56 protein-coding genes and 1 pseudogene are annotated in these 57671 nt (G+C 50.9%); 24 read left to right on the top strand and 33 right to left on the bottom strand.

Going from position 1 to position 57671, the window contains the following annotated elements; genetic code table 11:
• Positions 1-87 precede the first annotated feature (87 nt).
• From mce to RBT11_18865, 7 genes are all read right to left on the bottom strand, one after another.
• Positions 88-489, bottom strand: coding sequence for a methylmalonyl-CoA epimerase (gene mce, locus RBT11_18895; GenBank protein ID MDX9788853.1), 402 nt, complete (start codon positions 487-489; stop codon positions 88-90).
• Positions 490-549: 60 nt separating this feature from the next.
• Positions 550-1731, bottom strand: coding sequence for a pyridoxal phosphate-dependent aminotransferase (locus RBT11_18890; protein MDX9788852.1), 1182 nt, complete (start codon positions 1729-1731; stop codon positions 550-552).
• Between the two features lie 13 nt (positions 1732-1744).
• Positions 1745-2677, bottom strand: a complete 933-nt coding sequence (gene mdh / locus RBT11_18885; GenBank protein MDX9788851.1) for a malate dehydrogenase — start codon at positions 2675-2677, stop codon at positions 1745-1747.
• Between the two features lie 28 nt (positions 2678-2705).
• Positions 2706-3476 carry a succinate dehydrogenase/fumarate reductase iron-sulfur subunit gene (locus RBT11_18880; GenBank protein MDX9788850.1) on the bottom strand — a complete coding sequence of 257 codons (771 nt, stop codon included), beginning with the start codon at positions 3474-3476 and terminating at the stop codon, positions 2706-2708.
• Positions 3473-5386 (bottom strand): fumarate reductase/succinate dehydrogenase flavoprotein subunit, encoded by a 1914-nt coding sequence (locus RBT11_18875; GenBank protein MDX9788849.1) that lies wholly within the window; start codon positions 5384-5386, stop codon positions 3473-3475. Before RBT11_18875 ends, RBT11_18880 begins: the two co-directional genes overlap by 4 nt.
• A 13-nt stretch (positions 5387-5399) precedes the next feature.
• Positions 5400-6041 (bottom strand): succinate dehydrogenase cytochrome b subunit, encoded by a 642-nt coding sequence (locus tag RBT11_18870; protein MDX9788848.1) that lies wholly within the window; start codon positions 6039-6041, stop codon positions 5400-5402.
• Positions 6042-6367: 326 nt separating this feature from the next.
• Positions 6368-6916 (bottom strand): HD domain-containing protein, encoded by a 549-nt coding sequence (locus RBT11_18865; GenBank protein MDX9788847.1) that lies wholly within the window; start codon positions 6914-6916, stop codon positions 6368-6370.
• Positions 6917-7247: 331 nt separating this feature from the next.
• Here RBT11_18865 and tolQ point away from each other — a divergent pair, with 331 nt between their 5' ends.
• The 11 genes from tolQ to RBT11_18810 all read left to right on the top strand — a co-directional run bounded on the left by tolQ (position 7248) and on the right by RBT11_18810 (position 17060).
• Positions 7248-7988 carry a protein TolQ gene (gene tolQ / locus RBT11_18860; GenBank protein ID MDX9788846.1) on the top strand — a complete coding sequence of 247 codons (741 nt, stop codon included), beginning with the start codon at positions 7248-7250 and terminating at the stop codon, positions 7986-7988.
• Positions 7988-8416, top strand: coding sequence for a protein TolR (gene tolR / locus RBT11_18855; GenBank protein MDX9788845.1), 429 nt, complete (start codon positions 7988-7990; stop codon positions 8414-8416). Before tolQ ends, tolR begins: the two co-directional genes overlap by 1 nt.
• A gap of 171 nt (positions 8417-8587) precedes the next feature.
• Complete coding sequence (locus RBT11_18850; protein MDX9788844.1) at positions 8588-9574, top strand: TonB family protein; 987 nt, start codon at positions 8588-8590, stop codon at positions 9572-9574.
• A 55-nt stretch (positions 9575-9629) separates the two neighbouring features.
• Positions 9630-10955: a Tol-Pal system beta propeller repeat protein TolB gene (tolB, locus tag RBT11_18845; protein MDX9788843.1), complete on the top strand. Its 1326-nt coding sequence runs from the start codon at positions 9630-9632 to the stop codon at positions 10953-10955.
• Positions 10956-11119: 164 nt separating this feature from the next.
• Entirely contained in the window at positions 11120-11677 is a 558-nt protein-coding gene (gene pal, locus RBT11_18840; protein MDX9788842.1) for a peptidoglycan-associated lipoprotein Pal, read from the top strand.
• A 189-nt stretch (positions 11678-11866) separates the two neighbouring features.
• A complete protein-coding gene (ybgF, locus tag RBT11_18835) occupies positions 11867-12700 on the top strand; it encodes a tol-pal system protein YbgF (GenBank protein MDX9788841.1) in 834 nt (277 codons plus the stop codon).
• 52 nt (positions 12701-12752) lie between these two features.
• A complete protein-coding gene (locus tag RBT11_18830) occupies positions 12753-13238 on the top strand; it encodes a crossover junction endodeoxyribonuclease RuvC (GenBank protein MDX9788840.1) in 486 nt (161 codons plus the stop codon).
• Between the two features lie 19 nt (positions 13239-13257).
• A complete protein-coding gene (gene ruvA / locus RBT11_18825) occupies positions 13258-13878 on the top strand; it encodes a Holliday junction branch migration protein RuvA (GenBank protein MDX9788839.1) in 621 nt (206 codons plus the stop codon).
• Complete coding sequence (gene ruvB / locus RBT11_18820) at positions 13875-14930, top strand: Holliday junction branch migration DNA helicase RuvB (GenBank protein MDX9788838.1); 1056 nt, start codon at positions 13875-13877, stop codon at positions 14928-14930. The genes ruvA and ruvB overlap by 4 nt, the downstream gene beginning before the upstream one ends.
• 3 nt (positions 14931-14933) lie before the next feature.
• A complete protein-coding gene (locus tag RBT11_18815) occupies positions 14934-15743 on the top strand; it encodes an SAM-dependent chlorinase/fluorinase (GenBank protein MDX9788837.1) in 810 nt (269 codons plus the stop codon).
• Positions 15744-15764: 21 nt separating this feature from the next.
• Positions 15765-17060 carry a DUF401 family protein gene (locus RBT11_18810; protein MDX9788836.1) on the top strand — a complete coding sequence of 432 codons (1296 nt, stop codon included), beginning with the start codon at positions 15765-15767 and terminating at the stop codon, positions 17058-17060.
• Between the two features lie 17 nt (positions 17061-17077).
• Here RBT11_18810 and RBT11_18805 read toward each other — a convergent pair whose 3' ends face one another.
• From RBT11_18805 to RBT11_18735, 15 genes are all read right to left on the bottom strand, one after another.
• A complete protein-coding gene (locus RBT11_18805) occupies positions 17078-17503 on the bottom strand; it encodes a hypothetical protein (protein MDX9788835.1) in 426 nt (141 codons plus the stop codon).
• 306 nt (positions 17504-17809) lie between these two features.
• A complete protein-coding gene (locus tag RBT11_18800; protein MDX9788834.1) occupies positions 17810-18811 on the bottom strand; it encodes a DUF4340 domain-containing protein in 1002 nt (333 codons plus the stop codon).
• Between the two features lie 87 nt (positions 18812-18898).
• Positions 18899-21106, bottom strand: a complete 2208-nt coding sequence (locus tag RBT11_18795; GenBank protein ID MDX9788833.1) for a Gldg family protein — start codon at positions 21104-21106, stop codon at positions 18899-18901.
• A 9-nt stretch (positions 21107-21115) separates the two neighbouring features.
• Entirely contained in the window at positions 21116-21820 is a 705-nt protein-coding gene (locus RBT11_18790) for an ABC transporter permease subunit (GenBank protein MDX9788832.1), read from the bottom strand.
• Between the two features lies 1 nt (position 21821).
• Entirely contained in the window at positions 21822-22763 is a 942-nt protein-coding gene (locus tag RBT11_18785; protein ID MDX9788831.1) for an ATP-binding cassette domain-containing protein, read from the bottom strand.
• Between the two features lie 110 nt (positions 22764-22873).
• On the bottom strand, positions 22874-23647 hold the full coding sequence (locus RBT11_18780; protein MDX9788830.1) for a hypothetical protein: 774 nt from the start codon (positions 23645-23647) through the stop codon (positions 22874-22876).
• Complete coding sequence (locus tag RBT11_18775) at positions 23644-25410, bottom strand: BatD family protein (protein ID MDX9788829.1); 1767 nt, start codon at positions 25408-25410, stop codon at positions 23644-23646. The genes RBT11_18780 and RBT11_18775 overlap by 4 nt, the downstream gene beginning before the upstream one ends.
• Positions 25410-27197 carry a VWA domain-containing protein gene (locus RBT11_18770; GenBank protein ID MDX9788828.1) on the bottom strand — a complete coding sequence of 596 codons (1788 nt, stop codon included), beginning with the start codon at positions 27195-27197 and terminating at the stop codon, positions 25410-25412. Before RBT11_18770 ends, RBT11_18775 begins: the two co-directional genes overlap by 1 nt.
• Positions 27194-28195, bottom strand: coding sequence for a VWA domain-containing protein (locus tag RBT11_18765; protein MDX9788827.1), 1002 nt, complete (start codon positions 28193-28195; stop codon positions 27194-27196). The genes RBT11_18770 and RBT11_18765 overlap by 4 nt, the downstream gene beginning before the upstream one ends.
• Positions 28196-28224: 29 nt before the next feature.
• Positions 28225-28767 carry a DUF4381 family protein gene (locus RBT11_18760; GenBank protein MDX9788826.1) on the bottom strand — a complete coding sequence of 181 codons (543 nt, stop codon included), beginning with the start codon at positions 28765-28767 and terminating at the stop codon, positions 28225-28227.
• Entirely contained in the window at positions 28767-29648 is an 882-nt protein-coding gene (locus RBT11_18755; GenBank protein MDX9788825.1) for a DUF58 domain-containing protein, read from the bottom strand. Before RBT11_18755 ends, RBT11_18760 begins: the two co-directional genes overlap by 1 nt.
• Positions 29649-29659: 11 nt before the next feature.
• Positions 29660-30634: a MoxR family ATPase gene (locus RBT11_18750; GenBank protein MDX9788824.1), complete on the bottom strand. Its 975-nt coding sequence runs from the start codon at positions 30632-30634 to the stop codon at positions 29660-29662.
• A 201-nt stretch (positions 30635-30835) separates the two neighbouring features.
• Positions 30836-32458: a chaperonin GroEL gene (groL, locus tag RBT11_18745; protein ID MDX9788823.1), complete on the bottom strand. Its 1623-nt coding sequence runs from the start codon at positions 32456-32458 to the stop codon at positions 30836-30838.
• 15 nt (positions 32459-32473) lie between these two features.
• The gene (locus tag RBT11_18740) at positions 32474-32764 is read right to left on the bottom strand and encodes a co-chaperone GroES (GenBank protein MDX9788822.1); all 291 of its coding nucleotides are present in this window, start codon (positions 32762-32764) and stop codon (positions 32474-32476) included.
• Between the two features lie 300 nt (positions 32765-33064).
• On the bottom strand, positions 33065-34018 hold the full coding sequence (locus tag RBT11_18735) for a carbohydrate kinase family protein (protein MDX9788821.1): 954 nt from the start codon (positions 34016-34018) through the stop codon (positions 33065-33067).
• Between the two features lie 311 nt (positions 34019-34329).
• Here RBT11_18735 and RBT11_18730 point away from each other — a divergent pair, with 311 nt between their 5' ends.
• The 10 genes from RBT11_18730 to RBT11_18685 all read left to right on the top strand — a co-directional run bounded on the left by RBT11_18730 (position 34330) and on the right by RBT11_18685 (position 46502).
• Positions 34330-35580, top strand: a complete 1251-nt coding sequence (locus tag RBT11_18730; protein MDX9788820.1) for a molybdopterin molybdotransferase MoeA — start codon at positions 34330-34332, stop codon at positions 35578-35580.
• A gap of 84 nt (positions 35581-35664) precedes the next feature.
• Positions 35665-37599, top strand: a complete 1935-nt coding sequence (locus RBT11_18725) for a molybdopterin biosynthesis protein (protein ID MDX9788819.1) — start codon at positions 35665-35667, stop codon at positions 37597-37599.
• 65 nt (positions 37600-37664) lie between these two features.
• Positions 37665-38495 (top strand): undecaprenyl-diphosphate phosphatase, encoded by an 831-nt coding sequence (locus tag RBT11_18720; protein ID MDX9788818.1) that lies wholly within the window; start codon positions 37665-37667, stop codon positions 38493-38495.
• Positions 38496-38512: 17 nt separating this feature from the next.
• The gene (locus RBT11_18715; GenBank protein ID MDX9788817.1) at positions 38513-39871 is read left to right on the top strand and encodes a phosphomannomutase/phosphoglucomutase; all 1359 of its coding nucleotides are present in this window, start codon (positions 38513-38515) and stop codon (positions 39869-39871) included.
• A gap of 92 nt (positions 39872-39963) precedes the next feature.
• Positions 39964-41640, top strand: a complete 1677-nt coding sequence (locus RBT11_18710; protein MDX9788816.1) for an OmpA family protein — start codon at positions 39964-39966, stop codon at positions 41638-41640.
• A 63-nt stretch (positions 41641-41703) separates the two neighbouring features.
• On the top strand, positions 41704-43593 hold the full coding sequence (locus tag RBT11_18705; protein MDX9788815.1) for a thiamine pyrophosphate-dependent enzyme: 1890 nt from the start codon (positions 41704-41706) through the stop codon (positions 43591-43593).
• 28 nt (positions 43594-43621) lie between these two features.
• Positions 43622-44197 (top strand): 2-oxoacid:acceptor oxidoreductase family protein, encoded by a 576-nt coding sequence (locus RBT11_18700; GenBank protein MDX9788814.1) that lies wholly within the window; start codon positions 43622-43624, stop codon positions 44195-44197.
• A 2-nt stretch (positions 44198-44199) separates the two neighbouring features.
• A complete protein-coding gene (locus tag RBT11_18695) occupies positions 44200-45024 on the top strand; it encodes a DnaJ domain-containing protein (GenBank protein MDX9788813.1) in 825 nt (274 codons plus the stop codon).
• Positions 45025-45453: 429 nt separating this feature from the next.
• Positions 45454-46074: a hypothetical protein gene (locus RBT11_18690; GenBank protein ID MDX9788812.1), complete on the top strand. Its 621-nt coding sequence runs from the start codon at positions 45454-45456 to the stop codon at positions 46072-46074.
• A gap of 176 nt (positions 46075-46250) precedes the next feature.
• Positions 46251-46502, top strand: a complete 252-nt coding sequence (locus RBT11_18685; protein MDX9788811.1) for a helix-turn-helix transcriptional regulator — start codon at positions 46251-46253, stop codon at positions 46500-46502.
• 392 nt (positions 46503-46894) lie between these two features.
• On the opposite strand, the gene RBT11_18680 is transcribed toward RBT11_18685, so the two are convergent.
• From RBT11_18680 to RBT11_18630, 11 genes are all read right to left on the bottom strand, one after another.
• On the bottom strand, positions 46895-47674 hold the full coding sequence (locus tag RBT11_18680; protein ID MDX9788810.1) for a hypothetical protein: 780 nt from the start codon (positions 47672-47674) through the stop codon (positions 46895-46897).
• A 35-nt stretch (positions 47675-47709) separates the two neighbouring features.
• Positions 47710-47970: a DNA-binding protein gene (locus tag RBT11_18675; protein ID MDX9788809.1), complete on the bottom strand. Its 261-nt coding sequence runs from the start codon at positions 47968-47970 to the stop codon at positions 47710-47712.
• Positions 47971-48027: 57 nt separating this feature from the next.
• Positions 48028-48315: a hypothetical protein gene (locus tag RBT11_18670; protein MDX9788808.1), complete on the bottom strand. Its 288-nt coding sequence runs from the start codon at positions 48313-48315 to the stop codon at positions 48028-48030.
• Between the two features lie 191 nt (positions 48316-48506).
• Positions 48507-49079, bottom strand: a complete 573-nt coding sequence (locus tag RBT11_18665; GenBank protein ID MDX9788807.1) for a hypothetical protein — start codon at positions 49077-49079, stop codon at positions 48507-48509.
• Between the two features lie 237 nt (positions 49080-49316).
• On the bottom strand, positions 49317-49760 hold the full coding sequence (locus RBT11_18660; GenBank protein MDX9788806.1) for a hypothetical protein: 444 nt from the start codon (positions 49758-49760) through the stop codon (positions 49317-49319).
• Positions 49760-50203, bottom strand: a complete 444-nt coding sequence (locus RBT11_18655) for a regulatory protein GemA (GenBank protein ID MDX9788805.1) — start codon at positions 50201-50203, stop codon at positions 49760-49762. Before RBT11_18655 ends, RBT11_18660 begins: the two co-directional genes overlap by 1 nt.
• 174 nt (positions 50204-50377) lie before the next feature.
• Positions 50378-51343, bottom strand: coding sequence for an AAA family ATPase (locus RBT11_18650; GenBank protein ID MDX9788804.1), 966 nt, complete (start codon positions 51341-51343; stop codon positions 50378-50380).
• A 20-nt stretch (positions 51344-51363) separates the two neighbouring features.
• Positions 51364-51636: a hypothetical protein gene (locus RBT11_18645; GenBank protein ID MDX9788803.1), complete on the bottom strand. Its 273-nt coding sequence runs from the start codon at positions 51634-51636 to the stop codon at positions 51364-51366.
• A gap of 12 nt (positions 51637-51648) precedes the next feature.
• The gene (locus RBT11_18640; GenBank protein MDX9788802.1) at positions 51649-53193 is read right to left on the bottom strand and encodes a transposase domain-containing protein; all 1545 of its coding nucleotides are present in this window, start codon (positions 53191-53193) and stop codon (positions 51649-51651) included.
• Between the two features lie 362 nt (positions 53194-53555).
• A complete protein-coding gene (locus RBT11_18635; protein ID MDX9788801.1) occupies positions 53556-53930 on the bottom strand; it encodes a hypothetical protein in 375 nt (124 codons plus the stop codon).
• A 125-nt stretch (positions 53931-54055) separates the two neighbouring features.
• Entirely contained in the window at positions 54056-54250 is a 195-nt protein-coding gene (locus RBT11_18630; GenBank protein ID MDX9788800.1) for a hypothetical protein, read from the bottom strand.
• 66 nt (positions 54251-54316) lie between these two features.
• Between RBT11_18630 and RBT11_18625 the strand changes: the two genes are divergently transcribed.
• From RBT11_18625 to RBT11_18615, 3 genes and pseudogenes are all read left to right on the top strand, one after another.
• Positions 54317-54814: a helix-turn-helix transcriptional regulator gene (locus tag RBT11_18625; protein MDX9788799.1), complete on the top strand. Its 498-nt coding sequence runs from the start codon at positions 54317-54319 to the stop codon at positions 54812-54814.
• A gap of 676 nt (positions 54815-55490) precedes the next feature.
• Positions 55491-56488: pseudogene (locus RBT11_18620) on the top strand (integron integrase).
• 274 nt (positions 56489-56762) lie between these two features.
• Positions 56763-57548 (top strand): hypothetical protein, encoded by a 786-nt coding sequence (locus tag RBT11_18615; GenBank protein MDX9788798.1) that lies wholly within the window; start codon positions 56763-56765, stop codon positions 57546-57548.
• Positions 57549-57671: the final 123 nt, after the last annotated feature.

Raw genomic sequence — 57671 nt, 5'->3', positions numbered from 1 at the left:
AAAAGGAATAGGGGAATCAACAAGACAATCAGCCGTCTTTTGGACCCTGTTCAATGGACTTGGAAAATGCGATGCCTGTGATAACGGCTACCGCTCGGAGAGTTCCACCAGCACCCCGCCGGTCGATTTCGGGTGTAAAAACGCAATCTTCGCGCCACCGGCGCCTTTTCGGGGCGTTTCATCAATCAAACGTACCCCCTTGGCCTTCAATTCGGCGAGGGCTGCTTCAATGTCGTCCACCCGAAAGGCAATATGCTGAATTCCCTCACCTCTTTTTGCAATGTAGGCGGCAATGGGGCCATCCGGGGATGTGGACTCCAATAATTCCACTTCGCTCTCTCCCACCGGGAAAAAGGCCGTCGTCACCTTCTGCTCCGCCACGGTTTCGGTGCCCTCGAACGGCAACCCCAAAATGCCGGCCCAAAAATTTTTGGCTTGGTCGATATGGTTCACGGCAATTCCCAGATGGTCAATTTTCAGAATCTTCATTTCCATACTCCTTTCCAGCGGCTCTCATGCGCCGCTCACTGAAACACAGCAGGTTTGAGTTCACTTAAAATTCGCCATCACCTTTTTAAATCCGGGAAGCGCATGGATGATGGTCGTATCCTCCACGCAAAAGGCGATTCGAAAATGCCCGGGCCCGCCAAATCCGCTACCCGGGACCACGAGAATACGCTCTTCTTGAAGCGCCCGAACAAAGGCGACATCATCGGCGATAGGGGACTTTGGAAACAGGTAAAAGGCGCCCGGTGGTATAATAAATTCATAGCCCGCCCCTGCCAACCCCTTGCAGAGCAGATCCCGTTTGCGAGCATAGGCACCGACATCCACGGTAGCGCCTTGAACGGCTGCTACCACGCGCTGCATCAACGCCGGTGCATTCACAAAGCCCAGAATTCGGTTGGCCAGGGCCATTCCGCCCAGCAGCGCTTCCTTGTCGGTGACATCGGGACCCACGGCAATATAACCGATCCGCTCTCCGGGCACGGAGATATCCTTGGAAAAGGAGGTCACTATCAAGCTTTCCGAATAGGCAGCCCAGATGCTCGGCACAACAGCGCCGTCAAAAACGATCTTTCGATACGGCTCATCGGAAATCAGATAAATTGTTTTGCCGTAATCCCTGCTTTTGTCCGCAAGCAAGCGGCCAAGCGCGGCGAGGCTTTCCTCGGAATAGATCTGGCCAGTGGGGTTGTTCGGGGAATTGATCAGAACCGCACGGGTTTTTTCGGTGACGGCGGCCGAAAGGGCTGTCAAATTTAACGTAAAATCCGCGTTCGTCGGAACGGTTTTAAGCTCACCACCATGATTGTCCGCATAAAAATGATATTCCACGAAATAAGGCGCGGGCGATAAGACTTCTTCCCCGGGATTGAGAATGGTTTTAAAGATAACATTCAACCCGCCGGCGGCGCCGCAGGTCATAATCACATCGTTTTCGGAAACGGACCGGCCGTGCTCACGGGACAACATGTCCGCCATCGCCTTGCGTACAAAGGGATAGCCCGCGTTCGGCATGTATCCATGGCTGCCGGGCGCGAGGTCCTTGACAATGCCCACCAGTGTGTCATTGAATACCGCAGGCGGTGGAAGATTCGGATTCCCCAGGCTGAAGTCGAACACCTTGTCATCGCCGTAAAGCGCCTTGAGCCGGGTCCCTTCTTCAAACATTTTTCGAATCCAGGAGCTTCGGGTCAGGATGGATTCGATTTTTTTTGAAACCGCCATTCGTGTTTTCCTTTCAGCCTATGTTCGAGAGAATATCCACCAACCCTTGAACCGCAGCCGCCGATTTTTTTAAGGCCGCATCTTCTTCCTCGGTCAGCCTGACTTCGATAATCTGCTCCATCCCTTTTCGTCCCAATTTCACGGGCACGCCAATAAATAAGTTATGAATACCAAATTCACCTTTTAGATAAGCGGCGCAAGGCAATACCTTTTTCTTGTCTTTTAAGATGGACTCGGCCATTTCCACCGCAGATGAGGCCGGTGCATAAAAGGCGCTGCCGCTTTTAAGCAACCCGACAATCTCGGCGCCGCCGGTGGCGGTCCGTTTCACCAGGGCATCGATTCGCTCCTTGCTCATCAGTTCCGTGATGGGAATTCCCGCCACCGTGGAATATCGCGGCAACGGCACCATGGTGTCTCCGTGACCGCCCAAAACAAAGGCATGGGTGCTTTCAACGGAGACATTCAGCTCCATGGCAATAAAGGTTCGAAACCGGGCCGAATCCAGCACACCGGCCATACCGATGACCCGCTCTCTGGGAAACCCGCTGGCATCCATGGCCACATGACACATGGCATCCAGAGGATTACTGACGATAATAAGAATCGCATTGGGCGATTTGGGGACAACCTGGGTCACAACGCCTTTTATAATCCCGGCGTTGGTGGCGATCAAATCATCCCGGCTCATACCGGGTTTACGTGGTATGCCGGCCGTAATGATAACGATGTCGGAGCCGGCCGACTCATCATACCCATTGGCGCCGATGAGTTTGGCATCATGCTTTTCGACCGGCGCGGCCTGCATAAGATCAAGCGCTTTTCCCTGTGGAACCCCTTCGACGATATCAATCAATACCACATCACACAGCTCTTTTTCAGCCAGCCGCTGTGCCGTCGTAGCGCCCACAAAACCGGCACCAACCACCGTAACCTTTTTATCCATAAAAGCCCCCATCCGGACAATGTCCCCGTTATCGTTCTTCAGAGACAATCACCGCCTTTAAAAACTCGCGGTTCATTCGGGCGATATTGGTGATAGAAATCTCCTTTGGGCACTCCGCTTCGCACTCGGCCTCATTGGTGCAATTGCCGAATCCGAGGGCGTCCATCGTCCGTACCATTTGAAGCGCCCGGCGGGCGGCTTCGGGCCGGCCTTGCGGCAACAGGGCCAGGTGGGATATTTTCGCGCTGGCAAACAACATGGCCGCCGCATTGGGGCAGGCCGCCACGCAGGCACCGCAACCGATGCATGCCGCGGCATCCATCGCCTTTTCCGCCGCGTCCTGGGGTACGGGGATGGCATTGGCGTCCTGCGCGCCCCCCGTGTTCACGGAAACATAGCCGCCGGCCTGAATGATTTTGTCCAGAGCGCTTCGATCCACCACCAGGTCTTTGATGATCTTAAAGGCCCGGGAGCGCCACGGTTCAATGACCACGGTATCGCCATCTGAAAAATGCCGCATATGAAGCTGGCAAAGGGTGGTCCCTTTTTCAGGGCCGTGAGCCCGGCCGTTGACCATCGCACCGCACATGCCGCAAATGCCTTCCCGGCAGTCATGATCAAACGCGATGGGGTCCTTGCCCTCTATCGTCAGCGTTTCATTGACGACATCGATCATCTCTAAAAAGGACATGTCCGGTGAAATGTCCTTGGCGTTATAAGTTTCAAGCCGTCCCTTCTTATCCGGCCCGTTTTGCCGCCACACTTTCAGGGTTAGATTCAGAGTCTTTTTGCTGCTCACTTGTAACTCCTTTGGGTAAGGTGAACGTTTTCGAACGTCAACGGTTCTTTATGAAAGGCAGGGGCCTTGTCCGCACCGGCATATTCCCAGGCCGCCACATGGCAAAAATTTTCGTCATCCCGAAGCGCTTCGTTCTCCTCGGTCTGGAATTCTTCGTTGAAATGACCACCGCAGGATTCCTGGCGCTCTCTGGCATCAATCACCATTAATTCCGCAAACTCGAGAAAATCCGCCACGCGGCCGGCCCGCTCCAGGCTCTGGTTAAAGCTGCCGGCGGACCCGGGCACCGTGACATTATTCCAAAATTCGCCCCGCAAATCCTGAATCAGGGACCTGGCTTTTTCAAGCCCGGCGTTATTTCGGCTCATGCCGCAGTAATCCCACAGAATCCGGCCCAGCTCCCGATGAAAATCATCCACGGTTCGTCGCCCATTGACCGCCAGCAACCGATCGACTTTTGCCCGGCATTGGGCCTCAACATCTCCAAACGCCGCGTGGCTTTCCGATACCTTTCCCAGGGAAGTGCCGGCCAGATACCCACCGATCGTATAGGGAATGACAAAATAGCCGTCGGCCAGCCCCTGCATGAGCGCACTGGCGCCGAGCCGGTTGGCCCCATGGTCGGAAAAATTGGCTTCCCCGAGAACAAAAAGCCCATCCAGCGTACTCATGAGATTATAATCCACCCACAGCCCGCCCATGGTGTAATGCACCGCCGGATAGATCATCATCGGCGTTTCATAGGGATTTTCAGCGGTTATTTTTTCATACATCTGAAAAAGGTTGCCGTATTTTTTCTCTATCACCCCCCGGCCGTCACGCTTAATGGCATCTTCAAAATCCAGATACACAGCCAACCGGGTTTCCCCGACCCCTTTATCTTCATCACACTGCACCTTGGCATTCCGGGAGGCCACATCCCGCGGCACCAGGTTGCCAAAACTCGGATATTTTCTTTCAAGATAGTAGTCCCGCTCGGATTCGGGAATCTCATGGGGACGGCGCGTATCGCCGGGTTTTTTCGGTACCCATACCCGGCCGTCGTTTCGAAGCGATTCGCTCATCAGCGTCAGTTTCGACTGATACGTCCCGTGCACCGGAATGCATGTGGGATGAATTTGGGTGAAACACGGGTTGGCAAATAGTGCGCCGCGCCGATAGGCCCGGAAAGCCGCCGTGACATTGGAGGCCATGGCATTGGTGGAAAGAAAAAACACATTGGCGTATCCGCCGGTGCACAATACCACCGCGTCAGCCGAATGGCGCTCCATCTCTCCGGTCACCAGATTCCGGGTAATAATTCCACGGGCACGGCCGTCCACCACCACCACATCCAGCATCTCCCGGCGCGTATACATCGTCACCTTGCCGGTCGCCACCTGGCGGGACAAGGCGCTGTAAGCCCCCAAAAGCAATTGCTGGCCCGTCTGCCCCCGGGCATAAAAGGTACGGGAAACCTGAGCGCCGCCAAAGGACCGGTTGGCCAGAAGTCCGCCGTATTCCCGCGCAAAGGGCACGCCCTGGGCCACGCACTGATCGATGATGTTGTTGCTGATCTGGGCGAGGCGATAGACATTGGCCTCTCTGGCCCTGAAATCACCCCCCTTGACCGTATCGTAGAATAACCGCCAGATACTGTCGCCATCGTTCTGATAGTTTTTCGCGGCATTGATGCCCCCTTGCGCGGCGATGCTGTGCGCCCGCCGGGGACTGTCCTGAATACAGAAACATTTGACATTGTAGCCGAGCTCTCCGAGAGAGGCCGCAGCAGAGCCGCCGGCAAGGCCGGTGCCGACCACAATGATGTCATATTTTCGTTTATTGGCCGGATTGACCAGCTTCAGGTCAAACCGGTAGCGTTCCCATTTATCCGGCAGCGGACCACCGGGAACTTTTGAATCCAGCTTCATATATGGTTCCTTTCTATGAAACGAACGAAATATAGATCGGTAAACTGCCAAAGCCGATCCCGACGACAACGGCAAAGACAACGCTTAAGATTCGAATCAACGGCATGTACTTGGGGTGGTTGGCCCCGAGCGTCTGAAACGCGCTCCAGAGCCCATGACTGACATGCACACCCGCAATCACCATCGCCGCCACATAGATTGCCACGTACCAGGGGCTTTGAAACGCATTTAAAACAATCTGAAAAATTGTGGTTTGTGATTTGTCCACAAAATGAAAGTTGATAAGATGAAACACCACGAACAAAATCAGCGCCACGCCGGTATATGGCATGGTGGCCGATCCCAGGGTTCGTCCTCCCGCACGCTTTTTCATGGCATACCGCACAGGGCGGGCACGAAAATTTTCCAAAACCAATGTGCCTCCCGTAATCACATGAACCAAGGCGAAAGCGAGAAGCCCCCACTCCGCAACCTTAAGCAACACTCCCAGGGAATGCAATTTTTCAGCATACGCGTTAAAAGCATCCCCACCGCCGTACATGGTGAGATTCCCCAGCAGATGCATGACCAGAAAACCGATAAAACTCAATCCGGTTACGGCCATCATTACCTTTTTTCCCACCGATGCGGTAAACGTACCTGCCCACGCATTCATCTTCTACCTCCAACGTCTTAATGTAATCTGCCATTGCCCGAATATCGGGCAATCACCTACCATGGAAAAAGTGACCTTCGGTTCCGTCGATCCCAATCAACTATAAATCTGTTATCATTTTATTTTTTAAAATTTCAATTTGTTAATAGCTTTAAGCCACTAAAATAAACTTATTTTGTAACAATGTTACTGTTTATTGAGCAAACTCGCCCGGCTGTCAACAAAAAAACAGCCCTTCGGCTTATTCCGCAGTTTTGTCCAAAACAAGCATCGCGGGCAGCCGGATTCATCCGATAAAATCGGGTGTCCGGGCCAATTTTTCATCATTAAAAATCTTTCAACCACCAATGATCCCATTCGGTATGCAAAATCCAGCAGACCAATTGTTGACCGGCTTCGGTTTGTACCCGGGCGCGAACATGGGCGATCCATTTTTCCGGTGTTGCGTGACCGATATCTTTCAGTGATTTCAAATCAAGTAAAAAGGAGAGTTGATCCGCATCATGGGCAAGCTTTGCTTCAAGCGAGCGCCCAGCGCGAAATTCTTCCAGCAGCGCTCTTATTTCACCACCAAAAGGGAGTTTTTGCGTTAAGTCAGCGACAGCCCTGTCTTCATCGGCGCTGACATATTTTTTCTGAACCGCATTCAAATCTCCGGTCCTTGCCTCGGGCAAATCGTGCAGCAAACACATTTGAAGCAGTTTGAGGGCATCGGCCGATGGTTCCAGCATGGAAAGAACGTGGGCAATAAAACTCGTCATGAAGATATGCGCGGCAACGGACTCTCGCCCGACCCCGAGGTACGGATACCCTGAGCGCGGAATATCTTTGAGCATTTTTGCCTCAAACAACAAATCTGCAATCGCCTGGACCATTTTTATTCTCCATGGCACGCGCAGGCCCTTGTCCGCCCGGATATGCCAATGCAAAGGGCAGCCTACTGAAACAATTCGATTTTAATAAAATTTTCATAAAAAGAAAAATGTTTACCCCCTCCCAGCTTGAAAATCAACTCCTTTATTTTTCATATACAATCCTGAAACACCTTGACACGAAAATAAATTACTTATAATTTAACGAGCTTGTATATATGGCGATTCGCCCATTCCAACGAAGCCCGCCATCAAAAAATAAAAAGCGCTGGCATTGATTTCCTTTTCGGTTTGATGCCAGTCTTTAATAAATCGACAACAAATTGGAGCGGTTATGGTTTTGCAAGAGCTAGATCTGTTTCATATGATACAAAATGCCAGCTTAATGGTTCAGTTCGTCCTTTTGCTGCTGTTCTTTTTTTCGGTTTCTTCCTGGACCATTATCATCATCAAATACCGCTACATACGAAAGGCATATAAAGAATCCGCTTTATTTAATGAGGTGTTCTGGAAAAGCCGCGATTTTTCAGATGCTTATTATAAAGCCAGGGAATTGCAGGTCAGCCCAATCGCCCGCGTGTTTCGTATTGGATTTGTGGAGCTTAAACGACTGAACCGCACCGGAGCCAGTGCGGGCGCCAAACCGGCGGAACCGACCGGTGGAGAAACGGCGTCTTTGGCCACCCAACTTGTGGGGATTGATAACATCAAGCGTGCGCTTCGACGCTCAACGGTCACGGAAATCACTAAGATGACACAGATGGTGCCGTTTCTGGCCACTACCGGCAACACCACGCCCTTTATCGGACTTTTCGGGACCGTCTGGGGCATCATGGGGTCCTTTCACGGGATTGGTATGCGTGGATCAGCCAGCCTTGCCGTTGTGGCTCCCGGCATCTCAGAGGCACTGGTGGCGACTGCAGCGGGCTTGGCCGTAGCCATTCCGGCGGTTATCGCTTTTAATTATTTCATGCAAAAAATTCGGGTGATTGAATCTGAAATGCAAACGTTTTCAGCTGATTTCTTGAATATTATCGAGCGTGATTATCTCAGAGACAAGGGGAGCAACCGATAATGCAAACCGGATCAAACAATCAGCTGATGTCCGACATTAATATAACGCCCTTTGTGGATGTAATGTTGGTGTTATTGATTATTTTTATGGTAACGGCACCCATGATGACGCAGGGAGTCAACGTCAATCTTCCCGAGGCCACCAACGAGGAACTTCCCTCTCAGCAGCAAGAACCTCTAATTATTAGTATCGATGCCGCGCAGGACGTTTATATCAATGATTCCAAAGTCGCCCTTGACTTTCTACGGGAAAAGCTTATTAAAATTTTGGAAAATCGGAAGGATCGCGAGGTATATGTTCGGGCGGACAAGGATATTCCTTACGGCATCGTTATTCGGGTCATGTCGGAGGTAAAAAATGCCGGGGTTGAAAAGCTGGGCATGTTAACGCTCCCTCCGGAAGAGGATCATAAGCCCAAGAAAAGTTAATATTAGAGCCGATTTCAAAACGTTTCAGTTGAGTCCGGGTCAAGGCGGGATTCCTGTCGCGGCCAAACCGACCGGAAGAATACAGTCGCGTACTTCGATGACTGAAACTTGAACCCAGCTTCATAGATTGGGCAAAATAGAACGTTTTGAACCCGGCTTATTAGGCCGAAAATGAAGTCTACAACGCCTGCATATAACCGAACGGCTGAACCAACCGCCGAGGTCGACAGATTGTTCATGCCGGTGGCGGTTTCCGTCATCGGACATTTTCTTCTGTTGGGGCTGTTGATCGCCACTCCGAAGTTTCCCGTTAGTCGAGATCTGCCCGCGGGTGCGATAAGCGTGAATCTTGTGGCCGTTCCATCGTATACATCGGCTGCTCCTCCGGGAAAAAAGATTCCGGGAAAACCGGCCAAGAAAATAAGTGCACCAAAGCCCAAAGAGACACCGCCTTCAGTTAAAAAACCACCGAAAGTGAAGGCTGAGGTTGCTGTGAAACCACCCCTGAAGAAACCGGTTGTGGTGGAACCGCCCCCGAACGCACCGGTAAAAGAGGCGATATCCCTTGCACCCAAAGCGGTGACGCCCAAAGTGTCTCTTAAGAAAAAAACATATCAGGCCGAAAAGGTCGTCGAAAGCGCCATCAAGCGGATTGAACAAAAGACGGGGGAATCCTCCAGTCCGGCAGCACCGGCAGAGACTACTGAACGAAATCCGATACAGGAAGCGCTTGATCGAATGGCAGCCGCAGTCGAAGAAAAAGAAGCCGCCGGCGGGGGGGGGGGCACTACCGAGGGCGCCATTGGAGAGGATGCCACCGGCGTCGGCGGCGGCCTCGGCGGTACGGGCAAACCAAGACAAATGGATTTATTTGATATTTATCGCGTCGAGATCGCCCGTTATATTCAAAAAAACTGGGCGTATTCAGATCAGCTCTCTGGCGGCCAGAGTAATATGGCCGCCTGGGTGATTATCGAAGTCACCCGGCAGGGTGAAATCACCAACTTTTGGTTTGAGAAACGATCCGGGAATACTTATCTTGACGAATCGGCCGCCAGGGCGATTCAGAAATCAAACCCCCTGCCGCCCTTTCCGCCCGGCGTAACGGAATCGATGCTGCAACAGGGGCTTCGGTTTACGCCGACGGGAATAAAGTAAGCCGGGTTATAAAGCTAACCAAAAATATTTTGAATGTTGAATTAAGGAACGCAGCATGAGATTTTCATTCAGGGCCGCCGCCCTGCTGATAGCGCTTACCATTACCTGTCTCGTACCGGGATATTGCCGAGCGGCATTTGAGTATATTGATATTACCAGCCCGTCTTTACGGAAAATACCACTGGCCGTACCCATTTTCAAAAGCCTTACCCCCAACTATTCGGAAGATAAAATTGCCGTGGAGGGGGCTGACCTGCTGGCGAGTACGCTTGATTTCACAGGCTATTTTAAACTGCTCGACCGGGGGGCGTTTCTCGAAGATCCCCGGAAAACCGGTCTTGTACCGCCAACCCTCAAGCTTACCAATTGGACCACCATCGGTGCCGAACTGCTGGTCACAGCGGGTGTTTCCGTCTCCGGCACGCTCCTGGAAATGGAGCTTCGCTTGTACGACACCTTCAAAGGACGGTTGGTGGTCGGGAAAAGGTACACCGGGTATATAACAGACCAACGAAAAATTATTCGCCGGTTTTGCAGTGAGGTCATATTCGAGCTGACCGGTAACCGCGGCATATTTTCAAGCAAAATCGCCTTCGTCTCAACCGGTACAAAAACCAAGGAAATTTATACTTGTGATTTCGACGGGTATGATCCCATGCAATTGACCCGATCAAGGTCCATCACCTTGTCTCCGGCCTGGTCCTGGGACGGGCAATGGCTTGCCTACACTTCCTACGAGAAAGGAAATCCGGATCTTTTTATCCGTCATTTGAACGAAAAACGAGGCACGGTGGTCTCAAAAAAAGGGATTAACATCACCCCCGCCTGGGTTCCGAACCAATTTGCGCTGGCAGCGACCCTTTCGTTTTCCGGCGATCAGGAAATTTATCTATTGACCGGCAGCGGAGAAATTATTAAAAATCTAACGAGTAACTGGGGTATAGACGTATCGCCGAGCTGGTCGCCGGACGGCAAGCAGATGGCCTTTGTTTCAGACAGGGCCGGCTCGCCTCAGATATACATCAAGAATATTGATTCCGGTGAGGCGCGCCGCCTGACCTTTGAAGGCAAATACAACACCTCTCCGAGCTGGTCACCGAAGGGGGATAAGATCGCTTATGAATCCAAGGATAATGGAAATTTTAACATCCGCGTGATAGGCGTTGACGGCGCCGGGCTGTATCAATTAACAAATGATGCGGGAGATAATGAATCCCCTTCGTGGGCCCCGGATGGCAGCCTTATTGCCTTTAGTTCCACACGCGAGGGGCCATCCAGAATTTTTATTATGACCGCTTTCGGTACGGATCAACGTCGTTTATTAGCCCTGCCTGGAGAACAAACGAATCCAAGCTGGTCACCCAACATAGCACCCAACTAACCCCGATATGGGAAAAGGAGGAAAAAGTGTGCAAAAGTTTTTGGATAAACTTTTGCCGAAGAAAAAGAAAAAGATAGATCAGGCTCACATAGTAGTTTGTTTTTGGAATCTGCATTATTTTAAACGCGGTTACTTTAAATTCAATTAATTATCAGGAGGACAGGATGAATACGAAAATTTGGAGATGTTTGTTGTTGCTGTTGATTATTCCGGGATTGTTGACAACGGTCGCATGCAGCAAAAAAGCCGTGAAACAGGACACGGGAATGACTACCAGCTCAGCCGTCGATGAGGCGGAATTGGAACGGCAAAGACGGTTGGCTGAAGAAGCCCGTATGCGCGAAGAAGCCCTTCGGAATGCGGAACAAGCCAAAATGGAAGCCCGACAGAAATTTGAGAACGAAGATGTTTATTTCGCGTTTGACAGCGCTGCGCTGTCCATGGACGCTCAAGCCATTTTGAAAGAAAAGGCTCAGTGGCTTGCCGCAAATCCGGACGCCTCAACGACCATTGAAGGCCACTGCGATGAACGCGGCACCAATGCCTACAACTTGGCATTGGGCGATCGTCGGGCCAATAGTGCCAAGAGCTTTTTGGTAAATATGGGAATTGCAGACTCCCGAATGTCCGCCATCAGTTATGGTGAAGAACGTCCCGTTGATCCGGATCATAATGAAGCCGCCTGGGCAAAAAACCGGCGCGCCCATTTTGTGCTGCCATAATAAGTAAGTTAAAAACAATCGGAAAACCGGCTGCCGGCGATTCATAAACCGGCAGCCCGGCTTTCCGGCTGATCACAGCCCGGATGTGCGATATATCGCAAAGATTTCCGCCTCGACCAAGGGGAACAAAGTGCCGGGTAAAAGTCTTTTCTCGATGATACGCTAACACGGCTACAGGTAATATTTGCCATGAAATTCAAGTATGGGATATGTTTTTTTTTCATTGCCGGAGTTCTTGGGTGTGTTTCGCCAAATCGAGTTTCCAACCTTCACCAACGGGTTACAACGTTGGAAATGAACAACGCGGCCCTTGTTGCCGCGCTTAAAGAATCAGAAGCCAACCGCAACTCTCTCCAGCAAACAAAACTGGATGACAACTATGCCGAGCTCAATGCAACGGTAGAGGAGTTGCGCAGAGAAATTCAAATCGTTAAAGGGAAAGTTGAAGAGGTAGAACATTCTATTCAAAAAGGACGTCCAAACGTTTCAGCAGGCCCTCAGGCAGAAGATAGCCGTGTGAGCCAGTTAGAAGATCGAATCCTGCAGCTTGAGCAGTATATGGATCTTGAATCCCCGGTGGCTGGCAAAAAGCCACCTGTTGTGGCTATCCCGGAAAAAACTGCCCCTCCAGAATCGGCAAAAAAGGATTTATCTGAAACAGAACTCTATAATACATCCAAGCAAGCCTTGGATAGGGGCGAATTTGAAGCCTCACGGGCAAGTTTTGCTGACTTCTTAAAACGCTTTCCCAACTCCGCCAATGCGGATAACGCGCAGTTCTGGATCGGTGAGTCTTATTACCGCGAAAAATGGTATGAAAAAGCAATTATGGAATACCAGAAGGTCATCGAGACTTACCCGGACGGCAACAAAATCCCATCGGCACTGTTAAAACAGGGGTTATCGTTTTTCAATCTGAACGAAAAAGCCAATGCTCGCCTTATCCTAAAGGAAATAATCAAGAAATATCCGACATCCAACGAAGCAAAAATCGCCAAGGATAAACTGGATACGTTCAATTAATTCTCGATACTCCGGGTTTTCGGATTGGCACCAATGCTCACCGAGAAATGGGATGGTTAAAATCATCGGTATTGACCCGGGTCTGGCCGCTACCGGTATCGGTATTATCAGTGGCCGCGGGCTTCACGTCGAACGTTACGCCTACGGCAGCATTTCCACCGCATCCGGCCACGCAACCGCCAAACGCCTGCACCACATCTTTTCCAAGCTGATTGCCATCATTAAAAATGAATCCCCGGATATGATGATTGTGGAGGATATTTTTTCTCTCGGAAAATACCCGAAATCGGGCATCATGCTGGGGAAGGTAACCGGCGTCGTGCTTCTGGCGGCAAGCCAGGCTGCCATTCCCGTCCACGAAGTGGCGGTCCGCGAAATCAAGCAGGTATTGACAGGCAACGGGAATGCCGGTAAGGAGCAGCTGGAAGCAGCCGTGCGACATGCTCTAAACTGTCAAACACCGATTCGCCCTTTTCATGCCTCAGACGCCCTGGCCATCGCACTGATCGGGTTGTATCGGTATCAGGCGATAGACTGAACGGATACCACCGAAACGCATGATCGGATATATTCAGGGAACGTTGCTGAAAAAAGAAACCGACCGCATTTTATTGCTGGCCAATCAGGTGGGCTATGAAATTTTGCTTCCCCCCATGGTGATGGAATCTATTTCCGGCAAAGCCGCCAATGACCCCTTATCCTTTTTTATTTATTTTCATCAGACCGAACGCCAGCCCAAACCGGTACTGATCGGGTTCAATGACGAAATTGAAAAGGAGTTTTTCCAGCTTTTTATCTCTGTTGAAGACATCGGACCCTTAAAGGCATTAAAAGCGCTCACCCTGCCGGTTTCGGAAATTGCGCGTGCCATCGAGGCAAACGACACGCCCCAGTTAAACAAATTAAAAGGCATCGGCGGCAGAACCGCCCAGAAAATAATTGCCAGCCTTCGGGGTAAACTGGACCGGTTTGCCGTGCCCGCACCTATTCCGAATGCCTCGCCGCCCCCAAAGCAATCAAGCATTGTGGATCCGGTTATGGCGGTGCTCATCGAACAACTCGGGCACCGGCCCGCCGATGCGAAAAAGATGATCACGGATGCCTTTGCCCGGAACCCGGACTTATCCAGCCCGGAGGAGCTGTTCGATGAAGTGTATCGAGGAGAAAAATCGGCATGAGCGATGATTTTCTGACCTATTCCACCGACCCCAGAGGCCTTCTTTCCGGCCAGTGCCTGCCTGCGGACATGGAATCTGAAATTTTGTCCCTGAGGCCAGAGCGCCTCTCGGAGTATATCGGCCAGGACGCCGTGGTGGAAACACTCAACATCGCCATAGAGGCCGCGCTGAAACGAAAAGAGCCGTTGGATCACGTCCTGTTTCACGGCCCGCCCGGCCTCGGGAAAACCACCCTCGCTCATATTATCGCCAATGAAATGGGCAGCCGGCTTACGATTACCTCTGGCCCTGCCCTTGAAAAAGGCGGGGACCTGATCGGCATTTTGACGCATCTGGAAGAAGGAGACGTCCTTTTTATTGATGAAATCCATCGAACACCTAAGGCCGTGGAAGAATTTTTATACCCCGCCATGGAAGACTTTGCCGTCGATTTTGTCTTTGATAAAGGCGTACACGCCCGAAGCCACCGGTATCAGTTGCGGCGCTTTACCCTTGTCGGTGCCACAACCCGTGTGGGACTTTTGTCCGCGCCTCTTCGGGATCGGTTCGGCCTATTCAGAAGTCTTGATTTTTACGAAGAAAAAGATCTTGTTACCATCACGCAACGTTCCGCAGCCCTGCTTGAAACAACCATCGACCAGATATCCGCCGGCGAGCTGGCCAGACGGTGCAGAGGAACCCCCCGAATCGTCAACCGTCTGTTAAAACGGGTTCGGGATTTTGCTCAGGTCAGAAGCGACGGCACCATCACCCCCGAGACCGTATCCGCTGCGCTGTCGCTCGAAGGGGTGGATGAAAAGGGGCTTACCCGACTGGATCGGCGATACATTCAAACCATCATCGATTTTTACCACGGGGGGCCGGTAGGTATCGAAGCCATTGCCGCCACCCTTCAGGAAGAAACCGATACCCTGGTGGACGTCGTGGAGCCGTATCTGCTGAAAATCGGACTGATCGTGCGCACCTCTTCCGGCAGAAAAGCAGCTGAAGCCGCTTACAAACATTTGGGGCTCTGTTATCAGCGCACGCAGGACCAGAAAAAGATGTTTTAGTCCATGGCGGTTATTACACTCTTAACTGATTTCGGGTTCGATGACGCCTATGTGGGCATCATGAAGGGGGTCATTCTTTCCAAAGCCCCTTCGGCTCGCATCGTTGATATTTCCCACCGGGTGTTACCGCACAACCTTCTTCAAGCCGCATTCCTTCTTGATTCGGCTTACGCTTATTTCCCCAAGGGAACTGTTCATACCGTTGTCGTGGACCCCGGCGTGGGGGGCAATCGCGCTATTATCGCTGTTGAAGCAGCCGGCTTTTTTTTTCTGGCGCCGAACAACGGGGTGTTGACCCCGGTGTTGAACAAGGTAACGGTTTCCAATGCCATGCTGGTTGAAAACCATGCGCTTTTCCTTGAACCCGTCAGCCGAACCTTTCACGGCCGGGACATATTTGCGCCGATTGCCGCCTATCTATCGGAGGGAGGAAATATTCGTTTGCTCGGCCCCTGCATTGCTCCCGCCGAGGCCGTCCGTCTTGAAATTCCCGAACCCGTCTTGTTCGAAACCGGTGAGTTGATCGGCACGATTATCGACATGGACCGGTTCGGCAACCTGATTACCAATATCAGCAAAGAACACTTAAAAACCCATTTTCCCAAAATGCACTCGCAGATATTCATTCGTATCGGAAAAACGAACATAGCCGGTTTGTCGAAATCCTATTCGGATGTTTCTACGGGTTACCCGTTAGCTGTCATCGGCAGCCGCGGATATCTTGAGATCTCTATTAATTGCGGTAGCGCCAAGGATTTTTTTTCAGTGACCATCGGCGAGCACATTGCCGCGCACATGGCGCATAACCTTTAGTTACAGAAGAAGCTCCTTATCATGAACATTCCGGCACTTATCAAATTATTGATCGTTTTTATCTTCATGCTGGCGGCTATGCGCTTTAAGCTGACCCTGGGCAATGCGTTCATGGCGGGCGCTGTTTTATTGGGCCTTTTTTTCGGCCAATATCCGACCGCTATAATCGTGTCGGCATTTCATGCTCTGATTGACCTTAAAACGTTGAGTTTGTCCATTGTGGTTTCTCTGATATTGGTGTTGAGCCACAGCATGGAAAAATCCGGTCATATGAAACGGTTATTGGACAGCTTTAAAGGACTGGTCGCCCATGAAGGGTTTAATATCATCATTTTCCCGGCACTTATCGGTCTTCTGCCCATGCCGGGCGGCGCGATTTTTTCAGCACCCATGGTCAACACCATCGGTGCGCGGCATCACCTGCGCGGATCTCAACTTAGCTATGTCAACTACTGGTTTCGGCACATCTGGGAATACTGGTGGCCGCTTTATCCGGGTGTGTTGTTGACCACGGCCCTGGCATCACTAGATTTATGGCGTTTCGTTTTTTTTCTCTTTCCATTAACCCTGGTAGCCATAGCCGCCGGGTACTATCCCTTAAGGGGCATGATTCGGAAAAATAACCAGCTCGGAGAAAAAAAACCAACCGAAAAGGCAAAACTCGGCCTATTTTTTAAGGAACTGGCACCTATTTTGATAGTTGTCATTCCCGGCTTATTTATCGGCAATATGCTGACACCGGTGTTTGAGCGGGAAGGGTTAACTATCGCCAAAGAAACCGGCCTGATTTTCGCCCTCATGCTGGCAGTCGCCTGGACGTGGTGGGTAAATTGCATGAATGCGGCATCGCAAAGGGAAATTCTCGGCAGCAAGGAATTGTTGCGCATTTTTTATATGGTGGTTGCCATTTTGGTGTTTAAAGGCGCGCTGGAGGACTGCCGGGCTGTTGAGCAGGTGAGCCGAGAATTCATTCACTGGCATATTCCCCTGCTTCTTATTACCACAATGCTACCTTTTCTGGTAGGTATCGTCGCCGGCATCACCATCGCCTTTGTAGGTACGACCTTCCCCATTTTGATTTCCCTGATTCAAACGCTGGGCGAAACGCACCTGATGCTGCCCTATATGATGTTGGCGTTAACCAGCGGATTTATCGGCGTACTCTTTTCGCCACTGCATCTTTGCCTGCTATTATCCAATGAATATTTCCATACATCGCTGACAGCGGTCTACCGGCACATGCTGCCCCCCTGTGCGGCCCTGGTGGCCTGCGGGGCAGCATACTTTTGGCTGCTAACACTGTTTTTCGAAGGATAAAGCCGAGCGGCTTCCGATCATTTGATCGTTTCCTCCGTATAGAGGCCTTGATCGGAGGTGAATGAACCGCTATCGGCTCTTTGCCGTTCACCAAGGAAATTAACCGGCCGATCTCCCCGTAAATGATCCGGTGTGATCGCATAGGTACCATACATGCTGGTCTCCCAAACACTCTGGGCTGCAGGTACGTCACCAGCCGTGAAGACGTAGGTCAGTCCGCCCACAACACTGCCGCAAAGCGCAAAGGCCGCCTTGAGCGGAAAGTACAAGATGGTAGTCGCTGCCGAAGCCGCCTGCATCCCGGCGCCGGATGGCGTTCCTTCCTCCGCCGAAGTCGCTGAGGCAGATGGGCAAAGGGCCGAAAGCGAAATCAGAGACAAGAAGGATAGAGAAACAAACAGCGTTACCCACGAGCGCTTGTTGAAGTTTATAAGCGTTTTCATCCGGGAGTCCTCCTTTCCTTAAAAGGCAACGAACCCCGATCCGTAGGGGAAAAACCGCCCGTTGCCGTTCAACAATGATTAAAAAATACGCCTCTATTCGGCACCCAAAGTTATGGACACCTTAGTCTAAATAATGCTTATGCCAGAAATATTATTGTGCGTCAATAGAAACCATAGCGCAATATGTTGTGGTCATATGCCAACCCCTTCGCTTCGAACCGAATGGCGCAAGCGGTGAATAAAACCAGCCGCCCGGAGAAAAGAAGCTACCCCGGGCGGCACGGTTAATAAACGCAACACGCGGGGTCAGGACGGTTCCTTTATCCCCATCAGCGTTTTTATCTCTTTATTGATGCCGTCAACGACATACTCCCGAAGCTGAAACGGGTAGGCGTTTTCAGATGAAACCCCGGAATATTTGCCGTCTTTCTTCTCAAATACGGAAACGGCATAGGATTTTTTATCCCCGCTCAGGGTAATGTCGACAATGGGTGCCATCAGATCTTCTTTTTTGATATCATTGAGATAGGACTCGCATTTCATGTCGGAAAAATTGGAAAGGAAGCGTTCAACAACCGCCTTATCCACGCTTTCTCCGGATTCGTTCTTCCAGACAGTTTGCATCCTGGGCTCGGTTATTTCCAAATCTTTCGCCGGACCGGCTGCCGGGTCGGCCGGTTTTTCTGTTTCAGCGGATTTCTTTTTTTCTTCTGCCACAGGTTCTTCCATGCGAGAGAGGGTAATTGTTTTCCCCTCGCTTGCAAGCTTTATATCCTTTATCTCAGCAACCGAAACGGCAATGACCTGCTTATCCCGCAAGTCATCCGCACTGGTTTCAAAGGTTTTTCTAAAGTTATTCATAGCGTGATAAACATTGGAATCTCCCGGCAGCATGACAAATGTATGCTGATAGGTATCGGCGGCTTTGCCGATGTCAAACGTCAGAAGCACTTTGTCGCCAACCCATGCCGTCACCGTAATTTTCTTGTCATCGGTTAAATCGTAACGCTCATATACCTTGGCTGTGGACACCAGCGCCGTCAGCCGTAATTTGGAAATGGCGGCCGTGATAGCGTTTACCTTCTGCGCATCTGCGGGCCATGCCTGGTCGCCGACTGTCCAGTCATTTGCCTTTCGCGTCACGGTGAGCGTCTTATCGGCTTGTTTTATTTCTATTTTCGTCAGTTCCTTTTCAGCGGCCACCGGTACTGTCGGCAGTTCATACCGGGAGCGATTTGAATCATGCAACACCAGATAGGCTGCCAGCAGAACAATGACCATACTGAGAATAATATATTCCTTTTTCACTTTGCTGCTCCTCACTATTGATAGATTCTTTCAACCGCATACCGCCACCAGCGTTTGCGCGGTGCAAGACTTTGTCATAAAAAAATCTCATGAGCGGCTAAACATCGCCTGAATCGATTTTTTCCTGGAATGGCGCACCCCCCAGACCAACAGGCCCATGAGCGCCACCAAAACCGGCAATCCGACAATATTAAAAGCCTTGATTGACATCTTGGTTTCGGCGCCGGTTTCTTCCAGCGGGTTCAGCCCCTGTGTCTTGCTGCGCATCACCGCGATCCCTTCCCGATCATTCAACAGATCGAGCATGTTCATGATAAACACGGCGTTGGCTCCCCGGCCTTCCGGATCGATAATGTCATCCCGGACGAGCTCGGCGGAACCGGCGATGAAAATTTTGGCTGGTTTTCCCTTGGTTAGCTTGGCAGCCGTCCCAACGATTTTAGCCGCCTCGGAGTCGGATTTTTTTTCGTCCGTTGCTGAAAGATCTTCCTCATTCTTTTCTTTGTCCAAATCCGCTGCCGTCTTTTTTTCAGGGACCGGTTTGTCGGCAAAATAACTGGCAAATTCGCCGGAAAGCAAATAGGCCAGCGGCTTTTTATCCATGTGCGTATCGGCGCCGGGCTTTGCGATGTATTGGGGCTCCAGGTTAATCGGTGCCTTCATTTCCCACGACTTCTCGGAAGACGAGATAATCTGCGTCGCTTTGATGCCGCCTTCGGACAACCGCTTTTCAATCAGTTCGACGGGGGAAGCCTTAACAGCGAGGATTCCCTTGATATTCTGCATAAAGTCAAAGTCTTTATTAATGTTCTTGTTTTGAATAACCGGCGCAAAGTAGATGGGTTGTTGCCCGCCGCCCATTTCGTTGGAAAGTTGCTGAATAAAGCAATTCTCATCCAGCACGATGGCATCCCGAACGCCGACGCCATAGTGGGCAAGCAGTTTTTCCAGACCCGTGCTAAGCGGCTCGTAAGTAACTCGCTGGCTCATTCCAAACCCCATGGCGTTGGGCACCTGGGTTTTTATTTCTTTAAACGGCTCTAAGAAAATGGCCAGATTCTGACCCCGCATCAGGGCCTGATCAATTTCGTAAAGTTCCCAATCCGTGAACGCCTCTGTGGGCCGCGCGATCACAATGCATTTAACGTTTCGGGGGATCTCCTTGTTCTTTAGCGCCACCTGATGGACACTATAATTCTTGGTCAACACGTTCGAGAACGCGTTCAACGCATCCGGGGGCTGGGGGCCCATCGGCATGGGGGAGCCCAGGGGCAGGGCGCCATGGTCCGACAGATAACCGATCTCCTCGTTGATATTGACAAGCGTCTCAACGTTCTTGTCGATCATCTCTTCCATCTCTTCAAGGCTTGCCAGTTGGTACTGATTGCCGATGAGGGGCAAACGAAGAACTTGAAAAATGGGGATCGTGACCGATTTTTCCTGATGCGTCATCACCAGCCCGATAACGCCCTTTCCGGCCGCCACCTTGCCCTCCCCCATATCGGGCCACTGAAGTACCGGAATATTATATTGTTTGGCCAGCGCGTTCTGGTCCGCTGCATCGGTCGGATCGATTCGGGCATATTCCAAACGGCCATAATTTTTGATATTCAGCTTTTTAACTATCTCTTCGAGTTTTTGCGGCACCGCCGGCAAGTCCGGTACATTCATAAACGGCGCCACTGGCATCAACGATGAGGAGAGAATCAGTTGAATTCGAACGTTTTCCTTCAGATTCAGCAAGGCGCTGATCTTGTTGTTGACCTTCATCATGGCGGATGTCAGGTTATACTCAAGCCCCTCCGTAGTAGTAATAGTGGGAATTTTTTCCACCATATCGCCGTGAATGAGCACCAATCCCATGTAGGCCCGTTGAAACTTCACCTCGTCTTTTTCCAGTTGCTGAATCTGCACCGGATTGATGCCATAGGTTTCCGCCAGTTGGCGGTTTACTTCTCCGGCCGGATTTCCGGTTTCCGATTCCGGGCTGACATCATAAAATTCAAAGCTGAAAAACTGATTGGCGTTCAGTGCGTATTCTTCCAGCAAGTCATGCAGGTACCGTTCCGTGTTGTTGTGGGGGGCGGGCAGGTTTTTGGTAAAAAACACCTTGACGGTCAAGGGCTCTTTCAGTGTCGAAACCACCTGCTTGCTGACATCGGATAGCGAAAAGATTTTGCTCCCCGTGAGATCCATTCTGAAAAACACGGTGAGTCCCACCAGGTTCACCATCACGATCACCACCAGGTATATAATGAACTTGACATATTTTCCGGATCTGTTTGTAGTCCTCATTTTCTCTCCTTATTTCTTCTCCTGCAGCACCAGGTTCGTGCCGTAAAGCCCAATGACAATCACACTCATAAAGTACAGGATATCCCGCATATCAACGATTCCTTTTGCGATATTCTGGAAGTGATAACCTGCGCCGATATAAGCGATAATGCTCAGCATCTTCTGAGGGACGAAAAACAGCATCTGATCCAACAGCGCCAGGGCAAAGCAAATGACCATGCCGATGATAAAGGCGACGATCTGATTTCTTGTCAATGAAGACGCAAAGAGCCCGATGGCGCAATAGCCTCCGCCCAGCAGCAAGGCGCCGATATAGCCGCCGATCACCGGCCCCCAGTCAAGATCCCCGAGAAAGGAGATGAAGATAGGATAGGATAGGGTCGGCAAAAGCATGGCCGCCACAAAGGCGAGCCCGGCCAGAAACTTTCCCAGAATAATATCATTGGCCGTCACCGGCAGGGTCAGAAGGGTTTCATAAGAGCCCACACTCAACTCCTCAGCAAAGAGCCGCATGGTGAGCGCCGGAATGAAAAATGAAAAGGAAAGGGGAAGCAGCGAGAAAAAATTTCTCAATTCCGCCTGGTTATACAGAAAAAAGGTGATGAAAAAGAACCATCCCGTTACCAGCAAAAAAATGAAAATCACGATATAGGCAATGGGAGAGACGAAATAATCTTTAAACTCCTTTTGAAATATGTGAAGCACCTGCCGCATGTTAGTTCTCCTTGGTCAGTTCTCGGAATATGGTTTCAAGGGTTTTGGCTTCCTGCCGGAATTCGAGCAACACCCAGTCGGTCTCCTTGATGGCCTGATAGATGGCGCCCCGATGATCCACATCGCTGCGACAGGTGATCTGAAGCTGAACCGTCCCGTCGGATTCGGCCCCATTGACCCGATTCACGTTCACCACGCCGTCCATTGACGAAAATCTTGATATGGCCGAATCTTCAGGGGCGCCTCGAAGTGAAATATGAATCGTGGGCTCTTTTCCGCCGGCGTCCTTGAGGGTGTCGGCCGTACCGTCGGCCACGATTTTTCCCTGATTGATAATCACGATCCGGTCACAGGTCGCCTCGGCTTCACTGAGAATATGGGTGGAAAGCAAAATGGTTTTCTCTTTGCCGATCCGCCGGATGATTTCTCGAATCTCCACGATCTGATTCGGATCCAGACCGCTGGTGGGTTCATCCAGAATGAGAATTTCCGGATCATTCATCATGGCGTGCGCCAAACCGACGCGCTGCTTAAGCCCTTTGGATAGCTCGCCGATGCTTCGGTGCATGATTTCGTTCATATCGCAGAGTGCTGCCAGTTCCCGAATCCGTTCGGTTTTGCGAGCGGCGTCAAGCCCCCTGATTTTCGCCACGTAGTTCAGGTAGTCATACACCAGCATGCCGTGATAGAGCGGCGCTGATTCGGGCAGATACCCCATAAGCTTTTTGATCTCCAGAGACTGGTCCGCCATGGTGAAATCCTTGACACGAATCGTTCCGGAGCTGGGGTTAAAATATCCGGTAAGCATTCGCATGGTGGTGGTTTTGCCGGCACCGTTGGGACCCAACAAACCGAGGATTTCCCCTTTCTCAATGGTCAGATCGATTGCGTCCACCGCACAAAAATCATCATAATACTTGGTCAATTTTTCGACATAAATCATGTCCACCACTCCTTCCAGTTGGTTAACTGATAGCTCATAGCTGATAGCTGATAGCTGATAGCTCATAGCTGATAGCTGATAGTCGATAGCTATGAGCTATCAGCTATCAGCTATTTTATTATTCCGGCTGCGGTATCGGCAATCCATCCGATTTTATCCTTTGAAAACCGAATTTTTAAAAATCCGGGGGACTGCTTTTCAACCGCCACCTTCGTTCCCCCATGAAGCTCGAACAATTCCGTCGACTCCGGTGCAAATCCGGACCGGACCGCCACGGCTGCCGGTAAAATAATCGCTTTCGGATGGTATTTGGTTTCAGCCATTCGCCAGCCGGCGGTTCCCAAAAAGAGAACCGAAAGTATAAGCGCGCCGTAGCAAAAGGATCGCAGCACACTTTTTTGAAATACCCGGGTCAGTCCCAGCAACAGCCAGAACAAGCCGTTCAACAAAATGCCCGTCCACTGCAGCACGTTCAGCCGAAACATATCCTTCCAGAAAAACAGCACCTGGAATACGGGCGACGGCGCTTCGCCGCCTTCATCTTTCACCAGGCTTTTCGCATAGCTTAAGTTAAATTGCAAATCGGGATCCCCCGAAATCAACGCCATCGCTCGCTCATACCAGAGAACTGCCGGCCCGAGATCCCCTTTTTTCAGATAGGCATTGCCCAGGTTGTAGAAAAGCTTTCCGTTGCGAATCCCGTCAAAGACCAGCTTTTCAAATACGGCGACGGCTTCTGTATAATTTTTGGCCTCATAGTAGCGAACCCCGTCGATAAACGCACGGGTTTGTAAATTGTCATCCTTATCCGCAAAGGCTGTCATCGTACCGCAGAAAAGCAGGCAACCGATTAAAAACAAAATTTCCCGTCGCCGCAACCTCATCGTAGCACCTCTTTGACGATTCGGGCGGTCTCACTCAACAACACGTCTTTCTCGGTTCTATCAAGAGCAAAGCCACTGTACCTAGCCGAGTCGATCTTCTTCATCAGATCGGAGACCCGATCCGACTGTTGCGCCGAAATGCCGGCCGCCTGAAGAATTCGACCGGCTTCCGCATAGGTCAGCGATTCACTGCACGACTCGGCTTTGGCGCAAACCCCATACACCAATGAACGGTAAAGGTTTGAAAGAAAGGCGGCATTTGAATCGCCAACGGATTTTGTTGCCACCTTTAAGGCCCGAATCGATTTTTGCGTCATCACGGTCGCCGGGTTTCCGTTTTTTTTAAACCATTTCATCCCTCCCATGCCCAGCAGAAAAAACAGGGCCGGCAAAACGATCGCCGTTAAAAAACCGGCAAAGGTCATTTCTTCGCGATGCGCTACGGCATCTATCCCCGTTTTTATGGGAAGAATATCACGGCCGACAAAGTCGACTTTTTTCTTCACGATACCCGGCAGGGCGGCACGATTCTCAGAGGAAGAAAACACCACCGGGTTTTCCCGGGGGCCGTCGGCTTGCTGCACCGCTATCGATAGGGGTGAAACAGCCAGGGAGCGGTAAGCCGATTCTTTCGGATCAAAATAGGTGCTCTGGCCGAGGCTGACCTGATAAGCGCCGGGAGTCACCCCCACCAGAGCCAATCGAAACACCTTTTTCCCCTGATACCCCTCCGAACCGAGCTTTATGTCGCTTTCAGGGGTGTCCGCATACTGTTTAAACGCATCCGGCACCTCAATCACCGGGGCATTTGCATCCATAATATTACCGGTGCCCGCCACCGTCACGACCAGGGTCGCCGAATCGCCCACCTTTATCTGCATGGGTTCAATCGAAGCGCTCATGGTAAAATGGCCCACCAACCCCGAAAACATCGCCTGTCCGGTTTCGGCAGGCAGCGCACGCACCTGAATCGTCAGCGGTTCGGTTCGTAGGATTCGCGGCGTCAACTGACGATTACCGAAAAACGAATCCGAAAAGAAGGGGTCATTGAAAAAGCGCCCGGCCGAATCGGATCGCCTGTGTTGCTGTGAGACCGTGTCACAACGCAACACCGCAGGCGCTATCGTGAGCGGGCCGGTTTTCATGGGAATCAGCAAATAGGAAAGCATTACTTCCTGATACCGGTGGCCCGAGATCACGCGTTGCCGGCTTTGCTGCTCGCCGATCTGTTTGGCGGTAAATCCAGAAAAATCAGGCGCCGTATATTTTGTATTGGCGATCTGAATACCGAAACGCAGCACAAAGGAATAGATGACCTGCTGCCCAATAAAGGGGGCGGCTTCGGACACCTCCGCCTTCACCTCAATCCCCGGTCCGCCGGTGTCACGCGCCCGGTTGTCTCCCTTGGCCACTTGCACTTCAATGGGCTGCGTGTGATGGGTCTGCCCATCGAAGTGAACCCTTAAGGACGGAACGGTGAGCCGCCCGGACCGGTTGGGTATCAGCAAAAACCGATAAGTCTCTTCCTGGTGAGTGGTGCCGTTAATGATCTGAACCTGAGTGCTGGTTCCGGCGGGCTGAACCTCAAAGTCCTTAATGACGGAGGTATCCACCGTTGCATCCCTGCTGGGAATACTGACCGTGAGCTGAATCGGCGTATCCATCGATGTTGTGGTTCTATCGACAAAAGCCTGCACCGTTTCCGCAAACAGTGACTGCGGAAAGAAAAAAAGCAAACAAAATAGCCCGACCAGTTGCTTCATCACCAGTCCTTTTCAACATGGCGTTCGCGGTAGGCGGGCATCAACGCCCGGCCCGGCATATCTTCCAGGCGATTCAGCATTCGCTCGGCCTGTTGCCTGGCCTGCTCGTCCATTTCCTTTTGCCCGGAACGGACTTGCTTATCCGCGTCGGTATCGGGTTTATTTTGGGGCTGATTCACCGGGGATGAATCGGGCTGATTTTTCTTCTCCCCCGAAGGATTTTTTTCCGTATTCGCGGCAGATTGTGTTTGATTCGAAGGGTCTTCACGATTTTCCGAAGAAGACTTCTTTTCGTCCTTATTCTTCTGAGACGTATCTTCCCTGAGTGAATCGTCCTGTGACTTATCCCCTTGCTGCTGCGGCGGCTTGGGTTGTTCCATAACCTTTTTGACAAAGGCGATGTTGTCTATCGTCTCCTGGTCCTTGGCATCGATTTTCAGGGCGGCGCGATAGCTCGCCAGCGCTTCTTTATGTTGCCCCAGCCGAAACAGCGCGTTTCCCATATTATAATGCGCATTGCGGCGCATCGTCTGATCCGTTGACAAAAGGGCCTGCTTGTAGCTGTTGAGGGCCGCCTGATAATCGCCGGCCTTGTATTGGGCGTTTCCAATGTTGTAGTGAATTTCAGCCAAGTCGGGCGCCTCCAGCTGAGCATCGACAAACCGCGTCAGGGCCGTTTCATAGTCCCCCGCCTCATAGGCGCGCTGCCCTTCACGAATAAGGTCCTGCGGAGTTGCCGCACCGGCGATGGATCCGTTCGCAAAAAGCAGCAGCGCCACAGCCATGACCGCCGTGGCTTTTTTACGAGGGGGAATCATCATTTCCACCCCCATGAGAAACACCGCCAGAGCAAGAAACCACTGAAAACGATTCTCCAGAATTTTCTTTTTCTGCCGGTTCAGCGTTGCGGAAGTCATCTCTTTGCGAATGTGTTTTGCATAGATGGTCTCCAAGTCCATATCTCCGGCCACGGAACGGACATAACTGCCGCCGGTCATAACCGCCATTTTCTTTAAGGTGTCCTCGTCCAGGCGTGTCAACACGATGTTGCCCGTACCGTCTTTCACAAACCCGCCGTCAGCAGCAGGAATCGGCACCCCGTCGGTGGCGCCGACACCCACGCAAAAAAGTCGAATCTTGGCGGCCGCGGCGGCCCTGGCGGCGTCCAGAGGGGCTTCTTCTCCCGTGCTCTCGCCGTCGGTGATCAAAATAACGGCCTTATCGGAGGTATTCCCCGCGTTGAAACCCGAAATCGCCGTTCGGACGGCAGCGGCCAGATCCGTTCCGCCCACCGGCAAAAACGTCGGCGTCAGCGCCCCCAGGAAAAGGTGAAACGCCTCATAATCCAAAGTCAGGGGGCATTGAAGAAACGCCGTTCCGCTAAAGGCCACCAGGCCCACCCGGTCCCCCTGAAGCAGGTTCAAGAGATCCACCACTTCCCGCTTCGCCCGGTCCAGGCGAGTGGGCTGAATATCCTTGGCCAACATGCTTTTGGAGCAGTCAATGGCCACAATCAGGTCCACGCCTTTTTGTTCGATCTCCCGCCACCGGTATCCGTACTGGGGACCGGCCAGAGATATCACCAACAGCATCACGACCGCCAGAAGCAGCCCCGCCTTGACCCAGCGCCGGGACGCGGGGGCATCCGGGCTGATGACCGAAAGCCCTCGCTTGGCGGAAAAATTCATGAGAATCCGCGCCCGCCGGCCAAGGCCCCAGAAGCACACGAGAAACAGGACGGGCACGGTCCAGACCAGCCATAACGAGCTTAAATCACTGAAGGTCATGGTATTCTCAAAAACCTTGTATGGGTCAATACCATCCACCCGGCCAAAAAGCAAAAGGCCGGAAACAGCAAATACCGGTATAATTCCCGGAAACTGTCATAGGTTTTCACCGTCGCTTCCGTTTTTTCAAGGCGATCGATGGTGTCGTATATTGTTTCAAGCCCCTTTGTATCTTCGGCGCGAAAATAGGCGCCATTGGTTTTTTCCGCAATCATTCGCAGGGTATTTTCATCGATGTCCACCCGCTGATACACATATCTTTCGCCGTAGCCGGGAATATTCACGCGAAAGGGCGCTTCCCCCTCTCGGCCCACCCCGATGGTATAAATGCGAACCCCTTTGGCCACCGCGATCTCAACGGCTGTTTCCGGCGTCAGTTCGCCGCTGTTGCTGCGCCCGTCCGTGAGCAAAATCATGATATTGGATTTGCCGGGAATATCGGCAAGCCGCTTCAGGGAGATGCCGATCGCATCCCCGATGGCGGTACTTTTTCCGGCCGCACCGATTTGCACCCGATCGAGAATGGTCGCAAGGGTGTTGTAGTCCCGTGTCAGGGGAAGTTGCGTGTAGGCGTTGCTGCCGAAAACCACCATGCCGATCCGGTCGCCGGAGCGCTTGGCCACAAACCGGTGAATCACGTTTTTGACCGCTTCGAGCCGGTTGACGATGTTGCCCTTCATTTCAAAATCCAGCGCCCCCATACTCTCGGAAATATCCACCGCCAGCAGGATGTTAATTCCTTCGGTTTTAACATTCACCACGCGCGTCCCCCACTGGGGTCTGGCAAGGGCCAGCACCATAAGCACCAGGGCCGTGAACTTGAACAAAGAAAGCATGCCGCCGGCAAAGCGGATGAAGGGGCTCGGGGGGACGTGGACGATAGCGGCGATCCCGGAAACGCGCAGCGTCGGCATTTTGACCTTTTGTTTCCGGTAAACCACCAGCACCGGAAGAAAAGCCAATAACAACAGAACATAGGGGTCGGCAAAGCGAAACATGGGTGATACGCTACCTCGGTACGTGGTCTTTAATCCTTCTGTTCAGCCGGAGCGCTCGCCTCGATCGCGGGGCTCGTCTCTTTCACCAGCTGTCTCACAAAGCATAAGTCTTTTTCCATTTGTGACAGGGCCGCCGGTATGTCGGCGAATTTCACCGGATCACTGAATAACGCCAACGCCCTGATCCCCGATTTGTGCGATCTTTCCATTGCCATGCGCTCGACGGCGGGTAAAAGCTCTTCGGTTGTCATTTCAAGTGCGTCCACACCAAACCGGCCGGAAAGATACCCGCGCAAAATAGCGGACAATCGAAAATAAAACACTTTTTCCGTCAACCCGGATGCCGCCTCCAGACGATCAAGCGCCTCATAGGCGACTTCATCCGGCGGTCTCACGCGCTCGGGCACCTCGTTTTGCGGAGAGCGCCGTTTTCGCCGCCAGTAACACCAGGCCGCCAAAATCAGACCGGCCAGTACCAAGCCCGCCAGCACATACCACAACACCCCCGGAATCGATACCGGCAACCGCACCGGAAGGAGCGGTTTGATATCGTGAATATCCGTCATTTCCATCAGCTTCTCTTGATCTTTTCACGATATCGAAAATATAGAATCAAGGCATCGGTCACGGAGCCTGCCGTGCTGATATCGATGCAATCAATGTCCGCCCCCTTGAGAATCTCTTTGGCCTTTAGATGTTCCGCAAATTTTCCGGCTTCATACCGGCGGCGGGTGGCTTCGTGGCCCGCGTCCAGCCAAAGCGTTCGGCCGGTTTCCAGATCTTCCACCAGCACCAGCCCGGCTTCGGGCAACCTGAAGTCACCGGGATCCGACACCAGCACCCCGATAAATTCATGCTTTTTGGCGGCAATCTTGAGCGGTTTGGCATAATCAGCGGCCAGATAATCGGAAATCAGAAAAACAAGGCCCCGTTTACGGCCGACCCGCCCCAGAAAATGCACGGCACTCTGAATATCGGTGCCGGTATGTTGCGGCTGAAAGGCGAAAATCTCCTTAATCAACCGCCAGACATGGGCCGATCCCTTTTGGGGCGGAATGTAGCGCTCCACCTGGTCGGTAAATAGAATCGCCCCCACCTTGTCGTTATTTCGAATGGCGTTAAAGGCAAGGATAGCGGCGATTTCCGCCGACATTTCCCGTTTCACGGTTTCCCCGGTTCCAAAATCGCCGGATGCGCTCATATCCACCAGCAGCATCACCCGTTGCTCCCGCTCCTCCCGGTAACGCTTGATATAAGGCCGTCCCATGCGGGCCGACACCTTCCAGTCGATGCTTTTGACGTCATCCCCCGGAGTGTATTCGCGCACCTCTTCGAATTCAATGCCGGAGCCCCGAAACACCGATTTATACTGGCCCGCCATCATGGTATTAACCCTGCGGGCGCTGCGAATATGGATTTTCTTAATTTTTTTAATGAGTTCCGGAGAAAGCATGGAAACCCCGTTTAAGGCACCGGCACGGAATCAAATACACGGCCGATGATCTGCTCGGTCGTCACATCCTCTGCTTCAGCTTCATAGGTCAAAATAATCCGGTGGCGCAGCACATCCGGAGCGATGGTTTTGATATCCTGAGGGGTCACATAAGCACGGCCCTGCAAAAAGGCGTAGGCCCGCGCGATCTGGCTCAGATAAATCGTCGCCCTGGGAGAGGCGCCGAACTGAATATAATCTGCGATGTCGATATGGTAATCACCGGGCTTTCGAGTGGCGAACACGAGATCCACCATATAATCCTTCAGCTTGTCATCCACATAGATTCTTCGGATCAGCCCGGCGATCTCATCCAACTGCGCCGGTGTAATCACCGAATGAATCTCGGCGGGCACTTCAAAGCCCACACGCTTCATAATCTCCTTTTCCTCGCTTTTGTCCGGATAATCGATCACCAGTTTGAGCATGAACCGATCTATCTGTGCTTCGGGCAGCGGATAGGTCCCCTCCTGTTCAATGGGGTTTTGGGTGGCCATCACGAGAAACGGATCCGCCAGCGGATAGGTGGCATCGCCGATGGTGACCTGGCGCTCCTGCATGGCCTCCAGCAGGGCGGACTGGACTTTGGACGGGGCTCGGTTAATTTCATCGGCCAGAATGATATTGTGAAAAATCGGGCCTTTTTTGATCGTAAACTCGCCGGTTTCAGGCCGGTAGACTTCGGTACCGATCAGGTCCGCGGGCAACAGATCCGGCGTAAACTGAATACGTTTGAAATCCGCCCGCACGGTGGCGGCCAAGGCCTTGACGGCGCTGGTTTTGGCAAGCCCCGGAACGCCTTCGATAAGAATATGGCCCTTGGAAAAAAGGCCCATCAGCAAGCCGTCCACCAATTTGCGCTGGCCTACTAAAATTTTTTCGATTTCCTGCCGGATCCGGCTCACCAGCAGGCTTGTTTGCTCCACTTCCCGTCTGATTTCTTCCATAACCACCGTTTGGACCCTCCACTGATGAATGCCGTGAAGCTTACTTACTTAGAACATAATCCGATAACATTCAAACAAATATAGCATGAGAACAGCCGATTCACTCGAAGGCGCAAACACGCGGGAAAAACCATACCGTTGCGGGCACCGCCCGTGCGACGAAAAGAAGCCGGTCGCACGGGCGGCGTTTATTTTAGCGGGTTAGTACATGTCGTCATCCGGCTCGGTATCGGAACCGGTTTTGGATTTTTTCGGTTTTTCCGTGATCATCGCCTCGGTGGTGAACATCAGCCCCGCGACCGAGGCCGCATTTTGAAGCGCAAAGCGAACCACCTTGGTGGGGTCGATCACGCCGGCCGCCACGAGATTTTCATAGGTATTGGTGTCGGCGTTAAATCCATAATCATCCTTGCCCGCCAGAACCTGGTTGATCACCACCGAGCCTTCAACCCCGGCGTTTTCGACAATCTGGCGAAGCGGCTCTTCCAGTGCCCGTTTTAAAACGGCCACCCCGTTTTTCTCGTCATCGGGAACTTTCAGGGTCTCCAATGCGCTGATACATCGAAGGAGCGCGACCCCGCCGCCGGGAACAATTCCTTCTTCAACCGCGGCACGGGTGGCATTCAAGGCATCTTCCACCCGGTACTTTTTCTCTTTCATCTCCGATTCGGTAGCCGCTCCGACGCGAACCACGGCCACGCCGCCGGAAAATTTCGCCAGCCGTTCCTTGGCCTTTTCCCGGTCATATTCCGACTCCGCCTTTTCGACGATTCGACGGATCATGCTGGTGCGGCCCTCAATAGCCTCCTTGGTGCCGGCGCCATCGATAAACACCGTATTGTCCTTATCGATTTTAACCTTCGCGCATTGCCCCAGATCCTTGAGTGTAACGCTTTCCAGTTTGACGCCGATGTCCTTGCTGATCACTTGGCCACCGGTCAATACCGCGATATCGGTCAGCATTTCCTTGCGCCGATCGCCGTATCCCGGCGCCTTGATCGCGGCTGCCTTGAGAGTGCCGCGCAGGTTGTTTACGATAAGGGCCGCCAGGGCTTCCCCCTCGACATCCTCTGCGATCACCAGCAGGGGTTTTCCGGACTTGGCCACTTTTTCCAGGGTCGGCAGCAACCCCTGAATGGCGGAAATTTTTTCCTCATGTATGAGAATGTAAGGGTTTTCCAGGACCGCTTCCATTTTTTCCTTGTCGGTCACAAAATGGGGAGAGATGTAACCGCGGTCAAACTGCATGCCTTCCACCACATCCAGGGTGGTTTCCATCCCCTTGGCGTCTTCCGAGGTGATAACGCCGTCGCGCCCCACCTTTTCCATGGCATCGGAAATGAGTTTTCCGATCATCTGATCGTTATTGGCCGAAATGGTGGCGATCTGCAGAATTTCCTTGTGGTCTTTAATCGGCTTGGAAAGCGCTTTGAGCGCCGCTACCACCGCTGCCACGGCTTTATCCAGGCCGCGCTTGAGTGCCATGGGGTTCTCACCGGCCGTCACCAGACGCTGCCCTTGGTTGTAGATGCACTGCGCCAGCAAGGTGGCGGTGGTGGTGCCGTCGCCGGCCGAATCATTGGTTTTCTTGGCCACTTCCTTGAGCATCTGCGCGCCCATGTTTTGAAATTTTTGCGCCAGATCAATGTCCTTTGCCACGGTAACGCCGTCTTTGGTCACATTGGGGGAACCAAAGGATTTTTCCAGCACCACATTTCTGCCCTTTGGCCCGAGCGTCACCTTTACGGCATTGGCCATCTTATTGATGCCGATCCGCATATGTTCCCTGGCTTCGTCACTGTAAGCGATCGATTTTGCTGCCATGCGACTTCTCCTCCTTTAATCTTCCAGAACGCCCAGTAAATCATCTTCTTTCATAAACAGATGTTCCACCCCATCAATTTTTATCTCCGTGCCGGCCCATTTTGAAAACAGCACCCGATCCCCGGCCTTTACCTCCATGGAAATACGTTTTCCGTCATCCCCCATTTTTCCAGGACCGGTGGCAACGATTTTGCCTTCCATCGGTTTTTCCTTGGCCGTATCCGGAATGATGATACCTCCGGCGGTTTTTTGTTCCCCTTCCACGCGAATTACAAGCAGTCTGTCGTTCATCGGTTTAATAACCATGTGTATTTTTCCTCCTTTTTAGGCCGTCGGCAGCGCATTATGGGCGGCGGATCAACCCCCTTTTAAGCGCTATTCGGGGGTGTTGCCCGTGCCCATGCCTTACCGTCATATAAATAAAAACATATAAAAAAAACAATATATTAGACTATCGATAAAAAATATTCTCAAATATAATAACGAATCGGGCACTGTCAAGAGAGCCGAACGGGTATATTAAGCCGGCCCGGAAACCGAGGAAGTCCCCAACAGCGACGAAAAGTCAATTGATCGTTGTGAGTGGGATAAAGGCGTTTTAAGAAATCATTCCGCTTTGCCAAATTGCCTTTCGTGTCTTTTCCAGAAATCCGCGAGATCAAAGCGGTGCTCCTGGGTACCATGACAGGCAACGGCGTAGCTGGCGCAGGTGGCGCCCATTTCAGCGGCTTTCCGAAGCGGGTTTTCCATTACCAGGCCCTTGATAAGTCCTGCGCGGTAGGCATCTCCGGCGCCCGTAGGATCTAATACCCTCTCCGCCGGTACGGCCGGTATACGGGTTTCCGCCGCACCGTCCCATACAAGAGAGCCCTGTTCTCCCAGGGTGGTGATAAGCGCGCCCGTCTTTTCCCTGAGCAGCGCCTGGGTCAGTCCCGTCGCATTTTGTATCATTTCAAGCTCGTAATCATTTGAAATAAGGATGCCCGCGCCAGTTATCATTTCGGTGAGCGCGTCCTTGCCTAAAACGGGTATCTGCTGGCCGGGATCACAGATATAAGGAATGTGAAGCGCTTTAAACCGTCGGCTGTAACCACGCATATCGTCAACGCATCCTGGGGAAATGATCCCGATGGCCCGTTGCCCTTCTGCAATCGTGACGGAATATTCGCAGGCATGTTTCATGGCGCCCGGGTTAAATCCGGTAATCTGGTTATCGGATTGATCCGTTGTGATATAGGCGCCCGCCGTAAATTCTTCCGGAATAATGCGAATGGCCTCAGTGGGGATATGGTTCTGTTTCAACCAGGCCTCATAGCGATCGAAATCCTTTCCGGCGGATCCGAGAATCAGCGGGGTCTCTTCCAGCAGCGCCAGATTGTAGGCGATATTACCGGCCGTACCACCGAATTTTTCCATCATGCCGTTTACGGTAAAGCAGACGTTTAAGATATGGATTTTATCCGGTAAAATATGATCGGAAAATTTTCCCGGAAAGTCCATAATCCGGTCATAGGCAAGGGAGCCTGAAATATAAAGCGTATACGGATGAGAGAATGGCATGCTGCTCCTTAAAGGGGGTTGACTGACGATGCCTTTTGCATGAACCAGATGGGGCATGCGCTTCGGTGTTTGCAGTACAACGCCGGGTCCGGGCATTTCATGCACTGATCACAAAGATAAATCTCGTGCTTCGTGCACCGGTAGGGGATTTGGGTATTCAAATGATAACGGCAAGATTGCATGGTCACGGACTATCAAAAAAACAAGCGCTCCGCAAGCAGGTAAAACGCCATCAGCTACCCGCTATTGGCGCCGTCCGGAATTCCCTGATGGATGACTCGACACTAACTATTTGATCACTATAGGCCATTATGCTAACAGATATCGCCATGGATGATTTTTTTCATGTCACGGATTTGATGACCGTCATCAGCTATGCCGAAGCGTTTCAGCCGCTTGGAACGGAACGAATTCCCCTCTCGGACGCCTTGGGCCGTGTGTTGGGTGAAGAGCTGGTATCCCGGGTGGATCTTCCGGATTTTGTGCGTTCGACCATGGATGGGTTTGCCGTCCGGGCGGCCTCCACCTTTGGCGCCTCCGAGGCAAACCCGGCTTATTTAACGATTGTCGGGGCCGTTCTCATGGGGGAGAGGCCCGATTTTTCCATCGGCCCCGGGGAAGCGGCAAAAATTTCCACCGGCGGCGCGTTGCCTGCCGGCGCCGACAGCGTCGTTATCATAGAACACACCGAAGCCATTGATGAATTCACGATCGAGCTTTATAAAAGCGCGGCTCCAGGTCAGCATGTCGTTCAGGTGGGGGAGGACTTTGCCGCCGGCGCCCGCGTGTTGCAACCAGGCCGGGTGCTGCGTCCTCAGGATATTGGCTTATTGGCCGCCTTGGGAAAAGATACCCTGACCGTTTATTCAAAGGCACGCATCGGTATTATTTCTACGGGTGATGAGGTGGTTCCCATTCAGGAAACCCCCGGCCCCGGCAAGATTCGGGATGTAAACGCCTATACGTTGGCGGCCATGGTGAGTGACGCCGGTGCGATTCCCATTCGCTATGGCATTGTCAAGGACGATAGCGAGCAATTATTTGAATTATGCCACCGTGCGCTGAAGACATCCGATATGTTGCTGATTTCCGGTGGAAGTTCCGTCGGCACCCGGGATTTTACCGTGGAGGTATTAAGCCGGCTTTCAAATGCGAAAATTCTGGTTCACGGCATTCCCATCAGTCCGGGCAAACCCACGATTTTGGCTCGGGCCGGGCAAATACCCATATGGGGACTTCCCGGGCATGTGGTCTCAAGCATGGTGGTCTTTAAGGCGGTCGTGAAACCCTTTATCGATCGTATTAACGGAATGATCGCTCACGGCGGCAAAGCCGCATGGCCCGTTCCGGCCCGCATGGCCCGGAATATTTCTTCCGCGCAGGGCCGTACCGACTATATCCGTGTGCGACTGATAGAAAAAGAGGATGGTTTTTGGGCGGAACCGGTTCTGGGAAAGTCCGGCCTGCTTAACACCATGATTCGGGCGGATGGGCTGGTGGCCATCGACCTGAATACGGAAGGGCTTGAAAAGGGGACCCTGGTTTCCGTGATGCCGATATGAGCGGTTTTTATCTTATGCCGACCATCTGAATTTAATACGCTATAACAGATCGTTTGAGCGCGTGATCGCGCTGAATGGGGTATGATGATGAGTTCCAAACGGAATATATACCTTCAGATGAAATCCCTGGCCGAAGCACGGGATATTTTGTTTAACCGGTTTAACGGGGTCGAGGCAAAAGGGGTTGAGATGCTGCCGGTCCCCGAGGCCGTAAGGCGCATTCTTGCCGAACCGGTAACGGCCCGGACATCCTCTCCTGGGTTTCATTCAGCCGCCATGGACGGAATCGCCGTGCGGGCGGCAAACACCTTTGGCGCGCATGAGAACGCGCCCAAAATATTCATCGCGAATCAGGATGCCTTTTACGTCAATACCGGCCATGTGCTGCCTTCGGGCACGGACGCCGTGATCATGATCGAAAATATTCAGGAACTCGAAGACGGCAAGATTCGAATCGAGGCACCGGCATTTCCCTGGCAGAATGTTCGAAAAATCGGGGAAGATATCGTGGCCACGGAGCTCTTGTTCCCCAGAAACCATCAGATAACGCCTTTTTGCATCGGGGCCTTGTTGTCCGGGGGAATTTTTTCGGTTCCGGTGCGGAAAAAACCGCTGATCGCCGTCATTCCGACCGGATCAGAATTAGTGGATTGGCGCTTCACGGACAAGAAAGAGTTAGAACCGGGCCAGGTGTTCGAAAGTAACTCCTATGTGTTGATGGCGATGGCCGAAGCCCTGGGTGCCCGAAGCAAACGATACGAAACCCGGACCGATGATATTGAAATCATTAAGGCGGCGGCGGCCGAGGCGGCGGGCGGGGAAGCGGACATGGTGCTCATTTTGGGCGGCTCTTCAGCCGGCTCCCGGGACTATGCCAAACATGTCATCAGCGAGCTGGGCGAAATTCTGCTTCACGGGGTGACCATGATGCCCGGGAAACCGATTGTCCTGGGGGTAATTGAGGGCAAACCGGTGTTCGGCATTCCCGGCTACCCGGTATCCGCCATCTTGGCTTTCGAGCAGTTTGTCGGCGCTTTGATTTGCCGCATGCTGGGCCAGCCCGAAACAGAGCGCCAACAACTTCAAGTGGAACTTTCCCGAAAGGTTGCCTCAAAACTGGGGGTGGAAGAATTTTTAAGGGTCAAGCTGGGAGAGGTGGGCGGCAGGGTCGTGGCAACACCGCTTTCAAGAGGGGCCGGTACGATTACCTCGCTGACCCGGGCGGACGGCATCATTCGCATTCCCAACCACATAGAGGGCCTCAAGGAGCAGGTGCCGGTGACGGCCGAGTTGCTTAAGCCCTTATCGCACATACGAAAAACCATTGTTTCGGTCGGCAGCCACGACAACACCCTCGATGTGCTGGCCGATGAATTGCGCGCCCGGTTTGGGGATCTAACCCTGTCTTCGAGCCATGTGGGAAGCATGGGCGGCATCATGGCGGTAAAAAAAGGGGGGTGCCACATCGCCGGAACGCATCTTCTGGACACGACCGACGGCTCTTACAATGTCTCCTATATCAAAAAGCATCTATCCGCTGTGCCGGTTCGGCTGATTCACCTGGTGCTTCGGGACCAGGGCCTCATGGTTCCCGCCGGAAACCCAAAGTCCGTTTGCGGCATAGCGGATCTTTGCCGGAAGGATATTCGGTTCATCAATCGCCAGGCCGGTTCCGGAACGCGCATTTTGCTTGATTTTAAACTGAATCAACTTCAAATATCTCCCGACCGGGTGTGTGGGTATGATAACGAGGAGTTTACCCACATGTCGGTTGCGGCCGGCATTCTCAGCGGTGCGGCCGATGTCGGTCTGGGAATTATGGCGGCGGCAAACGCGCTGGGGCTCGACTTTATTCCGGTTGTCACCGAGCAGTATGATTTAATCATTCCGGCGGCCTATTTCGACTCGGTGCCGATTCAACGACTGCTCGAAACCATCAGCGCCGATTCCTTCAAGCAACGGGTTGCGGCCCTAGGCGGTTACAACACCGAAAACACGGGCCGGGAAATAAAACTTTAAGCAATTGGTATGGTTTAGTTTTTAAGCTAAAACTTAGTACGGATCATTAGAATGGAGCTGTTTTTTTGGAACCTGTCTACGCACTTCTACTCGGTATTGTTCAAGGGCTCACGGAATTTTTACCCGTGAGCAGTTCCGGCCATCTGGTTCTCTTTCAACACCTTTTCGGTCTGACGGAACCGGAGATTTTTTTTGATATCTGTCTTCACATCGGTACGTTATTGGCTATTGTGATGGTATTTCGACGGGAGTTGGGGCATATTCTTCTCACGTTGTTCCATTCTCCCGGCCTTTTGAAGCGTACCGGTGGAGCGGGCAATTTATTTGACCAGAATGAAGACATTCGGTTGGTGACCCTGATACTCCTCGGCACGATTCCCACGGGAATTATCGGGTTGCTGCTTAAGCCGCTGGCGGAGGACCTTTTCAGCAATGTCTGGATCGTTGGGGTGATGTTGCTCATCACCGGCGGGTTGTTGTGGCTGACCCGGCGCGTTCCGGAGCAAGGGCGTCCCTTGAGAAAGATGCGCCCGAAAGATGCGCTGATCATCGGGTTGGTTCAGGGTATGGCCATCATGCCGGGTCTTTCGAGATCCGGCTCAACGATTTGTATCGCCCTGCTGATGGGGGTTGACAGGGAGACGGCGGGCCGTTACTCATTTCTGCTTTCCATTCCCGCCATTCTGGGCGCATTGGTATTGGGCCTTGATTTTTCCGTTATCGGCCACTCTTCGGCTTCAACGGGCGTGATTCTGCTCGGCACCATTGTCGCCGCCCTGGTGGGATACGCGGCGCTGATCGTCTTGTTGCGCATGATCAAGAAGGGCAGATTGTCCGTATTTGCACCCTATTGCTGGGGAATCGGGGTTGTGGCGTTGTTGCTGACCTGGTCGTGAAAAAAGGAGGGTTCGGATTGTTAACTTCAGAGATTTTCAGGCAGTATGATATCCGGGGCATTGTCGGAAAGGATATGGATGACGCCGGTGTTGTCGCGATTGGCCAAGGCGTCGGCACGTATTTGAAACGCTTGGGCCACACGCGGTTAACCGTGGGACGCGATTGCCGCGTTTCCTCTGATGCTTATCGGAACCTGCTGATCGAAGGCCTGATTTCCACCGGATGCCATATCGTCGATATCGGCATCTGCACGACGCCCATGTCCTATTTTTCAATTCGGCATCTGAAAACGGAGGGAAGCGTGATGGTGACGGCCAGTCACAACCCGCCGGAGTATAACGGGTTTAAGATCTGCCGGGGAGAGGACTCGGTCTATGGGGAGATGCTTCAGGAAATACGAAAGATTATCGATGCCGGCCGGTTCGAAACGGGCGCAGGGCGTGTTGAACCCTATGATATTTTAAATGATTACATAGAGTATATCACCGGGAACATACGCCTCTCCGCTCCGCTTCGCATCGGCGTGGATGCGGGCAATGGTACGGCAGGCGCCGTGGCGGTGCCGATTTTTAAAAAGCTGGGCTGTACGGTCCATGACATCTATTGCGATATGGACGGCACCTTTCCCCATCATGAAGCGGACCCGACCGTTGCGGGCAATATGAAAGATCTGATTGCGCTGGTGAAAGAGAAGCAACTGGATGCGGGTATTGCCTTTGACGGGGACGGGGATCGCATCGGCGTGGTGGACAAGGACGGCAGCCTGGTTTACGGGGATCAATTGTTGATTCTTTTTGCCAGGGAAATTCTTTCCCGAAAACCGGGGGCGACCATTATTTCAGAGGTCAAATGCTCTCAGACCATGTATAATGATATTAAGGATCATGGGGGCAATGCCGTCATGTATAAAACCGGCCATTCCATGATTAAAGAGAAAATGAAGGAAACCGGGGCCGAACTTGCCGGAGAAATGAGCGGTCATATCTTTTTTAAGGATCGTTATTTCGGATATGACGATGCCGTCTATGCGGCCTGCCGATTGCTTGAAATTCTGGCCGACACCAAACAGAGCCTTACCGCGCTTCTTTCGAATGTGCCGAAGACGTTCAACACCCCGGAGATTCGGGTGGATTGCCCGGATGACCAAAAATTTGACGTGGTCAGGGATGTAACAGCGCGCTTCAGGAAAGACTATGATGTCATTGACATCGACGGCGCGCGCGTGTTGATGAACGATGGCTGGGGCCTTGTTCGGGCGTCAAACACGCAGCCGGCCCTAGTGCTTAGATTTGAGGCCCGGAACGAAGCCCGTCTGGCGGAGATTCGCAGGACCGTGGAGGCTGCCTTAGAGAGCATTATGGGCGAAAGGCGATAGGCAAGAAGTTACAGGGTGTTTCCTATCGTATAGGTGATCGACAGCGGCCTTTTTTAACCTATCTCTGATAACGACTAACGGAAAAACCGACCATGTATCGCTCCTTTTACGGATTACAGCATAAGCCGTTTCAAATCTCTTCCGATCCAAAGTTTCTCTGGCTCGGGGAGCAGCATCAGGAGGCCCTGGCCATATTAAAATACGGCATCCTGGATAACCGGGGCTTTTTGTTGCTCACCGGGGATGTGGGAACCGGCAAGACCACCCTGATTAACGCCCTGGTCAACAGCCTCGGGCCGGATATTCTGGTGGCCCATATACCGGATCCCGGACTGGCAGAGATGGATTTTTTTAATTATATCGCCAGTGCCTTTCGCATGGAGGAGCAATTTGCCAGCAAGGGCGCCTTTCTGGTCCGGTTTCGCACCTTTCTTGAAAAAGCCTATACGAGCCGCAAACAGGTGTTGCTCATTGTGGATGAGGCCCAGCGCCTGGGGACGACATTGTTGGAGGAGATACGGCTGCTGTCCAATATCGAGCTACAACAGTCCAAGCTGATCAATATTTTCTTCGTGGGCCAGGATGAATTTAACGATATTTTGTCCCGGAACGAAAATCGGGCTCTTCGCCAGAGAATGACCCTCAATTATCATATCGATCCACTCAGCGAAGAAGAAACGTATCAATTCATTCGGTTCAGATTAAAAATCGCCGGTACGGAAAAGAAGATCTTTACCGCGCAGGCAGCCAGTGAAATATTCTCCTTTTCCAATGGGTATCCCAGGCTGATCAATATTCTTTGCGATCATGCCCTGTTAACCGGATATGTTAAAGGGATAACGACCCTGGATGCCGGAATCATCACGGAATGCGGCAAGGAGTTGCGGCTGCCCAAACGCAAAGCGGACAATCCCAAGCCGGCAATGCCAGTGGCGGCAGCGATCCCTGCGCCGTTGCCCGCACCCGCACCTGCACCACAAAGACACCGTTCTCCGGCATTCATCGTTTCATTTTTTCTGCTGTTTATTTTGGTGGTCGTATTCTTTTATGCGTATGAGCAAAAGGATATTTGGGCCGCGCTGCATCGGGGGATCGACCGGTTGGCATATGTTATGACCGGCGAATTGAAACAACTTGATTCCGTCCATATACCGCCTGTCGCGACGACACCGGCTTCCGAAGGAATCGCTATTTCCCCTTTGCCCGCGGAAAAAGCGCCCCCGGTGACTGCGCCTGTTGCCCCGGTTCCGGTTCCGGTTCCGTCGGATCAGACGGCAGCGACAACTGTTTCACCCACCGTGGGTTCGGTCGCACCGGTTTCACCAACTCCGGCGCACGATGCGGCAAGCGCGGCGGTGCCAGCCCAATTGCCGGCACAACGGTTGGATTCCCCGCAGCCGTCCCAAGAGGTGCCGGTTGCTGTACCCGAGATCGAATCGCCTTTAGTGGTAAGGTTTAAATTCAATGCCAATGATTTGTCGCAGGAAGCCTATGAAACACTGAACCGGTTGGCCGCCTATTTAAAAGCGATGCCGACCGCGAACATTATCATAAAAGGATATACCGATGCATACGGCAGCTACGGGTATAATCTAAGCTTGTCGAACTTTCGTGCTAATATCGTAAAGAATTATCTGGCGGGCCATGGGGTCGATGCGCTGCGTATGACGACGCTCGGCCTTGGATCCCGGGACCCGATGGATACCAATGAAACCCCGGCCGGCAGAAACGCCAATCGACGGGTGGAAATAGAAGTTCAAACCCCCTAACGGATCACTTGATTGCCCCTGAATGCCTGCCGGTCATACGCGCTTTAATGGAGGACACCACCGATGAAACTGATGGGAGATATGCTGCTTGGAAAGGAGCCGTTTTCGGAAATCGTGATGGGCAACACGGCCCTGGTTCGTGCCATGATTGAGGCCGGAACGCGGGTCGTAACCTCTTATCCGGGCTCCCCGACGCCCGAGATTGCAACGGCAATAGCGGGCATTCCCAAGGATAGCCGGCCGTTTTATTTTGAATTTTCCGTCAATGAAAAAGTGGCGACGGAAGTGGCCTACGGGGCAGCGATCAACGGGCATCTGTCCACGGTATTTTTTAAGAGTGTCGGGCTCAATGTCGCAGCCGATACCTTTGTGCAGCTCTCCCATATGAATATTATCGGCGGCATGGTGGTGGTGCTGGGGGATGATCCGGGCGCCAATTCCTCTCAAAATGAGCAGGATAATCGGCACCTTGCTCATTTGAGTTACACCCCCGTGTTAGAGCCGGCAACGCCCGCCGAAGTCTACCGGTTTTATAAAACGGCGGCGGCGCTTTCCCGGGAAAAAGCCATGCCGGTCATTTTAAGGTTAACGACGCATGTGTGCCATCAAAAGGAAAAAGTCGTGTTTGACGCATGGGCACCCTCGCTGGTTGATGACACACCAAGGTTTGATGCCAAAAACGGCCCCTATATACCGATTGCCGCCGAGTTGGTGCATCCCATGAAACGGCGGGCGCTGGAGCGGTTGAATTCCATTCAAGCCACAGCGGACACCCTGGGGGTGGACCGGTTGATTCAGCACGGGAATTCGCATCGGGGCGTCATCACCATGGGGCTTGCGTTTTTATCCCTCATGGATGTGTTGACCGGGGCCGAATCAAAACCGGATATTCTGAAACTCGGTCTGGTGCATCCCTTGCCCAGGGCGGCTATCGTTGAATTTTTGAAGTCTCACCGTGAGGTTAAGGTCCTTGAGGAACTCGATAATCTTGTGGGTAAGGAAATCAAGGGCATCGCTTATGATGAAAAAATCGATGTCAAGATTATCACCAAATTGGACCTGGAAGAATGGATCGGGGAATATACGCCGGACAAAGTCGATGGGCTGATGCGAAATACCTGGCCGGATTTACTGCCCGAAAGGCCTCCCCTGCCGGTCGAAACGGTTCCCGCCCCCTGGCGGCCGCCCCAGATGTGTCCCGGATGCGGGCATCGAAGCGCCTTTCATGCCATTCGCCAAGCGCTTAAAGAGGAGGATATCACGGTGGCCGATATCGGGTGCCACACGCTCGGTTTTCTGCCACCTCATGAAATGGGCACAGCGCTCATGTGCATGGGGGCCTCCACCAGTATCGGCGCCGGCCTGAGCCTGTTCAACACATCTCGAAAGGTGGTCGCATTCCTGGGAGACTCGACCTTTTTTCATGCGGGGATTCCCGGGGTTATCAATGCGTTATTCAATAAACACGATCTGACCCTGATTCTGATGGAAAACGGCACCACCGCAATGACCGGCCACCAGGATCATGCGGCGTGCGGCCGGAATTTCAATGATGCGACGGACCGGATACCCGTGCGCCAGGTGCTGACGGGGTTAGGCGTAAAGAAAATCTATGAAACCGACACCTATCAACAAGCACAATTGGTGGAGCTGGTGAAAACAGCGATCGGGGACGGTGGGTTCAGCGTGGTCATCGCGCGGCATCCCTGCATGTTGAAATTTACCCGGGAGCAGCGGCGCAAACCGGATTATCGGCTTCGCCAGGTGGCGATTGATCAGAACAAATGTGAGCAAATTTACGCCTGCGTGGCACAATTTGGCTGCCCCACTTTTACACGCCTTTCAGACGGAAAGGTTCAGGTCAACAAGGATCTGTGTATCGGTGACGGCTCCTGTTTGAAGACCTGCCCGACCGGTGCGATAAAGACGCCAAAGGTGGTAAGTCAGGGCTGAGTTTTGACGGCGATGAGGGAGAAAAAATATGGATCCATTCAACATATATCTGATCGGTGTGGGCGGCCAGGGCATCGGGCTGCTCAGTGAAGTGATTTTGAGGGCTGCGGATCACGCGGGCCATCCGGTAAAGGGCGTGGACACCCATGGCCTGGCCCAGCGGGGCGGTATCGTCAAGTCCCAGGTGCGAATCGGTGCCGAAGCAAACAGCCCCTTGATCATGCGAGGCGCCGCAGACCTGGTCGTGGCGCTGGAGCGGCATGAAGCTTTGCGCGGAATGAATTCGGCCCTTCGGGACAAAGGTACCCTGTTGTATTATAATACGGTCTGGCAACCCCTTGCGGTTCGCCTGAACCGGGCTGAAGAAGTTGGTGAAGAGACAATTCAAAAAGCGTGCGCGCAACGCAATATTCGGGTCATAACGGTTTTCCAGGAGGATTTAACCGATGCCCGCATGCAAAATATCGTTCTTCTCGCCCATATCGATAAGCTGAGATTGATTCCCAAAATATCAACCCCCCATTACCATAGCGCCATGTCGGATTTGATGGATGGCCGCATGCTTGAGAAAAACCGCGCGCTTTTTGACGCGCTAAGAGGATAAGAATGGAAACCTTTGATTATTACGGCGTGCTGGGGGTTTCCCCCACGGCAACCGCCAAAGAAATAAAGGATGCCTATCGAAAACTGGCATTTGAATTTCACCCGGACCGCAACGAGAAGAACCCCGAGAATGCCGAAAAGATGAAAACGATCAACGAGGCTTATGCGGTGCTCTCAAACGAACAAAAACGCAATGAATACGATGTGCTGCGTCATCAGTTCGGCGGGTCCGCCACCGGACGGTTTCGGAAAAGTTACAGCCAGCAGGATATATTCCAGGGCTCGGATGTGCAGCAGATTTTCGAGGAGGTGGCAAAAGCCTTCGGGCTTCGCGGCGTAGATGAAATTTTCAGGGATTTTTACGGGCCCGCATACCGAAAGTTTACCGTCAACAGACCGGGGGTTCGTTTCAGCGGATTCATGTTTACGGGCAGGCCAGGCAATGCGTCGTCAAATGCCTCGAAAAGCCCGTTGATCGGAAACGTTTTCGGGAAATTGCCCCGCATGGTCATAAAGCAGTTGTTCGGTGTGGGGCTGCCGCAAAACGGGGCGGATCTCTCCGATACCATTCACATCTCCGGCGAGTTGGCCGGCCAGGGGGGCCCCTATGCCTATTTTCACCGGAAACTGGCCAAAAAGCTTGTGGTAAAGATTCCGCCCGGCACACGCGATGGTCAAAAAATCAGGCTGTCGGGAATGGGCGCGGAGGGAAAGGACGGCGGCACGTCCGGTGACTTGTACCTGAAAGTAAAGGTCAAGATTCCCTGGCAGCAAAAGATCAAGCGGCTGCTCGGTGGCGGGCGGTATGGTCTTACGCGAAAGTGGTAATCGAAATAGGGACTTCCCACCGGTCTTCTTTCATGGCGAATAGGGCCAGCGGGGGGGGGTATGGGTAGAAGACAAACAGCCAAGGGCAGTTACTGCCCTTGGCTGCGGTATGAGTGGCGTCCCCAAGGGGATTTGAACCCCTGTTGCCGGCGTGAAAGGGCCTTGGCACCACCCAGCCAACAAAGCATTTCAACGTGTTAGCCCCTCACAGAGAAACAAAAACCCCCCTTTGTACATGACATTTTGTATCCGCTTTTGTATCCGTAGCTTCGCGCTTTTTAAATATTCAGATGCAGTTGCCCTGCCATTTTCCAACAATGTCCTCAGATTTTCAATAACATCCTTTTCCGAACTTATTACAGAAATTTGAGATTTATATCAAATTGAAATTAAACCCTTATGCACTTAAATAATTAAGGAGGCAGAACCATGAAAAATGTTGTCAATTTTCCAAAGCCGAAGCGGAGTAAGCCGCGCCTTGTCGATTGGGCTCGGATCGAAGCTTTACGACAACAGCAGTATGCCCAGATTCCGGCAAAAGCAGTTGCGATCATCAGACGAATCCATCAGATTGAATACGGTTGCGAGGAAAGGACTGAATGGAACGTGGAAATCAATTTCGAGCCAGGCCCATACCCTCCCGAAACTATCGAGTCCTCGCTGAAGCAAACAGACATCATCTGGGTTCTGGACCTTTTGGATCGTTTCGGTGGCGAGCTGATCTGCGGTGAAGAGTTCTGCACGATTTGCCGGCCGCAGATAAGATTACCCGCATTTTGGATTAAAAGGGTAGATCCGGAAATTTTATTGGGGATGGACGCCAATTCCGCGTTTCTCTTCGATCATTATTTCGAAGCCCGGAACTATTGGCGTATTTTGGGAAAAAAGCTGCCTGATTCCGACCTGATAATGATAAATATCCGATTTTTGGCTGACGATGGGAGACGCTATATTGGATTCGCAGACAGCAGAACTTTTTCACTTTTGTTGGACCGAATTGAGGAGGGAACCTCTATCGAGAAAGCCCTCCAGCTCGATCAAATTTGCTGACAGATGCTATTAGATTCTTGCTTCGCACAGATAACCGTCGCAACAAATAAAACGGGTTGATTATGTCCTTACAGCATTAACCCGACGTAGGAAATTTTATTGAAGGGAAGTGGCCGACCGGGAAACCAGTTGGCTTTTTTTATTTTTAACTCATGAGAATTTATTGGGAGGTCACAATGAAAAAAACTGTATCTAAAGCATCCAGAATGATACGTGATGCGAGGGTCAAAAAGGGTTGGACCCAATTGCAGATCGGGAAAATGATGGGGCACAACTACGGCAATTTCATAGGAATGATTGAAAGCGGCGCTTCGCAGGTGCCATTTGATATGATCCCACAATTATGCTCTCTGCTTGATTTGGATCCGAAAAAATTGTTGAGAGAGGTGATGCTCTGCCGGCATCCGGAATTGGCTAAATATTTGTAACGTCTTGGGGCGGAACTGAAGATTGTTCCGCCCCGCCAATTATAACAGTTCTTCCCAACCCATTAATTTCTTGCGAGGCTATGCCATTGTATCTTGCTGATTGTCTTAAAAAATCAAGACTATCAAGACTATCAGTTGTAATCTGGACAATTCTGCTGATATGGTAATAGCAAGACTGTGGCAAGCATGTTGGCCTTGTTCAGGTGCAACAAAAGCCTATGATACCATCTGAATTGTTAACTGTTTCAACATTCAAGAATTATGCAAGTAAGTTTGAGTGCCCATATTCCAAAAACGGTGTAGGCCACCACATGATTTGGGTAATCCCGCCACATGATTTGGGTAATTCCTAATTTTCCATAAACACCCATAATCGTGGATATTAGCAAAATTTAGCCAATTTTGGAAATGTCCACCAGTTTTGGAATCCACTCGATAAATTCGCGGAACCAGACAGCCGGGGTCTTTTTATCAGTGCCATCACAGAATTGAATAGGCACATCGGCTGGCAATTGTTCCATAAACATGGCAAGGCCGCCCGATACCCAAGAAGGGGCGAGTTTCCCCGCTTTAACACCGGCCTCGCAAAATGATTTGACACCTTCTTCCCTGGCGGTCTTCTTACGGACCGCCTCAGCCTTGGCGAACTCGCCCAGAACCTTTATTCTCGCCTGAAATTTGGCTTCCGCGATATCGGCAGCGGTAAACATTCTGTGTTCCAGGTTGGCCGAATTTACCGCGTGGGGGCTATGATCGATATCTTCGACCTTATCGAACGAAACAATAGCTTCACCACCTTCACCAAACTCAGGCAGCGGAGCAAGCCCCTTCACAGCCGGTGCCCTACCACCCAAAAACCCGACATGAAGCAAGCGCCCGTCAGGGTGAAACGCCGCGCTACGATTGGTGTACAATTTCCCGTTGACCCACCCCCGGAGCGCTTCCACCGGCGCAACATCGGCCAACAATAGCTTGACGCCCCCCTTGATCACGGACTTGACACGGTTGACCCACCCGTATGCCGGTTTGTTGTCGCGGGGATGTCCCAGCACCAGCGGGGGGAGGTTTTTTTCATCAAATAAGTCCACAGCCGCATCTATCAATTGATCTCCGTCATGCTCTCGGCCAAAGCCGTCAGTCTGGCGTCCGCCCTTAAAGATCTCAATCCACATACTCACCCTCCTTATAACGTCCTGTAAGACCCACTTTACCGTGGGTTAAGTGCATATTTGCGGTGAAAGGTGTCGTTCCTTCTCAAATAATCCTCCAGCTCATCGAACGTAACCCGCCTCTCACGTCCGAACATATAGCTGCCAAGACTGTCCGGGCGCAGGGGTGAACCTGTTTCCGGGTCCTTTTCGTAGCGATCCAGAAGTGACCAAAAAAGCCGGGTGCTACACCCCAGCACCGCACACACCTCAGACCGGCGATAACTCGCCCGGACGGGCAACCCGGCTTTGTTAAGCATTCCCCTCAATCTTTCTTCGGTGTTTATATTTGGGGTTTTCATAACCTGTTTTTTTTCTTAGGGCTTCTTTAAAAGCTTATCAAGCTTCATATTTATTTGCGACAAAGAGTCAGAAATTCTAACCAAAAACTCTTTGTCGGCGGAATGCTTTTTTTTACCAATCCTCGATATGGTGGACCTTGGAAGGCCGCTAATAGCTTGTATTACAGCTATTTTAACACCATTTGTTCTTAGTTTTCCAATCAAATCGGCTCTAAATTCTTTATAAAGCGTATCTTTTGTTAAGATGAGGCGATCGGTTTCCGATAATGAATCTAACACTGCTTTAGCTTCTTCGTTTATCATGTCAAGGCCCTTTTTAAAGGTAGCGGGGGGCGACGCCGCAAGGAGTACCGCACCGGGGACCGCTACACTATCCCTGCTGAACCATAGTTTTTAGTGAATATGCGCAGGTTATATCTCGCCTATGGTCCGGCAATTCTCGGCAAGATAAAGTCGGAAAAAATTCTTAAAAACCTTTATATTCTTCTTCGGCTTCAACTTTCATCATCATTGTTTTCTACAACCGGGTTAGTAACCCCAGAATTAACGGCTTCCTTTCTTGCTTTTTCAAGACCAGACTTTATGGTGTTCTTCAGCTTTGCAATCTTTAAGTCAATTTCTACAAGCTTTTTGTCCCGTTCTTTTGCGCTGATAACGCCTTCCGGAATCAGATTCAAACTCTCATCTAAATCTTTTTCGGATAGTATCAAATAAAGCAAATAATGAGATTCATAATCCTTGAAAAGATTAAACCTCTCCGGAAAGGGTGCAATGTTTTTACTGTGACATTTTTTAAAATGCTCAGAGAGTCGGCCAATAGCAACATCCCGATTAGCCATAAACACCCTTTTCATTTCTACTGCCCACTCATTTTTTGATAAAGACATTTCCATAAGTTCGAAGCGCTGATCTTGCAAATCTCGTAATTGCTTTTCAAGCTCAGCGTATTTTTTTTTCAGGATATCCGCAGCGATCGCCGCTATTTCGTTACTCTTAGCATCAAAATCAATTATGTCGTTGTTTTTTTCGATACGAAATTTCTTTCTTTCTTCCTGGCTTATAATCATGGTCGGCCTCCAATTTAAAAATAAAGATTACTATTAATAGATCTTGACAATTGACGCTTGTACTCATGGCCTATTAATTTGGATCAAATAACAAAAATGGGGATTGCGGCTATAATGCAATCCCCATTTTGCGGCCCCATTATTAATTCGCTCCGGCAGGGCATTGGGGTAATGCCTTTTCGGTTGGCCGACCTATCCGGAGCAAGTTACTGTTTAATTCTTATTCAAGTTTTGTTCTCATTCTAATAACTTGCTCAATGATTGGAGAAGCTCTATTTCTTTCGCACAGTTACTTTTACTCATAATACCGATGTGTTTTTTCAGCTTACCTGACATCTCCCTAATCTCATCGCCCCAGTAATCAATCTTGCCGCCCGCCTGAAGATTTTTCAGGACAAACTCCGCACGGTAAACGACATACGCATGGCTTCCCTTATATTTTTCTACTGCTTCTTCGATAACCTTGTCCTGGGCTTCTTTCAAATCCAAGATAAACGTACCTAAATCAATATTAAAATCGTTAATCCCAAACACATCGCTATCCGCATAAATAAGCAGATTGGCGATAACGCCAAGCTTTTTCCCATGCTCTTCAAGTGCCTCCTCAATCTCCTGGGCAATTTTCGCGGAAGCAACGACAACATCGTCACTTGGAGCATTTGTTAATGTGTTTTCCAACATCACGCACATCTCCTTCTTTTTTGATGATAAATTAAGGCAACAATCAGCTTTTGAAGCTGGTCGGGTTTCAACCATCGCACCTTTTTCACGCCAAACATGTTCCGTGCCATTCCATCCGCATACGCCCATGGATATTTCAGATCGGCAAGGATAGCCCCGATTTTGGAAAGCTGTGGAGCCCTGTCTTCTGAAGGCTTTATATGCATACCGGATGCCCTTGCGGATTTATGGACGAAACTGACCCCCATCCTTTTTAAGTGAATCAAAACAGCTTTGCGGCCCGCCTCATCCAAATCCCTGGCGCTTCCGCTCTCAGCTTGGCCAACATCCTTGATAATTTTTCGGTAAAACTTGTCATCAAAACCGAGTTGCTTTTTTCCGATATGGATCAATGCCAACTCGCGCCTTCTCGGATCTGTTTTTTTTGCTTCTTCCGACTTCATCGTTTCCCCCTCAGTTTTCGAAAAATGTTAAAAATCGATGAGAGGCGTTTAAACAGACTTTTTCGATAGACCCCATGCAATGGGATACCCCAAAACCTTTTGAACGGTTTTGAGCGGAGTTAAACGGGTTTTGAACACCCATAGGGGCCATTTTGGATAATGCCTTGTCAATGTTCAAACACCTCCACCGTTATGACGCCCTGCATTATCCCCCGCATCACCGGAAAGGTCGCACCATGCGGCCTTGATAATGCTTTCGTCTATTTCTCTCCCTGCCCCTGCCGATATCACCACTGCAAGCCGTAGCGTTTTAACAACGCCTCGCAATCCGCCCGGCTTCCTTCCTATTTCCAAAACGGCCTGTTGTGCTTTTCCATTTTCAACGCCAAACGCCCCGGCGATGCCAAAAATATCGCCCTTTACCGGCTTGATTATTTTCAACCGCTTTCCGATCCTCGAAAAAAGCTGAGCAAAGGTTGCCGTCCTTGCGCCACCGGTAAGCCTGGCATAAACAGATTCGTTTCCGCACAACACAACGCCTATCCCGGTAGCATCATGAATTGACCGGATTACTTCAATAGCTGATGGGAGAAGGTGTTGCGCTTCATCAATTACCAAAAGACCGTTGGTGTCTCTTACTCTTCTTATGATCTCACGAAGAAGCCTCGCGGACCTTCCGGAGACTCCTTTCATATCCAATGCGAAAGCGATTTCTTCAAGACATGGAGAAACCCCGGCGTGGGCCGGGGTCATAACGCAAACCCATACATTCGGGTTTTTTTCCTCATAATGCTTCAGCGTATAGGTTTTACCAACTCCCGAAGCGCCATAAATGACGCCTATATCTCCGGCATGATGAGCATATTGCAAAACTTCAAGTACCCTTTCAGACGTGGGAAGACTAATCCATTCCGGAATGGGCAAAAATGATCGTTTTTGTTGCGCCCGCTTCTGGCTTGATAAAAGCCATTTTTCAAGCTTATCCTCGACGGACGATGTGTCCCCGGCATACGATCCTTTTAAATATCCGGATATGGCCGATGCCGATATGCCAGATTCCCTGGCGATCTGGTTTTGTGAAACGCTCTGTTCATCCATGAGCCGCTTCACTTTATCTTTTGTTGACAGTACTTCCGTCATGGGGTAGACTCCTTCTGTGTTTAACCAGCTTGGTTACAAAATTGGCTGATGAGAGTGGACAGACTCTCATCAGCCAAAGCTTTTGGGTGGCCATAAGAATAGTTACCAAGCTTCTCTTTTCCCCTGGCATCCAGGCTAAGCGCTTTGCGGCATCGCTTACACGTTACCTTTCCGCCATCCGTGGTTGCATGAATATCGCTGAAATTGCGGTTGCCGCCTATTGCCCCGATCATGCACGCCGGCAATTTCGATTTTTCAGGGTGTAGCGCGTAATTGAAATGGATCGCTTTCACGTCATCACCTCCTTATCCCAGTTCACTTTTTTCTTGTTCGTGAAATTCTTTGAAACCAATTTTGAAATATTCACGGGCTTGTTCCGGCGATATATCGGACCCCACCGCCATCTTAAATTCAGGTTGAATAACTGTTGAAATCGGCGCTTCCGGTGGATCGACGTCCGGCAATAGGTTTGCCGCTTCGATTGCTGTCATGGAACATTCAGCCTTGAGTTGTTCTTTTACCGCCCGTTTGAAACGGTTGCGTTGACGGTTATGTTCCCTTGCGGCCTGACTGTCATTGAATCCGGCAGCCTGAACACAATCAGCCTTTCCGATAAAAAGGCCTTCAAGGGTTTCAACGAAAACGCTTCCATGAAGGTTATCCGGATCGAATCGGGCAACTACTTTTGATCCGGCATATTGGGCCAATTCGTCACAATAATATCGGTTGTTCAAAAACGTTATGCTTCCGTCCTGGCGGGATGCCATGACGCCCTCAGCCGCAAGCAACCATAAACGGCGCTGTTCTTCGGTGCCTTTTCGGATAACCGACTTGGTATAGGATTCGCTAAAGACATTATCGAAGCTTCGACCGGCGCAAACTTTTGACCGGCGACCCTGCCTGGCGTTATCGTGGATGATCTCCTGATCCAGAACTTTGAGAAAATCTTCCAGTGGGATCGCTTTTGATCCGTAGTTTTCCGGTTTCGCATCCGGCTTGTTACCGGTGTAGGCCCCGGCAAACCGTGGGTGTTTGGCGGTTCTGTCGCACTTGTCGCGGAAATCTCGCTCAATGGGTTTTGCCTGGCCATGATAGACCGTGCACCAATGAATGGCGATGGCGAGTTGGACCATAATCCCAATGGGATCTTCCGCCTTTATTTTAAACCTGTATCGATTCGGAAGCCCGCCGGTCAACCATTTCGAAGCGAAACCGCGCCCGTTATCTAAATAGGCTTCTTCTGGTATCCCATACTTTTCAACGACATCCCCGAATGCGAGCCGGATGGTGTCCGTATTCTCCGTTTTCGCCACTCGCCAGCTCAAGGTCTTTCCGGAATATACATCTTGAAAAGACACCATGACCGGGCGGCATATTTCGCCATCGGGAAACCGAACAAAAACGTCAAACTTGTGCCCATCGGCATTGACGGCCTGAAGCGCATGGAAAACGCTCCTATCTCTTTCTTGTGCCGGGTAGGACCGGCTCAAGGCTTCCTCGCCCTCTCGCGCCAGAACCAAAACAGACCGGTTGATCTCGCGTTTAAGCTTTCGCATGAAGGTTTTAATTGAAGGAAGATCACCCCATCCATTATATGTCGATGCCCGGCAGGTTCTATCGTAAACGGATTGTGCCGATGGTTTTTCAACCCGGAGATAGTCCGCCTTGAAATACATCCATGCTTGTGGCGGTATATCCGCTTCCACCTGGCACCCCTGATGATCCGGAAGTAACGCCGGAAGCCAGTCCGACCGGTGCAGCCCCTTTACTCGGCCAAGCCAGCGGTCAAGGGTCTTTGGGCTTTTGCCGGTAGCCTCGGAAACCGATGTTATGGCTTCGCCCTTATTCATCCCTTGGGATATCCGCGTATGGACAGCCAGAACGGCATGAAGCCTTTTCTCGGCGATTTTCTTTACCCTATTGGGCTTACTCCCGTATAACTTCCAAAGCGCTTCACTCTTTAATTGTTCCTTCTTTTTAGATATGGCCAAACGCCCTTCAACGGGGTTTGAATGGTGTTTCAAAAGGAAATGTGCCTGGGTGACTTCCGGAAGAGAGCAGATATCGACTTCACGGCCTCCTCCTCGGCCTTTGTGGGGTCTGGTTGGTAATGCCTGACGTTTTATAAATTTATCAATACCGCTCTTTGTTCCTGGTAAACCAGGAAGCCCCACAAGTTCGGAGGGCTTAACCCACCTATTTCCCAATTCCATCAAAGCTTACCTCGGGTGAAATGTTCCGCGGCTGTTTGTTCAAGCTGCCGTTTTTTCTTTGACCTGGCTTTGTCCTCAAGAAGCATGACCCCGTATTCGTAGGCGGCTTTACCGTTGATATCTATAGCGTCATATTCAGGCTGAAGGGCGGCCCGTATGATATTTAAATCCCCGGTGATCAAGGTTAAGGCTTTAACGAACTCAAGAGGAAAACGGCGGTTCTGTTTTTCATCTGACAGGGCATTGTTAAGGGCATGAACCGAAAATTCTTCACCGACAAGTCTTGATAGCTCAGCTGCGATATCCTCACGGTCCAGTGGGCAATTTTTGACAGCCGTTTTAATGGCCTCTGTCACAGCTTCCTTTGTCCGCATTGATCCAGCCCTAAAAAGGGACGTCCTTGATTTGGACATTGGAAGGTGTAATTGGATAGGTTTCGCGCCCATTTTTCGGCCTCATTTAGACATTGACGGCATATAATATCTATAATACAAACCCATCATTGATCTTGTTTTGGCCACAAGTGGCTCTCAGTTTTTCCAAGAGCAAGCGCAATCCGTTCACGAAGAACATAGCTTTTGTACCGTCCCGCTAAGACATTGCTAACGTGGGGTTCGGTTCGGCCAAGAATCTTGCTAAGTTTTCTTATGTTTAAATCTCTTTCGGCAAGGGCTATGCGTTGAAATTTATTCATTTTAACCTCATCGTTTGGCGCATATTACAAGATGTTTAATATGCATCATGCATATTTAGTGGTCTTATGTCAATAAAAAAAATGCACAGTGAATATTTGTTCGACGATAAAGTGGGGGATAGGATTAAAGCCATAAGAAAATCCACCTTCCCATCCCAAAAAGCTTTTGCTGATTATTTCGGGATAAACCAAGGTCACCTATCAAAAATTGAACGGGGGGTCATCAAACCCTCACCTGTAATCATTAGATCGATCTGCTTTGCTTTTGGAAAGAATGCAGAATGGTTGGCTTCTGGGCAAGGTATAGAGCACAGCGCATCTATTACAGACGATGAAATGTATCAGATTATGGATAACGCAGAAGATTTGTCTCGTGACCAGATTTTGTCACTGCTTGAAAAGACAGAACACATACTTAGAAAGGTTATAAGCAACATCGGCACCGTTCATTTGTCACGCTTCATCCTTAATAAAAACGATATCGACTTAATGACCGCCAAAAAAAGGATAGAAAACGCAGCAACCTACTTAAAAGACTCCATAGGTGAACTTGCGGTTAAATAACATAAAGTCTAACATGCCGGGGTTGGTGGGATATGACCATCAATAATGAACGATATTGACAGTATTTTAAAGGAAATCGAAGCAACCATCAGTTTGTATACGTGATAGGGTAAAAAACTGTCCGACCTTTACCGGGTAAAATATTAAACTTTTCATCGATTGCATGTTCTATAATTACAGACTGATATATTTAAGGTCGGACAAAAAATATAAACCTCGGACAAATTCCGACCTTATTATTTCTGAAGGTCGGACTGTAATAACCCTTAGAACGGTTTGCAAACTAGTTTTTTTACAGTGTTAAACAGGGGTTAAACGGTTCTTGAAGATAATAGGTGAGGATTTTCAAATCATCATCGCATTTGGCGGAAATTTGAAAAAATGGTTTTTTTCGTCAAATCATAAATTGAACCAAACGGTTTTAAAAACCGCCCTTTCGTTGTCGTTTAACTTCCTATAAAAAAAAAGAAAAGTCCCACCACATCCCGTCAAATACCACCTAATCCCGCCCACCCCACCCCACCCCATTTCACCTGCCCGCTCTCAAACGGGTTAGGACATGATAAGGTTTTATTCTTTCATTTTTTGGAATGTATGGCATAAGGATTCTTAATATACGAAAACTCAAGGGGTTCGTATTATGAATAATCCAATCCTCGGAATGGCTTCACAAAAGATGCCTGTTAAAAAGCCAGGGCTTTCATTGGTTCCAGTTGCCAAACCGAAGCTATTAGATCAACTTCGAGATGCCCTAAGATCACGCCATTACCGTCACCGAACCGAGCAGACTTATTGCCAATGGGTTAAGCGCTACATCCATTTTCACAATGTCCGCCATCCCGCCGAGATGGCCGAACCGGAAATTAACGCCTTCCTGACCCATCTGGCAGTCAAGGAAAAGGTCGCCGCTTCGACGCAGAATCAGGCGCTTTCCGCCATTCTTTTTCTTTATCGTCACGTCCTTGGCCGGGAAGTGGGCGATTTGGGTCAAGTCATCCGTGCCCGCAAGCCTTCTTGCCTGCCCGTCGTGTTTACCCAGGTGAAGTCAAAGCCGTACTGGAGAATCTTTCCGGTAACAAGTCGCTGATGGCCTCGTTGATATATGGCGCTGGGCCGCGTTTGATGGAGTGCCTTCGACTGCGCGTGCAGGATATCGATTATTCCCGCAATGAAATTTTGGTCAGGGACGGCAAAGGCGCGAAGGATCGAATAACCATGCTGCCCGAGTCGCTCAAAGCCCCGTTTCAGGGGCATCTCAGAGTTGTCAAAGAGGTTCATGAAAAGGACTTGGCTGACGGGTGGGGCGGTGTGCCGATACCCAAAGCACTAGACCGCAAGTATCCCAATGCCCCAAAGGAATGGCGGTGGCAATGGGTATTTCCCCAGGAAAACCGATGACACAATGCCAAGACCGGCGAAGAGGGACGGCATCACGTCGATAAGTCGCTTGTCCAGAAGGCGGTACGTATGGCGGTAACAAGGGCCGGTCTGATAAAGCGGGCGACCTGCCACACTTTCCGGCATTCCTACGCCACCCATTTGCTTGAAGGAGGTTACGACATCCGAACGGTCCAGGAACTAATGGGGCACAAGGATGTCAAGACGACCATGATTTACACACATGTCCTGAAACGTGGGCCATCAGGGGTACGGAGCCCTATGGACGGACTTTGACAGGTGTTATATGCTGATCCGCATAACATGCCGAGCTAAATGGACCAACAAACGGAAATAGTATGGATCTCAATGGTTTAAGTCATCTTTTGCAAAGTTCCCGAAGGTGTCTTATAGGGACAAAAGAGAGAAACCCGGCATTTTATACGGGTCCATCTAATTATTGTTAGCACCCCCACATGCGCTAAACGCACCTGCGCATTCAAGACGAAACTTGCGAATTTGAAATTCTTGTTTCATAGGAGGGTGCAATAAAAATAATGAGGAAATTAAAATGAAAGAGGAGATTATGTACAACCAAAACAGTATATTAATTGTAGCTTTACTATTTATAGCCATACTTATTGCGTATGAAATATTTTTTCGTATAGGAAAGTTTTATCAAAATAAAACTGATCACGAAGTTAAGTCTCAGACTTCAGCTATTCAAACAGGTATTCTTGGTCTTTTAGCTCTTCTATTGGGATTTACATTTAACATGGCACTGCAACGATTTGACAATAGGAGTCACGCAGTAATTAAAGAAGCCAACGCAATTGGGACTGCATTATTAAGGACAAAGCTATTACCTAAACCATACGAATCAACAACATATAGCTTATTACAAAAATATATCGATTTAAGAATAGAAATTAGTTCTGTGGATTTAACGATGAAAACTCAACGTAAATCGATAAATGATAAGACCGATGAAATTCAAAACCAAATATGGGATCAATCAATAAAAGCGGCAGAAATTGACCCAAGACCAGTAACTACAGGATACTTTATTACATCCCTGAATGACTTAATTGATGCCAGAGGTGAGAGAAATGCCCTTTTACAAAGGCATGTTCCAGAAGTAATTCTCTTCTTACTATTTATTATTTTTATAATTGGTGGAGCCATGATGGGCTATACCAGCGGACTGGGCCTAAAGCGAGCCTATATACCAACAGTAATATTTTCCTTATTGCTAGTTTTAGTTGTATTCATCATTCTCGATTTAGACCGCCCTAAAAGAGGTTTGATAATGGTTAAACAAGACAGCCTGATAGAATTAAAAAGTATACGACCCTAACATCTATATGGCCGAGGAAGTCAAGAGAAAATAATACCCCCTTAGAATCGGATTTAGATTTTCTTTTCTTCCGTTCTTCACTGATGAAATACAAGGCCTAAGCAACAGGACCGGCATTTGGCT

Source organism: Desulfobacterales bacterium (assembly GCA_034003325.1).
GTDB lineage: Bacteria > Desulfobacterota > Desulfobacteria > Desulfobacterales > JAFDDL01 > JAVEYW01.
This window is presented reverse-complemented; position numbering and strand designations above follow the sequence as displayed.

Excerpts from the sequence above, each read along its gene's own strand:
- RBT11_18765 (MDX9788827.1), bottom strand. The coding sequence starts at position 28,195 with ATGTTTCGCTTTGCCGACCCCTATGTTCTGTTGTTATTGGCTTTTCTT.
- RBT11_18640 (MDX9788802.1), bottom strand. The coding sequence starts at position 53,193 with ATGAATAAGGGCGAAGCCATAACATCGGTTTCCGAGGCTACCGGCAAA.
- RBT11_18725 (MDX9788819.1), top strand. The coding sequence starts at position 35,665 with ATGATGAGTTCCAAACGGAATATATACCTTCAGATGAAATCCCTGGCC.
- RBT11_18805 (MDX9788835.1), bottom strand. The coding sequence starts at position 17,503 with ATGAAAACGCTTATAAACTTCAACAAGCGCTCGTGGGTAACGCTGTTT.
- RBT11_18775 (MDX9788829.1), bottom strand. The coding sequence starts at position 25,410 with ATGAAGCAACTGGTCGGGCTATTTTGTTTGCTTTTTTTCTTTCCGCAG.
- RBT11_18680 (MDX9788810.1), bottom strand. The coding sequence starts at position 47,674 with ATGTGGATTGAGATCTTTAAGGGCGGACGCCAGACTGACGGCTTTGGC.
- RBT11_18705 (MDX9788815.1), top strand. The coding sequence starts at position 41,704 with ATGAAACTGATGGGAGATATGCTGCTTGGAAAGGAGCCGTTTTCGGAA.
- RBT11_18760 (MDX9788826.1), bottom strand. The coding sequence starts at position 28,767 with ATGGAAATGACGGATATTCACGATATCAAACCGCTCCTTCCGGTGCGG.
- RBT11_18625 (MDX9788799.1), top strand. The coding sequence starts at position 54,317 with ATGTCAATAAAAAAAATGCACAGTGAATATTTGTTCGACGATAAAGTG.
- tolR (MDX9788845.1), top strand. The coding sequence starts at position 7,988 with ATGCAAACCGGATCAAACAATCAGCTGATGTCCGACATTAATATAACG.
- RBT11_18785 (MDX9788831.1), bottom strand. The coding sequence starts at position 22,763 with ATGATTTATGTCGAAAAATTGACCAAGTATTATGATGATTTTTGTGCG.
- RBT11_18850 (MDX9788844.1), top strand. The coding sequence starts at position 8,588 with ATGAAGTCTACAACGCCTGCATATAACCGAACGGCTGAACCAACCGCC.
- RBT11_18810 (MDX9788836.1), top strand. The coding sequence starts at position 15,765 with ATGAACATTCCGGCACTTATCAAATTATTGATCGTTTTTATCTTCATG.
- RBT11_18735 (MDX9788821.1), bottom strand. The coding sequence starts at position 34,018 with ATGCCATTCTCTCATCCGTATACGCTTTATATTTCAGGCTCCCTTGCC.
- pal (MDX9788842.1), top strand. The coding sequence starts at position 11,120 with ATGAATACGAAAATTTGGAGATGTTTGTTGTTGCTGTTGATTATTCCG.
- RBT11_18795 (MDX9788833.1), bottom strand. The coding sequence starts at position 21,106 with ATGAGGACTACAAACAGATCCGGAAAATATGTCAAGTTCATTATATAC.
- RBT11_18675 (MDX9788809.1), bottom strand. The coding sequence starts at position 47,970 with ATGCTTAACAAAGCCGGGTTGCCCGTCCGGGCGAGTTATCGCCGGTCT.
- ruvA (MDX9788839.1), top strand. The coding sequence starts at position 13,258 with ATGATCGGATATATTCAGGGAACGTTGCTGAAAAAAGAAACCGACCGC.
- RBT11_18790 (MDX9788832.1), bottom strand. The coding sequence starts at position 21,820 with ATGCGGCAGGTGCTTCACATATTTCAAAAGGAGTTTAAAGATTATTTC.
- tolQ (MDX9788846.1), top strand. The coding sequence starts at position 7,248 with ATGGTTTTGCAAGAGCTAGATCTGTTTCATATGATACAAAATGCCAGC.
- RBT11_18615 (MDX9788798.1), top strand. The coding sequence starts at position 56,763 with ATGAAAGAGGAGATTATGTACAACCAAAACAGTATATTAATTGTAGCT.
- RBT11_18865 (MDX9788847.1), bottom strand. The coding sequence starts at position 6,916 with ATGGTCCAGGCGATTGCAGATTTGTTGTTTGAGGCAAAAATGCTCAAA.
- RBT11_18655 (MDX9788805.1), bottom strand. The coding sequence starts at position 50,203 with ATGAAGTCGGAAGAAGCAAAAAAAACAGATCCGAGAAGGCGCGAGTTG.
- RBT11_18690 (MDX9788812.1), top strand. The coding sequence starts at position 45,454 with ATGAAAAATGTTGTCAATTTTCCAAAGCCGAAGCGGAGTAAGCCGCGC.
- RBT11_18755 (MDX9788825.1), bottom strand. The coding sequence starts at position 29,648 with ATGCTTTCTCCGGAACTCATTAAAAAAATTAAGAAAATCCATATTCGC.
- tolB (MDX9788843.1), top strand. The coding sequence starts at position 9,630 with ATGAGATTTTCATTCAGGGCCGCCGCCCTGCTGATAGCGCTTACCATT.
- RBT11_18770 (MDX9788828.1), bottom strand. The coding sequence starts at position 27,197 with ATGACCTTCAGTGATTTAAGCTCGTTATGGCTGGTCTGGACCGTGCCC.
- RBT11_18650 (MDX9788804.1), bottom strand. The coding sequence starts at position 51,343 with ATGACGGAAGTACTGTCAACAAAAGATAAAGTGAAGCGGCTCATGGAT.
- groL (MDX9788823.1), bottom strand. The coding sequence starts at position 32,458 with ATGGCAGCAAAATCGATCGCTTACAGTGACGAAGCCAGGGAACATATG.
- RBT11_18630 (MDX9788800.1), bottom strand. The coding sequence starts at position 54,250 with ATGAATAAATTTCAACGCATAGCCCTTGCCGAAAGAGATTTAAACATA.
- ybgF (MDX9788841.1), top strand. The coding sequence starts at position 11,867 with ATGAAATTCAAGTATGGGATATGTTTTTTTTTCATTGCCGGAGTTCTT.
- RBT11_18730 (MDX9788820.1), top strand. The coding sequence starts at position 34,330 with ATGCTAACAGATATCGCCATGGATGATTTTTTTCATGTCACGGATTTG.
- RBT11_18815 (MDX9788837.1), top strand. The coding sequence starts at position 14,934 with ATGGCGGTTATTACACTCTTAACTGATTTCGGGTTCGATGACGCCTAT.
- RBT11_18695 (MDX9788813.1), top strand. The coding sequence starts at position 44,200 with ATGGAAACCTTTGATTATTACGGCGTGCTGGGGGTTTCCCCCACGGCA.
- RBT11_18670 (MDX9788808.1), bottom strand. The coding sequence starts at position 48,315 with ATGATAAACGAAGAAGCTAAAGCAGTGTTAGATTCATTATCGGAAACC.
- mce (MDX9788853.1), bottom strand. The coding sequence starts at position 489 with ATGAAGATTCTGAAAATTGACCATCTGGGAATTGCCGTGAACCATATC.
- RBT11_18875 (MDX9788849.1), bottom strand. The coding sequence starts at position 5,386 with ATGAAGCTGGATTCAAAAGTTCCCGGTGGTCCGCTGCCGGATAAATGG.
- RBT11_18870 (MDX9788848.1), bottom strand. The coding sequence starts at position 6,041 with ATGAATGCGTGGGCAGGTACGTTTACCGCATCGGTGGGAAAAAAGGTA.
- mdh (MDX9788851.1), bottom strand. The coding sequence starts at position 2,677 with ATGGATAAAAAGGTTACGGTGGTTGGTGCCGGTTTTGTGGGCGCTACG.
- RBT11_18685 (MDX9788811.1), top strand. The coding sequence starts at position 46,251 with ATGAAAAAAACTGTATCTAAAGCATCCAGAATGATACGTGATGCGAGG.
- RBT11_18750 (MDX9788824.1), bottom strand. The coding sequence starts at position 30,634 with ATGGAAGAAATCAGACGGGAAGTGGAGCAAACAAGCCTGCTGGTGAGC.
- ruvB (MDX9788838.1), top strand. The coding sequence starts at position 13,875 with ATGAGCGATGATTTTCTGACCTATTCCACCGACCCCAGAGGCCTTCTT.
- RBT11_18890 (MDX9788852.1), bottom strand. The coding sequence starts at position 1,731 with ATGGCGGTTTCAAAAAAAATCGAATCCATCCTGACCCGAAGCTCCTGG.
- RBT11_18780 (MDX9788830.1), bottom strand. The coding sequence starts at position 23,647 with ATGAGGTTGCGGCGACGGGAAATTTTGTTTTTAATCGGTTGCCTGCTT.
- RBT11_18660 (MDX9788806.1), bottom strand. The coding sequence starts at position 49,760 with ATGTTGGAAAACACATTAACAAATGCTCCAAGTGACGATGTTGTCGTT.
- RBT11_18700 (MDX9788814.1), top strand. The coding sequence starts at position 43,622 with ATGGATCCATTCAACATATATCTGATCGGTGTGGGCGGCCAGGGCATC.
- RBT11_18830 (MDX9788840.1), top strand. The coding sequence starts at position 12,753 with ATGGTTAAAATCATCGGTATTGACCCGGGTCTGGCCGCTACCGGTATC.
- RBT11_18665 (MDX9788807.1), bottom strand. The coding sequence starts at position 49,079 with ATGATTATAAGCCAGGAAGAAAGAAAGAAATTTCGTATCGAAAAAAAC.
- RBT11_18635 (MDX9788801.1), bottom strand. The coding sequence starts at position 53,930 with ATGCGGACAAAGGAAGCTGTGACAGAGGCCATTAAAACGGCTGTCAAA.
- RBT11_18740 (MDX9788822.1), bottom strand. The coding sequence starts at position 32,764 with ATGGTTATTAAACCGATGAACGACAGACTGCTTGTAATTCGCGTGGAA.
- RBT11_18710 (MDX9788816.1), top strand. The coding sequence starts at position 39,964 with ATGTATCGCTCCTTTTACGGATTACAGCATAAGCCGTTTCAAATCTCT.